The following is a 57,671-nucleotide window of genomic DNA, read 5'->3' on the forward strand; positions in this document are numbered from 1 at the left end:
TGCTGTATTCGTTGAGCTGAAATCGGTGTGTACTTGCTCAACATTGACGCCTTTTCTGATAGCGGCCATTTGTTTGATTTTGTTGCTACTGAGCTTATAACCAAGATGACGCATGTAACAACTTTGCACCGATAATAAGTTTTTAGTGGACTGTTGAACAATGTCCATTCGTTTGCGCATTAAGTCGCGAACAGCCCTGAGCTCACGGGGGTAAATATAGCCTTCAGGCAGAATGTTTAAACGTAGCATTTCAGCTAGCCAACGTGCATCACTATGGTCGTCAGCATGTTTTAAGCCTGAATATTGTTGAATTGCAGCAGGGTTCGCTAAGTGTAGTTTAAATTCTGCATCCATTAATGCATCAACTAACCAATACCAATTAAATGTTGATTCGACAACAAGCCCTGTTAACTTGTCTTTATACGGGGCTAAAAAAGATAAAATGACAGAGATGTCATTATTTAAACGCTTGCAGCTAAGCGTTTCACCGTGTTCATTAATGATAGCAATAACACAATTATTTGAATGCAAGTCAATTCCACCATATAGTTTCATACTAAGTTCCTCGAGGTACAGTTTATGTTTTGGTCAACACAACTGTATCGAAAAACTCGAGGAGCTTTCTATATGATTATCAAACCTTGACTTCACACATTAAGAATCTTCAATGTCTGCTCTCAGCACGTATGTGACTATCATATTTAGTTAAGGCTTATTTAGTTAAACAACCGTAATTTTTACGGTTGTTTCTAAACTATTTTTTACAGCTACATAGCGTAGCTGTGTGCGTAATCTACAATACGTGCATTTTGGCTTTTTAGGTATTCACGGCCCGCCTTTACACCAAGCTTATGATCTTTACGTAAATCATCGTTTGTGCTGCCTAACAATTTGCTGTGCAGTGTTTCGTCTGCAAAAATTTGTATAATTTCTACATCACTAGGCGGGTTTGCCATAAAGTTTAGCTCATCTAGGTAAGCTTGTTCATGCTGAATTAGGTAGTCGAGTGTTTTTGGGCAGTAACCGGCAGCTGTAGCAAGCGATCTAAGCTTTTGAACCCATGCAGATTGCGCTTGAAAATCAGCGTCTACCGTTCTTATAACCACAATCTTACGCGCGCCACGGTTATACGCTTCGCGTACTGGTAATGGTGCTGCTAGCCCTCCATCAAGAAAAAAATCTTCTTGGGCTTTGCTAATTTGCGTGGTTTCGTTAGCCGCTTGCGCATTTAACCAAGGTGTTAATTTAACACCTTGTTTGTATAAAAATGGTAAAGCACTTGACGCTTTTAATAGCTCGCGCCATTGATGCTCTTCACCCGTTGGCGATAAGTAATAGGCTTTTCTGTCGCGTGCATTTGTAGCAGTAATAAGTAACTCACGTTCACCTAATGATGTTTTAGCTGTTTTAAAGTCAATTGCTCTATTTACTTCTTTGGTTTTATCAAAGTACCAGTCTAAATCAACAATGTGTTTTCCCATTAAGCCACGACCTAGTTGAAAAAAACGTTTATTACGAGACAGCCCTCTAATCAGGCGTTTAGCGTAACCTTTTTGACGAGCTAAATAGCTTGTTAAGTTTTGTGAACCTGCCGATGTGCCAATAAATAAATCAAATGGGTCGTAGTTTTGTTCTAACCACGCATCAAGTACACCTGCGGTGAAAATCCCTCGCTGCCCGCCACCTTCAGCAATTAACGCAACCTTAGGCTGTGCTATTTTAGTTACTGAAGAAGCTGTTGCGCTGTTTAGAGAGTTCACGGTGTACCCGCCTTTAATTAAATAATGTTTGTTTCAATAAATACATTTTATAGAATTAAAGTAATGCCTTAAAATTGATTGTTTAAATCAGTTTAATTGATAAAACAGAACGATGAACCACTTATTAATACACTTAACTAATAGTTACTAGTGCGTTTTGTTTTATTTTAAATGTTTAGGCATCACATCAATTAATTTAAATTGTAAATTACTGATTGATGCCCCTACTTTAACAAGCCTTAGGTGTACGCTTGCTTAACTAAAATAAAAATGAGTATTCACGCGTGTATTAAATAGCTAAGTAACCTATTTTACTTAGCTATAAAGAGTTAAGCCGTTTGTGTATTAGCTTGGCGCTCTAACTTATAGTTTTCTGAGTTTAAGCCTTTTTTCCAATAACCTGATGACACGATATTAGTACGCGGTACAGCAAGCTTACTAGTTAATAGCGTTTTCAGCTCACGTACTAATCCTGCCTCGAGTGCCATAAATATAATAGGTGGCTGTTCATGTTGCTGTAGTGTGCTTAAGGCATTAGCCATCTCAATCTCTGGCGTTGTAGTTATTAACCAATTGACCTGGCGCGTTGAATCTAAACTGATTATATCCGCTTTAGTCGGGGCATGAATAAACGCGTCAATTTTGGCGTTTATTGGCAATTGCTTAATGTAGCCTTTTATAGCGTTTACTGAGGTCAAATCGCCCATCAATATATAATGACGGTGGGTGAAATTATCTAGCTTTTTAGGACCGGGGCCTGCAATAGCCAGTTCATCACCTGCTTTAGCGACTTTAGCCCAGTTAGTTGCAGGGCCTTGGTGCATATTAATAACAAAATCGAGCGTAATTGCACCATTGCTTTTATTTACATTTTGTATTGTATACGAACGCATACACGCCGTTTTTAAATTGAAGTCGGCCACACCGTTTTTTGGAATAAGCACTTTTACATAACTGCCAATGTGATCGGAAGTTAAATCTGTAAACTCTTCAGAGCCTAAAACTATACGTTGTAAATGTGGGGTTAGTTGCTTTGTGCTTAATACTGTTGCTTTGCGTACTTTTTTTGCCATATAAATTAACCTCATTGATTAAAAATCACTGCTTTATAAAGCAGACATTGCACAACGCCCCATTGGTTGATAAAATCAACTATATAGATTTAATTGACTTTGTCAACCATTTGGACTGTATTATGAACACCTCTTTAGCCAATACGCTATTTATGTTAATGCAAAACTACCGAGTAACCATACGCGAAGCCATTAATGCCAGCGAGCTCGGTTTAAATGCAATGCATGTGCGTTGCTTGCATATTATTGCAAGTACCTCGCAGTGCACAGCAAACGACATTGTAAATAAAACCCAACGAGATAAGGCTCAAATAGCGCGGCTTGTAAAAGAACTTATAGCTTTAAAGCTTATAAATAAGTGTGCCAGCGAACACGATAAGCGCTGTTTTATTTTAACGTTTACAGATCAGGGTGCCGTGCTTTTTGAAAAATTACTGGCCGCTGAAAAACATGTAAACGATCAAATGTGTAAAACGTTAAACCCAAAGCAAATCAATGACTTTTTAAACACGGCTCAGCAAATGATCAAAAATATGCAATGATCTTTACTTCATTACTTGGCATAAGTTAAACAAAACACATATACTGTACACTTATACAGTATATGTGTTTTGGTTGTTTATTTATGTTTGTTATTCCTATTTATATAGAAGCAGGTATTTGCGGGTTTGAATCTCCTGCAGCACAATACACTGAGCTTGGCGTTTCCCTTGATGAGCTATTAATAAAGCACCCTGATGCCACATTTATTGGTATTGCGTCGGGTAGCTCTATGCAAGAAGTAGGTATTTTTGAGGGTGATTTACTCGTAGTAGACCGAGCAGAGCACGCTAAAGATGGCGATGTAATTGTGGCTAATCTAAATGGCTTATTTGTGTGTAAGCTACTTGATAAAACAAACGCTCGATTGCTATCGGCTTCGCCTTTATATCAACCCGTTAATATTACGCCTAGCGATGAGTTTCAGCTTGAAGGCGTAGTCAGTTTGTCAATTCGGATGCATCGCCAAAGCCCTGAGTTACTTTCATGTATGCCTTAGTCGATGCCGTGGCGTTTTATGCCAGCGCCGAGAAAGTATTTGATCCCGCCATTCGTTCAAAACCAGTGGTTGTGCTCACTAATAACGACGGCTGCGTATGTGCGGTATGCCCTATTGCGCGACGTTTAAATATTCCTAAATTTGGCCCTTATTTTAAAGTTAAGCAGTTACTAGAACAAAACAATGTGGTTGTACGCTCTAGTAACTATGAACTATACGCTAATTTAAGCGACCGAATGATGAGTGTGATTGGCCGCTTTTGTGATACCCAGCATATTTACAGTATTGATGAATCGTTTTTGCACTTTAGCGGCTATGAAAACGTTGTAAAAGATTGGCATACTTACGGGCACCTTATTAGACGAACCGTATGGCGAGAAACAAAGCTCCCCGTGGGCGTTGGTTTTGGGCCAACGCCTACACTTGCAAAAGCAGCAAATCATGCAGCTAAAAAATTAACAGGCTTTGACGGTGTTGCTGTCATAAATGACGAAGCAAGCCGGCGAGCTATTTTACAGCGCATGGACTGCCAAGATGTATGGGGAATTGGCAAGCGCTTAGCTAAAAAGCTAAAAATAATGAACATAAATACCGCATGGCAGCTTGCCCAACAAAATCCAAAAACTATGCGCCGCGCTTTTAGTGTGGTGGTAGAGCGCACAGTAAGCGAGCTTAATGGCTTAGTATGTTTAAACTGGGATGATGTACGCCAAGATAAACGCGAAATTTACTCAACTCGCAGCTTTGGAGAGCGTATTTATGAACCAACCGCTCTTAAAACCGCTTTAATTAACCATGTTACTATTGTGGGCAAAAAACTAAGATCGCAAAAGTCGCTTGCAAAGCAATTATATATTTTTGCATCGAGTTCATCCCATGAAGACGTATTTTATAAAAAGTCTTATATGTATCAGTTTAGCATGCCAACAAACGATACCTGCGTTATGGCCAATGCGGTATCTGAGGTGTTTGAAAAAATTTACCAACCTGGCGTGCGGTTTTATAAGTGTGGTGTAGGTGCACTAGAACTCACCGCTGAGCAATTTCAGCAAAGTGACTTATTTGCACCACAACAAGATAACCCAAAGTTAATGGGCTGTTTAGATGCTATTAATACCCGATACGGCAAGGGTATGTTGGGCTTAGCAAGTAGTAAATTAAACGATCGCTGGCATATGAACAGAGATTTTTTATCGCCTCAGTACACAACCCGCTGGCGCGATATACCAAAAATAAAATGTGATTAGAAAATAGTTAATACGTATATTACTGGGTAACTTTTTTAAATTTGCACTCAACACTTGCTGAACTTAATGTGTAAATAAGCATGTCATTAGGTAAAAAACGAATACTTTGTCTAATTTTTTTTTCATTTACAGGATCATCACAGCGACTCATGCGCAAACCATTATCAAGGCCATCACTTTTATATTTTAACGAGCTAGTAATAAAACAAAAGTTAGGCTTTTTTACAGTTTGAGTACCGTTATGCAGTGAGCCAAACACAATTTGTTCACCCAGCTTAAATCCCTCACTTGGGTCACTTGCATTAATTAAACTCAAGTCACTATTTACGCATAGCCCAGAATTAGCAGAAACCACTTTATATGTACCAAGCTTTGATTTTAAAAGTGGAATAAAGCGTGCTTTATTACTTGGCTCAGCGACTACATGGCCGCTTACAAAAGCAAATGTAAATAAAGCCAATCTGATGTGTTTCATGAAGTAAACGAATCCTTATGCGTTAATCTCTTTGAGTTTATATACTAAGTGGCTTAATTTTATTACATAACTAAATATAACAGTAATTTACAATTAAAAAGGCAAAACCATATAAAAAGGTAACACACTAAAAGTGCGGCATATAATTGTTAAGCACAATTTGGGATACGTTATAGAACAATAAAACGATTTAAAATAATGCGCTAAATTAAGCGCACTATTATGAGATTTACTGCCAATACTTTGCAAATAATTGTGGATAGGCTTGTTTTAAAAATTTTGCTTTGTCTTTAAAGCGTTTGCCTGCGGGTTGATCACCTGATGGCACGAAGGGAAGTTCATCTTCGTTGCGCTCTTCATATAATAAGCCGGCGATAAGGTCGTACTCGTCAATGTATGGGTAAGGCTGTTCATTTAAGTGATAAACAGGTGTACATAATGCAATGGAGTCGGCATTAACAAGTGCATTATCAAACACGGCTTTACCGCGTGAAATAAGCCAACATCTAAACTCACTAAAGCCGTATTCATCGTTACAGCCTGCCATAACAAATGCCGCGCCAAATAAATCCCAGGTAAAACACTTGCGCATGTTAATACCAAAAAATTTGTCAAAGGCAATAAGCTGCTCGTCAGTTAAATCACCTAGTTTAGCTTTTAAATTCTCGCTGACACTTTCTGGGTCTAGACCTAAATCGGGTGTAGTTACTAATTCCCAAAAAGCCTGCTCTGGTAACGCTGCCATTATAAAATCTCTTTTACTCGGCCCACTTGGCCATCTTCTAATCTCACTTTTATACCATGCGGGTGGTTTGGCGATTTAGTTAATAAACGCTCAACTACGCCTTCGGTTAATGTACCGCTGCGTTGGTCTTCTTTTAAAACGATATTAACTACAGTACCTGGTGATATTTGTGAACGAGAAGGAACAGCCATAATTTAAACCCTAAATATAATTTTCTTAATTATACCGCCCAACAGCAGGCAAACCAACAAAACCCATTTTAATTAGCAAAAAACACAATATGTGACGGTTTTATCGGCAACTTAATACTCGCAAGTTGCGAAAGTATTATAGATTTAAGGTGTTCAATCTCAGAGTCAGCGTTATTAAGCACTATGGTGTCTTCAAAATAGCAGTTAACTTTTAAGGTGTTGGCTTCGTTATTTAAATCAACGGTGTGAGTAAGGTATGAAAAACCGGCCACTGAGTCTTTAATGGACTCACACGCTTTAGTCAACGCAGCGCGTATTTGTTTGTCTCGTTGTTTTTGTGTTTTAGTCATGAGGATAAATTATTTACTTTTTTCTACTTGTTGTTTTTTAAATTCTTCGTAATTTGAGTCTTGCTCTTTAAGGCACTCATAATATTCCTTATCTGCTTTGTAATTGCACTCGTTAAGGCGAGCTGACTGCAATTGTTCAAAACGTGCATCGGAACTACACCCGGCTAAAATAGGTAATCCGATTATAAAAACAGCCGCGGTTTTTAGTTTATTGATAACCATTGAATTTCCTTACACAATTGCGTTTAAAAAGACGTTAATTTATGACGATTATATTGTATATTAGCGCCATAAAAATCTTCGTATTTACAGGACCACTTATTATGATGTCGCAGTTACAAGCTTTGTTTCAGCGTATAGACAAAAGCAAGATATTTCAATCATTTGTTATAGCTGTCATTATTGTTTCTGCCCTAACCGTAGGCGCTCATACCTATAGTCTTCATCCTACGGTTGAGCTTGCACTTAACTGGATGGATATTGGCATAACCGCATTCTTTTTAATTGAGCTGATTATTCGCTTTGTTGCAAGCAAAGGCATAAAAGACTTCTTTTCGAAGGGCTGGAATATATTCGACACCATTATTGTATTGGGTAGTTTATACCCCGCTGCGGGCTCTACAATGCTAATAGCGCGTTTACTACGTATATTTAGAGTACTCAGGTTAGTGTCGATGATCCCTGAGCTTCGATTACTAGTAAACTCGTTACTTAAAGCAATCCCACAAATGGGCTACATTGCACTGCTTATGTTTGTAATTTTTTACATCTACGCAGCGATGGGCAGCATGATGTTTGCCGACATTAACCCTGTGCTTTGGCAAGATGTGTCTATTTCAATGCTAACACTATTTAGAATAGCGACCTTTGAAGATTGGACCGACATAATGTACGAAACAATGGCGGTGTACGAGCTAAGCTGGATTTACTACCTGACCTTTATATTTTTAACCGCCTTTGTATTTTTAAACATGATGGTTGGCGCTATTTTAGAGGTAATGGGTGAAGAACACCGAAATGCACGAGAAGAGCAAGCTGATAACGACTCGCTTCCTGCAACACAAGGACAAGTTAACGAATTACAAGCACAAATAGCAGAGTTAAAAACATTACTAAGTAAAAAATAATAGTGTAAGCCCCACAAAATATGTTTGTGGGGCTTAAAACTAAATTAACCTGTTATTCATCTGATGTGTTTTCTATTGTTTCAAACGATATCACGTCGTCCACTTCCATTTTAAACGCGTCTAAAAACGCATTTTTTAATACTGATACCACTGCCTGAAACGTTGATATGTCGGTATTGTTTAATGTTCCGTCGATCGGTATACGTGCCGCAACTAACTCTGAGTCAGAGTTCTCTAGTAAAGCACTGACAGCATCAATACTGCCTTCAAAAATAGCAGTGAACAATCCGTCATCGTCTTCTTCTATATCTTCACGCCACGAAAAAACACTCAAGTTATAAACACCGGCCTTTGCATAGCCGTTTAGAACATTGTCTTTTGCAGCAAGCTCCATTGCTCCATCTATTCCGCCCGCTTCAATATCAAACGGGGTATACACTTTAAAAACTGTTTCTAGGTGTTTAACAGAAAAGCGCTGGACCTCTACATTAAAGTCAAAGTTTGCTTTTTCACTAAATGGATCTAATTTACCCGTTAAAGAAAGTGCAGCTTCGCCCATTAAATCCCCCTCAACGTTTAAAGAAGTTACTAACGTTTTAGTTAGGTTTTGGGCATTGGTAATGTTTTTAATATCAGCATTAATATTTGAAATATAAGTAGGTTTATCACCCTCGCGGGTGGCATTAACTAATGAAACCTTACCGTTATCAATAATTAATGTATCAATTGAAAAAGGGACTAAATTATTAGCAAGACCAATCCACGCTGTTTCGTTTTTAACTTGTTTGTTTTGCTCCATTTTATTAGGGGCTTTGTCGTAAACAACAATTTCAGGATGGATAAATTGCATGTTAGTTACTAAATTCCCTTTTAAAAGCGCAGACCAAGAAAGTGAAAAATTGAGGGTTGCAACACTAAGTAGCGGTTTAGGGGTTAAATTATCCTCTTTTGCATAAATTTTTATGCCGTCAATTGCATACGCACCGCGGTATAAATATAAATCTACGTCACCTACGTGGCCTGTAATTCCCTGCGTGTGTTTAATTTGTTGGTTAACATAATATTGAATAGCATGGGGCGCAGCAATGCGCAATAGTAATAAAAGCACAATGATTAAAACAAAAGTAGTAAACCATTTAGCTTGAGTAACCTTTGAAATTAACGCCATATAACCATCCTTATTTGTGTAATTATTCGCATGACGATGTGTAAAAACCACACAAAAATAAGCACAACTAAGCTGTTAAGTACTTAAATTACTAGGTGCACGCAAAATACTATTTTAACTTTGCAATGGCTATGCCACACAGACGGTTATTTAAAGGTCACAAAAAAGTGTGAAAGGAAGGAATAAAAACTAAAAAGGGTTAGCGCTATACTAACCCTATAAAATAAATAAATTAAAAAACTGAAATTACTCAGCGTCTACAATGATACGAAGCATACGACGAAGGGGTTCTGCTGCGCCCCATAGAAGCTGATCGCCCACGGTGAAGGCACTAATATATTTAGGCCCCATTGTAAGCTTACGAATACGCCCAACAGGGATGCTTAATGTGCCCGTTACTTTAACCGGTGTTAAATCGGTGGATGTAATGTCACGCTCGTTAGGAATAACTTTAACCCACTCGTTGTGCGAAGCTAATATTTCTTCTATTTTTTCAACGCTAATGTCTTCGCGTAATTTAATGGTCATTGCTTGGCTATGACAACGCATAGCACCAATGCGAACACATAAACCATCAATAGGGACAGGCTGATGAGTAGAACCTAAAATTTTGTTAGCTTCTACTTGTGCCTTCCACTCTTCTTTAGACTGACCACTTGGCATTGGCACATCAATCCATGGGATCAAGCTACCGGCTAATGGCACGCCAAATTGATCTTGTGGTAAGTCACTTGAAGCCATTTTTTCACTAACTATTTTATCAATTTCTAAAATAGCTGAACTTGGGTTATCTAATTGCTCGGCAACACTTGAATGAATAGCACCCATTTGTGCAATTAGTTCTTTCATATTGCGTGCACCCGCACCCGAGGCTGCTTGGTAAGTCATTGGGCTGACCCATTCAATAAGGTCTTGCTCAAACAACCCACCTAAAGCAAGTAGCATTAACGATACCGTACAGTTACCGCCAACAAAGGTTTTAACGCCTTGCGCTAAACCTTGAGTAATTACATCTTTATTTACAGGGTCGAGTACAATAATACTATCGTCGCTCATACGAAGTGCAGAAGCTGCATCTATCCAGTAACCATTCCAGCCCGACTCACGAAGTTTTGGGTAAACCGCTTTGGTATAATCGCCCCCTTGACAGGTAACTATAATGTCCATTTTTGCAAGTTCAGATACATCACTTGCATCAAGTAGCGGTTTTGCGTCACCGGCTAAATCAGGACCGAGTTGACCGGCTTGTGAGGTGGTAAAAAAAGTGGTGTCTATGTTGGCAAAATCATTTTGCTTTTTCATACGCTCTAATAACACAGAGCCAACCATGCCACGCCAACCGACTAAACCTACTTTTTTCATTGTTTTTCCCACTGTTTTGTTCATAAAAAATGCCTTAATACATTAAAAATTAAATTCATTGCGTGAGATCTAATTTTCAAGTTAACAAACTAACACTGCTAGACGGCTAAAACTAGTGAATAAAATAGAACTTAAATATTTTTCATGCATAAATAAGGTATAAAAAAGCCCTGTATAAAATACAGGGCTAATAAGAACATAAATAAACTATGTTTGAATCAATAAAGCTAAAAGTTAAAATTCGTAACTGTAGCTTAAGCTAAATTCGGTGCCCGTTTCTTGACCCCAAAGTGTTAACCCTTCTTGCTCTATTTGCTTTTCTTGGCCTAAGATATTCTTCACTTTAAAATTAACTTTAGAGTTAAAGTTAGGAAAGTAAGAATAAACTAAATCAAGAGAATGGAACGACTTTTCTTCAGCATCTTCATTTCCACGCGTACCGGGTACGATAATTCGTGGGCCAAAAACGTTATAAATAACTGATGTTGAATGAAAACCATCATCTGAGTCGTAACCCATTTGTAAGTTAGCAACCCATTCAGAGTGGCCTACCAAACGGCGTTTATTATTAGTAACAATGTTTGATACAGTATCAGCCTCTAGCGCTTCTTTAAGCTGAGCTTCAAATAACGAATCGACATTATCTGAGTCATTGATACCTAAATTGACGCTCGAATCAGATAGCGTTACGTTGCCCGACAAAAATGCAGACGACCAATCTTTATTAATAAAACCAAAGTCTGTTAAAAAGTCGACCTCAATACCAGATAGCTTGCCCGATTGCGCATTCGCCGTAAGTAACTGCGGTGACGCACCACCAACACCTGCAAGCTCAACCATTTCAATTGGGTTTTCTATATCTTTATAGAATAAGGCAATCGATAGGTTGTTACCCGTTGGCATATACCATTCAAACCTAAAATCAACATTCGTCAATTCAGAGCTTTGTAAGCTAGGCGAACCACGAACCAAAAATTCAGTTAGCGGATCAACAAAGAACGAGGTACTTACATCACGCAAATCAGGACGAATTGTAGTTTCACTAACATTTAAACGAAACTGCATTTCCTCATCCATGATGTACGTAACAGCAAGCGATGGAAAAAAATTATTTTCGTTTATCGCAACGTCTTGAATTTCTTCAAGGGTGTTTTCAAATAAGTTGCTATGCGCCTGATACCCTACCGATACTTGTTTGAAATCTTCCCAGCGAACACCGCCAGTAATACGCCATGTATTTTCAAAAAAGTAGTCAGCCATAAAGTAATAAGCATCTAACTTATGCGCTGCACTGTATTTGTCGCCGTCAGTTGTACCATCATCAAAAATACCAGCGCCTGTGCTACTTGTATAAAAGGCGTCGTTTGATGTGTTTGCATCGGCAAAAATATCGCTAATGTTATTACCAAACGTAAACTCATCGCTTATACCGCGGTGCGTTATGCCAAATTTAACATTGCTTGCATCTCGCGTTTTTTCTGAAAAATCTCCACCAATTTTAAGTTCAAGCTCGTAACCATCGCCATAAAAAGGTAACCCCATATTCCAACCAAACGTTTCTACGTCATCGTGAAGTACTTGGTATTCACGCGTAATATTGGTTGCAGCCACATCTTGAAGTTGCTCAGACTCAAATACGCCGTTATTAAAGTTTTGTTGAAAAACGACATCTAAGCCGCCAGGTGCGTTTCGATTTGCGCGACTTAAACCACCATACCAATCAAAAAATAAGTTATTTAAATCTGGAAAATTATGCGTACCTTTTAGCTGAGAAGAAAACATTTCACGCTCTTCATAGCTGATATCAACACGACGAAGTTCAGTCTCACCTTCTTCGGTTTCGTTGGCGTCGTAGTAGCTACGGTTACGAACACGATCGCTCATATCATGCAAAGCTATATTGGTTAACTCAAACTTATGGTTTGAATTAAGTTCGTACCCTAAATTTAATGTACCGCTCCAACGAACATTTTGTTCTGTAGAGGTACCATCGTAGTATTGTGCAAAACATTTGTTCTCACATCCCAAACTACCTAAGCTCGAACCACTTTGTTCTTGAACTACTTCCCACTCGTTGTCATAGGACACAGCACCAAGCACACCAAACGTACCTATTTCGCTTTCAAATCTATCACCCACGGCAACAGAAAAGCTCATAGCTGGGTCAACATCTTCCTTGCTAATACCCACATTCCAATCAAGCGATTGAATCAGGTTTTTACGCTCATCTAGCGTAGAGTTAATATTACCCTCAAGGCCTACGTCGCTGGTAAGTGCATCAGTAAAAACACCTGATAAAGCTCGCGTACCATCATCGCGCCCCATCCAGTCATCATCACCGCCTTCGTAAAAGTAACCCGTGTCACTATTTGATGTATTGTACGCAGTACCTACTTGTACTTTAAATAAAAAGTCAGAAGGAATTGATTTAGTACGAATATTAACATTACCACCACCAAAGTGCGCTGGCATGTCGGGTGAAAAAGATTTTTGTACACTTAAGCTTTCGATTATTTCAGATGGAAATAAATCGAGTGGTACAACAGAGCGGGTAGGATCGGGACTTGGTACATACATACTATTTAATTGTGTACTTGAGTAACGCTCACCTAAACCACGCACATATATAAATTTACCATCAACTAAGGTTAAGCCTGTAACACGGCGAAGAGCCGATGCTGCATCACCATCGCCGGTGCGTGAAATTTGGTCGGCACCCATAATATCAGCAACAAACGCCTGATTTTGGCGTTCTTGCAGTACTGCACCTGCGCTCCCTTTGAGTCGTTGCCCTACTGCAACCACTTCTTCTATTTCTTGCTCTTGAATGTCGGCTTCTGCAGCAGCGGCTGCATTTACCGACCAACCAAATAGTGCAGCCAAAACGGCGCAATTTAATGTTGATAAGGCAAGTTTAGAGGGTTTATAAGAATTCATTTTTATACTCCGAAACAAAACAAGACATTAGCCGGGCTTTCGCCCGGCCTAAAGCGTTTAAGGTTAAAGACCTACTTTTACCCAACCCGCTGTCCAGTCTGTTTGTGCATCCATTGCACCAATGTAATCTACTTTATCAAAGTAACTATCTAAGCTAGACGAATCAAAACCAGCACCCAGTAACAATGACTCACTTGAAGGCATGTAACCGTTACTCGCTAGTGCAAGACTTGCAGCAGCTTGTACTGAGTTACCAGCTTGACCTAAGAACCAAGACTCAACATTGCCATCACCAATTACTTGAGTACCAAAGTTGTTTGCTGTTTCACACGCAACCACTGAGTGAGTGATAGTAAGTGAACCGTCTTCGGCACGTGGTGCTGAGTCTGAACCTACACGCAAACAGTTTGCGTAATCTGCACCACCGATTACCACTACGTTTTTAAGTATGCCGGCAGTACCTGCACGTAAGCGAATACCGTTTACGCCTGCGTCACCAATAATGGTTACATTAGAAATAGTAGGCATAGTAAGTGGTGATGCATCTGAATCAAATTCAGAGTTATCAGCTTCAATCGCGTTATCGCCCTCAGAGCCTGATTGCTTAATAAGTACGTATTGCGCTTTACCCGTCCAACCAAATGACCAATCTAGAGAATCGTCACCAATATTTGTAAGCACTAAGTGACTGATGTTTGCAGTACCACCGAAAAACTCTACGCCGTCGTCTAGGTTTTCATGAACGTGGATGTAATCTAGCTCTGTTTGGCTACCTACACCAGCAAGTGATATACCGTTAAGCTCATCACCGTTACCTAGCGTTTTGCCCGCTTGTTTTACAGCAACATACTTTAACGTACCTGAGTTATCTTCTGGGTCATTACCACCAAATTGGCCAGCATCACCTTCCGCAGATACACCACAGTTTGCCAGTTCATCCGCGGTTGCTTCACCTTCTTGGTCGCCACAAGAGTTGGCCGGTGCATTACCTAATAATACTAAGCCACCCCATTGACCAATTGTTGTTTCGCCACCCGTCACATCTTGAATAGACGTCATGGTAATTGGCTGCGTTGCTGTGCCTACCGCCTCAATTTTAGAACCACGACGAACAACTAAGAAATCATCACCCGATTCACCAATTAATGTTGTACCAAACTGAACATACAATGTTGTGTTATCTGCGCGGTCATTACCCACAGCTGTACGTCCCTTTAATATCCAATGCGCATCATTTGTTAGTGTTACATCAGCGGTGAATACCACATCAGAATTTAACTGATAAACAGGCTTATCGGTAATAGCAGGGAAACTTGCAGAGACATCTGTTGCAAGGCCTTGTTCTAATGCGTTTTGGATATCAGTTGGAAAGCTAGGCTTAATAGCAACGGTCCACCCTTCCATCCAGTTGTTATCGCCATCAAACGCACCAATGTAATCGGTTTTAGTGAAGAACGAATCAAGGTCAGAGGTATCAACGCCTGCGCCTAGTAAAGGTGAACTAGACTTAGGTGTAAATCCATCTGTTGCTAAGCTCAGGGTTGCAGCGGTGAGTGTTTGGTTGCCAGTTTGGCCTTCAAACCACGATTGAACGTTGCCACCAGCAATCGCTTCGCTACCGAAGTTATTGTCTTCATTACAGGCTACTACTGAGTTCTCAATAGAAAGCTCACCCGACTCTGCATTAGCTACCGAGTCAGAACCTACACGTAAACAGTTTGAATACCCATCTGGGCCTGTAATAACAACATTGCGAAGCACACCCGCTGTACCTGCACGTAAACGAACACCGTTAGTACCATCTGCACCTACAATAGTGACGTTAGAAATAAGTGGCTTAGTCAATGGCGTTGCATTTGAATCAAACTCAGAGTTATCGGCTTCAATGGCGTTATCGCCCTCAACAGCACTTTGTTGAATGTAGATGTTTTGTGCACGACCTGTCCAACCAAACGACCAGTCAAATGCATCATCACCAATATCAGTTAGGACAATGTTACGTACATTGACGCTACCACCAAAAAACTCAACACCGTCATCTAGATTTTGATGAACTTGAATATATTCAACTTTAGTTTGTGAACCCACGCCTGCAAACGAAATACCGTTTAGTTCATCGCCATTACCCAGTGTTTTACCAGCATGTTTTACAACAATGTAACGAAGAACACCTGAGTTATCATCGCTGATATCACCACCAAACTGACCGGCATCACCTTCTGCCGATACACCACAGTTAGCGAGCTCTTCTGGTGTTGTCTCACCTTGTTGGTCGCCACAAGAGTTAGCAGGAGCATTACCAAGTAACACTAAACCACCCCATTGGCCAATATTTGTTTCGCCACCCGTTACATCTTGAATAGATGTCATAGTAATAGGCGCTGTTGCATTACCATTTGCGTTAATTTGCGAACCACGACGCACAACTAAAAAGTCATCACCGGTTTCACCAATTAGCGTAGTACCCGCTTGAACGTAAAGCGTTGTTTGATCTGCACGATCGTTACCTACCGCAGTTCGACCATTTAAAATCCAATGAGCATCGTTTGTAAGCGTTACATCGGCTGTAAATGTAGTATCTTCAGTTAAGCGGTAAACAGGCTTATCGGTAATTTGTGGAAATTCACTTGATACATTAGTCGCTAAACCTTGATCCAACGCATTTGAAATATCTGTTGGAAAGCCACCATTAATACCTACAGTCCATCCTTCCATCCAATTGGTTGTGCCATTAAATGCACCAATTTGTCCATTGGCAATAAGCGGTGAACCTGGAAGTGGTGTGTAACCATTATCGTCAAGCATTAAGTCTGCTGGAGTCAGTGTTTGATTGCCATCTTGCGCCTCAAACCACGATTTAACATCGCCGCCATTAATCGCTTCGCTGCCAAAGTTGTTAGCCGTTGTTTGACATGCAACAATTGAATTAGTAATAGTCAGTGTGCCGTCTTCTGCGCGAGGTACAGAGTCAGAGCCTACACGTAAACAATTTTCGTAAGTAGCGGGACCAGTTACGAATACATTGCTTAATGCGCCTGCAGTTCCTGCACGCAAGCGAATACCATTATTACCTTCTGCACCTACAATTGTTACATTAGATACTGTGGGCATAGTTAATGGTGTAGCGTTTGAATCAAACTCAGAGTTGTCAGCTTCAATTGCGTTATCACCCACGTTTGCAGCTTGCTGAATGTATACGTTTGTTGCAGAGCCTGTCCAACCGAACGACCAATCAAGTGAATCATCACCAATACTGGTTAATACAACATTACTTACATTAACTGTACCACCGAAAAACTCGATACCGTCATCAAGGTTTTCGTGAACTTGAATGTAATCAACCGTTGTAGCTGAACCCACACCAGCAAACGAAATACCGTTTAGCTCATCACCGTTACCTAATGTTTTACCCGCTTGCTTAACGATTAAATACTTTAATGTACCCGAATCATCGTCTGCAACATCGCCACCAAACTGACCTGCATCGCCTTCTGCAGAGACACCACAGTTAGCAAGTTCATCCGCAGTTGCTTCACCTTCTTGGTCGCCACATGAATTGGCGGGTGCGTTACCTAATAATACTAAACCACCCCATTGGCCAATGGCTGTTTCACCACCCGTTACATCTTGAATTGAGGTCATTGTAATTGGCTGGCTTACTGTACCAACCGACTCAAGTTGTGAACCACGACGAACAACTAAAAAGTCATCCCCTGACTCACCAATAATTGTTGTACCTTGCTGAATGTATAGCTTTGCGTTATCTGCACGGTCATTACCTATCGCTGTACGACCATTTAAAATCCAATGTGCGTCGTTTGTAAGAGTTGCATCAATCGTAAACGTTGTATCTGCAGTTAAGCGGTATACTGGCTTGTCTGTAATTGCCGGAAATTCGCTAGAAACATCAGTAGCTAAACCTTGAACAAGTGCATTATCAATACTCGCTGGAAAACCAGTTGTGCCGTTTTGTGAATCATCACGAGATGACGTTTCACCGCCTGTGTCTGTGCCGCCACCAACAACATTTGTTATTGTATCGCCTTCATTAATTGTTGTGTCGCCTTCAGATACTACTAAGTCACCACCACAACCCGCTAAAGATACTGCAGTTGCAATCAAACTAACTTTGAATAAGTCAGATAATTTCATTGTTCACTCCGTTAAAGTATTTAATTATTTTGTTAGCGCTTTATAAAAACTCAAGTCACCTTAAAGCACTGAGTAATGCGTTAAGGTCACTTGAGTTATCAGCAGGGCTTACCTTACGGGAGCTATATGACACTGGAGTTACACTTTAATAAACATAACATGACAAAACCATATTGTTAAAATTCAATAACTTAACCAGTAAGGCAATAAAAAAGCCGACTCAATAATTATTGAGTCGGCTTGCGTAGTGCGATTATGAAATTGATATTACAAGCACCAACGAAGTGGTGACTTGTAGGTTTAAAATTTAAAGTAGTGCGGTTCTTAACGTTTCAGCATGTACTTTTTCACGTTTAACATACTTAATCCACTGCTTTGCCAAACGCTGTGATTTTTTGTGTTTTTCAGCTTGTTCAAACGCTAAAATAGACGCATCGAAATTTTGCAAATTGTACTGCGCCATACCCAGTGCAACAAATGCATTTGACTCAAAATCAAGTCCCCCTTTATCAAGCGCTTTACGTGCTGAATCGGCAGCATCTTCATAGTGCTCTGTATTAACATACACCTCAGCTAAACGCTGATCGTATTGCCCATGATCTGATAAATCGGCGGCTTTGACAAAATACTCTATCGACTTTTCATCTTCTTTTGCTTGGATCATCGCCTCGGCTACAAACGCATAGTTTTTAGCTGATTTCTCGGCAATGCCTTTATCAATTGCTTTACTCATTACTTGTGCCGCTTTATATGCAAGCCCATTGTATAAATAAACTTGTGCAAGTTGACGTAAATCAGCTCTAGAAGTTAAAAAGCCTTGTTGGTATGCTGCCTCGATGATGGCTAATTGTTTTTTCTCTTGCCCTGTTTCACCATACATACCCGAAAGCTGTACCCAGTATTCTGGTTTATCATAAAGCTTAACCATGCGTTCAAGCACTTCAACCACTTTGTTAGTTTGATTTAGTGAATAAAACATAGCGCGCTGTAATACAAGCCAGTTTTCTTTTGGCGTTTTGCCTTCGTCATCACTTAATGAGATAACTTTCGTAATATAGCTAAGCCCTTGCTTATAGTCTTTTAATTGATAATACGTTTGGGCGCGAAGTAAGTAATACCCTTCCTGGATTGGCTGAGTATTAATTTCATCCCAACTATCTAAAAACGTAATGACCTTGTCGTAATCACTGTTTGCCATAGCCAATTGCGCCAAGCTAAAAGTTGTACTTAAACGTAATGTTTCAGGGATACCCTCTTCTGCTACTACTTTTTCGAAAGAAGCAATCGCTTTTGGTAAGTCGTTCTGATTGTAGTAAATAAACCCATAAAAATTATGCATCATAGCTATTTCGTACGAGTTCATACTTGAAGAACGTTCATTAATGCTATCTAGCGCTTCAAGTCCAGCTTTAACATCTCCGTCGTCTGCCAGTTTTTGTGCACGCGCTAATTGGCTGTACACTTTTTCACGTAGTGCAGGTACGCGTTTTGTTTTTTGCTGCTGCGCCGCTTGCGCACTTGTAATAGATACGCCAGGTAACAACGTTAGAGCACTCGGTGTAACAATACTCATACCTATCGCAGTGGTACAAAGTAGTGTTACTTTTAAAAAATGAGCTGTAGTTAGTAATTTCATAATCGCCTCACAGACTTTAAAAATTGGCTGTTATCCGCCAATTTGAAAAGATATTTTGTTCTGAACACCCGCCACTTCAACAGCTTCACCATTGACAACACGAGGTTTGTATTTAAATTTAAGTGCTGCATCCATTGCAGCTCGGTCAAATAACGACTCAGGCTCAGCTTTTAATACTTGAGGGTCGCGAACTGTGCCTTGCTTTGTAACAGTAAATTCAACAATTACATACCCTTCAATGCCACGTGATAAAGCACGACGCGGATAAACCGGAGCAACTTTTACAATAGGTAAGTATTCGCCATCACTTGTTTCCAATGCTAAGCCACCCGCCAAATTAACATCGGCATCAACATTTGCGCCAAAATCAAAATTATTGGCGTTGGCAGTCGCATCGCTACTTTGCATTTGTGGCGACTCCATTGGTGGTGGTGGCTCTTTTGGCGTAGGTGGCTTTTGTGGTTTGCGCTCTTTCTTTTGAACGCTTTCTTCTTTTTTCAAGCGAACAAAATCAAGTACATTACCTTTTGCAGGCTCGCTCATAGCCCCTTCACCGCCGGTTATAAGCGCTTGCATGCCCAAAAACAGCATAAACGTGACTACACCGGCTACTATTAATGCTACTAAATAACGCATTACTTACCCTTAAGCTTCTTGAGCCGCAATTGACACATCAAACACACCTGCAGCGCGTGCGGCATCCATTACTTTAATTAACGTATCGGTGGTTGCTTTTTTATCGGCTTGAATTACAACGCTACCTTGTGGGTTTTCAGCTTTTAAGCGTTCAATATTCGCCTGCACTGCGCGAACATCTATTTGGCGTTTGTTAATCCAAATTTCACCCTTATCTGAAATAGCAACTAAGATATTGGCTCTTTCTTTTTTAACCGCAGTTGCGGCTTCTGGGCGGTTAACATCAATACCCGCTTCTTTTACAAACGATGCCGTTACAATGAAGAAAATAAGCATAATAAATACAACATCTAACATAGGTGTCATGTTTATTTCTTCAGCTTCATCTTCTTGCATTAAATTACCTAAAGGCGCTCTCATTTTTATTCTCCTGATATGAGCGGGTATGTTTAGCCGCTCATAAAACTTATTTAGTGATCTAGCAACATGCTATCTTCAAGTAGTTCTACTTCACGTTTGGCTTTACGTTGTAAGTACGTTGAGGCAAATACACCAGATAACGCCCCTACCATACCCGCCATCGTCGGGATTGTGGCTTTAGATACACCTGACGCCATTGAACGCGCACTCCCGGTGCCTGTTATAGCCATTACATCAAACACTTCAATCATGCCCGTTACTGTGCCAAGCAACCCAAGTAGTGGACACAAAGCCACCATGACATTGATAAGCGGAAGGTTTGCATTTAAACGCATACTTGCTCGCGAAATCATAGCTTGGCGTATTTGCTCAGCATTCCAACTATTGCGTTCGTTACGCGTTGACCATGTTCCTTTAATGCTATTTTTGTATCCGCGAAACCCGTTGAAAAAGTATATAAATCGCTCGAGTATCAATAACCACATCGCGAAGATTAACACCCCAATGACCAAGAGGACTTGGCCACCGGTGTCGAGAAAATCACGGATAGCATTGATTGAGTCAATCAATAGCACCATGGTTTATTCTCCCTTCTCGCTTCGCTCAGCAATAATACCTGCGCTTTGCTCTTGTAAAATAAGCAGTAAGCCTTTTGAACGCGTGTTTAGTAATGTGTATATAAACACTGTTGGGATTGCCACAACTAAGCCAAGTACGGTCGTAACTAGTGCCTGAGAAATACCACCAGCCATTAGTTTAGGGTCGCCAGTACCAAATAATGTGATTGCTTGGAACGTATTGATCATACCGGTCACCGTACCTAGCAAGCCAAGTAATGGGGCAACAACAGAGATGATTTTTATAAGCGTTAAGTTACGTGTGATTTTTGGCATTTCACGTAAAATTGCCTCACTTAATTTAAGCTCTAACGTGTCGTAAGCAACATGTGGGTAGTCGTCTTTTACTTTCATTACACGACCTAGCGGATTGTCGTCACGCGCTACTGAATCTTTTAATTGGCGACGAATTTTTCCACCAACAAGTAACAATGAAATAAAGCGCTCAATTGCAATTAATAAAGCAAGTAAACCAACACCTAAAATGACATAACCAACCGCACCACCTTGATGAACTTGCTCTGATGTATCAGGTGCTTGAACAAGCAAACCTAAAATAGAGCCACCTGTTGGGTCTAATGCAAACGGTACAACACCACTTTTAGCATCTTGTAAGTCAGCAGCTGTAGCGGTATAACGAGACACTGGTTGGCGAGTAAGCGCGCTCAGCGTGTTTGTTCCTGGGTTATATTCTAAGTATTGACCCTGTGAAATTAAGTTAAAGGCACCAACACGAACAACTTCTTGCTCTGCTTTATTTCCACCCTCAACAATAACTGAAGTATTAAAGCGACTGACTTTACCTTGTTCAGTCATTTCACGTTGTAGCTCGTACCACACCTTTTCAATATCTTCTATTGATGCAAGCTTAGACGTTGAACCCATTTTTTGAGCTAACTCGTCCATAAAGTCACTACGGCCCGGTAATTCTGCTGATACAACCGAAGTAGCAAACTTATTGCTAGAGTCCCCAGCGACTTGCTGTAATACCCCAAATAACTCTTTAAGTGATCCCATTCGCTTAGATAAGGTATCGGTTAAGTTAGCGAGTTTAACTTCGTTTTCTTCAAATTGTGTTTCAAGGCGCTCTGATTCAAAAAGCATTTGGTTACGCTTTGCAGTTGTATCATTTAACATTTGAACTTGCTGGTTTTGGCGAGAAGTAAACTCCTGCTCTCGTTGTTTATTTTGCGCACTTTGAACGGTCTTGCCGTTTTCTAATGTTTTTAATAATGAATCAAGATCCATTGTTTCTGCCGCAGTGCTAACGCCTGCAAAACCGAGGCTTGTAACAAACAATGCCATTTTTGTCATTTGAGTAAACAATTTCATTTTTAACCTCTTATTCTGCTGCGTGTACTGGCAGAGTTAGCATATCTGGGGCAAGTTGCTTGCGCGCAATACGTAAACCTTTGTTGATTTGACTAATTGTTGAATCTGGTAATGTTTCAAACGTTTTAGTCTCTGTGTTGTAGCTACCAGCGTGTTTACCATCACGTGTTAGGTAAATCAGCTCTAATCGGCCAATGCGTAAAAAATCAACTTCACGCTCTTTACCGTTTACATCTAGCAATGAAGTGTAAGCTTCAATAGTGCGCCCGTAATCGACCTCTACTTGGTAAGCTTCAAGTACACGACGAAATTTTTCACTCGACGTGATGTCTGCACGGTCCATCATGGCTTTAAGTGATGCTAAACGCTTTGCGCGTTCGTCTTGTAAAAAAGGAATGTCTAACGATACAAATTGCTCAAGACCGGTGATCATTCGCATCATAAGCGGGGTAATTTGGCGCTCAATAATAGAAACCTGATCCATTGATAGGTTAAGCGATTCCATTTCTTCAATTTGATTATTAAGCTGTTTATTTAACTGCGCGTTATAAACAGCTAAACCATCAATTTCTTTATTGAGTGTTTTAAATTGCTGTAAACGACCTTGCATTGAATCTGCAATCTTGTCTATTTTTGTTTGTGATTGCGCAGCTGATATATTTATTTCACTGCTTTTATCAATAACCTTGTCTAAATCGTTAGCGTGTACTGCTGCACTTGCGGCCACAATACCAGCTAAGATTAATGGTTTAACGCCTTTCATCGCATACACCTTTACTCGTTAATTAGCGGATTTGCTAGGTTGTATTTCAAACCAATAAACAGAGATTTATTGGTTTGAATAATTCAATGAAAGGAAGTTTATAGATAAAAGATGACAAGGATGTTGCGCAAAAAAGTCGCTTTTATGACAGCTGTCATAATTTGGCATTAAAGAGGTTTTGTAAATTAAAAATAAATAAACTAGCAGGCTGTTGAAAAGCGATTAATCAATAATGCTAGTAATTTTGTCATAGGTACTTTGCCAATCTGTGTAATCAACCGCAATGGGGTAGTAGCTGTTGTTATGAATTAACACTAAAGAAGGAAAACCGTTAATAGGCAACGTTTTTATAAAATTAAGCTCGTCACTCAATTCATTATTTAATGATAATGACGCTAACTCATCTGCAAACGCAGTCTTTTCAAAACCGATTCCTTCAGCTAGTTCTACTAGCGTGATTTCATCTGATGGATTTTGCGCATTTAAATAGTAAGCATGCTGGATTGCTTCAATCATTTGCGCTTCTTTATTGGTTTTACGGGCGATAAGAGCTGCTCTACAAGCCGGATAAGTAGAACGACGGGGTTCGCAATTACGCCAAAAGTCATAATTAAATTGTATACCTAACTGCTTTTGTATTTTATGCCACGTTTCTACAAGCATTTCTTTCATTGCTTTTGGCATAGGTTGCTGACTATCGGCAGCTAAGCCGCCCACTTTATATTCAACAATAATCCTGTGCTCAAGCTGTTCTTTTAATTTTAGCCACGTAGGCGCATAGCCCCAACACCAGCTACACATTGGATCGTGTATATAAATTAACTTACTTTGAAACATAACAACTCCTAAGTAAAAGCTGAGACAACTTTATTTCGACCCGTTTCCTTTGCTTTATAAAGGCATCGATCGGCTTGTTTTAGCGCATCATTGTAGTCTGCTAGCTTATTAACTTGTGCTACACCTATGCTGCAGGTAAGTGCTACGTTTTTGCTGTCAACATTCAAAAGCGTTGTATTGACAACACTTTCTCTAAAACTATTAGCAACTTTTTCAGCGGTTTCGATTGTTTCTTTAGGTAATATCACCACAAACTCTTCCCCACCATAACGCGCTTTTATTGAATCACGGCTAAATTGTGACTCTAACATTTTAGTAAATTCAATTAATACCGTATCACCACTGTCATGGCCATAGTTATCATTAATAGATTTAAAATGGTCTAAGTCCAAAAGTAAAATTGAGAACGGTAAATAATTATCGGGATTATCGCTAACCAGTTTAAAAAAATGAGATGTAACAAAGCGTCTGTTAGCAGCCCCTGTTAACTGATCGGTATACGCATCCTTTTTTTGTGCCAATGTGATTTCAGCAATAGACGCGTGACTTTTTTGCCTAAAAAATTCACCAATAAACGAAAACGTAAATACCAAACTAAACGAAGCCATAAAGCGTGATTTTTCTACAATGCCGTAATCTACTTGTCCAAAATTAGGACCATATAAAAGCGCTATACAGCAAAGGATCAGACTAAAACTTAGCCAAAAGCCCAATCTTGCCCCTAACGTTGCAAAAGTAACAACTGGGTAAAACATAAGCCAGTAAAGCGCCGTGTTTTCTTTCCCTCCCGTATATATCAGCGCAATACACATAATAAATATGATCGACATGGTCGTTAAAGATACAACCTCTAGTTTACCTGTTTTAAAAAAGTAAACTGTACAGGCAATAATCGTCATATTGGCAACGAGCAAAGCGACACTGAGAATAGGTGAATACACATCATAATTAGCTAAAAGTAAAAAACCTAACACAACAATTGCGAAGGCTATCATTGCAAATAACGAAAATGCTTGACGCTGTTTGTCAGAATTGTAAACGCTATCTATGTTAATTAAATTGCGCCAGCTCGACTTACTTAAGGTTTCCTTTTCCATATTTATACTTTGAACTTTTTAACCATTTGTTCTAAATCACCGAACTGTTGCCTCAGTTTTGTGCATTCGTTTAGCGTATTATTTAGGTTGGTTTTACTTTGAATAGACAACTCGCTGATGGTTTGTATATCCGCATCAAGTGATTTAACAACTTGATTTTGCTCTTCTGTAGCGCCTGCAACAACATGATTGGCAGCGCTTATTTGTTTTATATCTTCTATTACTTGCTGCATTAATTCACCAACAGCATCCGCTTCTGACACGCTTTTTTCGCTGCCTTGCAAGCTTGTTTTCATTAACTCAACCGCCAAAGTTGACCCTTTTTGCAGCTCTAAAACTGTTTCTTCTATTTCTTGAGTCGACTCTTTGGTGCGATGAGCTAATTGTCGAACTTCATCTGCCACTACTGCAAAACCACGTCCTGCTTCACCTGCGCGAGCTGCTTCAATAGCCGCATTCAATGCAAGTAAGTTGGTTTGTTCACTCACGCCTTTAATTACTTCAAGAACATTACCAATGCTTTCTGTATGTGCATTTAAGCTATTAATAGTTTGTTGAGCTTGCTCTATATTGGCAGACAGTTCGTGAATCCCTGCAACGTTGTTACTTAATATTTCTTGATTTTGTGTCGAGTGTTGATTTGCATCTTTTGCGAGTGTTGATGCATCAGACGCACTATTGAATATGTCTGTTGTCATTCCAGTGAATTGATTAATTGCCGCGGCAACGCTATCTGTTCGCATACTTTGATCGTCATACATTGCAAGTGATGAATGAGTTTGCGTTAGAAGGCTTGCTATAACACCATCAAGAAGGACAGTTGTATCTTTAACTTGCTCTATTGAAGATTGAATTTTTTCGATAAACACATTAAATGAATGACTTAACTCACCAAACTCATCGTCATTTTCTATTTCTAAACGACGTGTTAAATCGCCCTCTCCCTGAGAAATATCTTTAATAGCATCATTTAACCGATTCATTGGGCGCATTAAGTAACGAAGCAAAAATTGCATTAAAATTACAATGACTATCGTACCTACAATTAAATATATAAATGCTGTTTTACCAAAACTGGATACACTCTCAAATGCTTTTTGTTGATCTATAACAACCCCTAAATACCAATTTACATTTTCGATTCCACGGATTTTATTAAACGAAACTAATTTAGTTTCGCCTGCAATTTTATATTCAATAAACTCGCTACTCAGAGGTGGCTTAGTGCCAAAAAGCGCTGAAATATTTTTTAAATTAAAGCTGCTTTGCTGGTGGCTTAATATTTGACCGTTGTCATCGAGCAAAAAGCCGTAGCCTAACCCTAAAAAGTCAATGTCGTTAATAATGTCTGTGACCGTTTGCATGTCTATATCAGCGCCTGCAACCCCAACAAAGCGAGCATTGTGGTTTATAGGCACAACGGCAGATATAGTTAGCTCATTGGTCGTTACGTCTATATAAGGAGTTGTAAAAGCGGTATTGGTTTTATTTTCAACCAATTTATACCAGGGGCGCGACGTCGCATCAAAATCAGGAGGTAAAACTACTGTTTGGTCGTTTAAAATAAAATTACCGTTTGATTGGCCTATATAAGTATTTTTAAAGTCACCTGCTAATTCAGCCGTATTTAATTGAGAAAGCGTCAATGTGTTTGAATCAGATGGTTTGTGCGTTTGGGCAAACGCATTGACGATTGATAGTTTGGCATTTAGCCAGCTTGCAATGTTTTGCGACACTGACTCTGAGTTTTGTTGAAGCACCAAAGCAAGTTGCGTTTGTGTTTGGTTTTTTAAAGTGGTGTAGTTATTTACAGTAAATAAGCCTAACACCAAAACAAGTACTACTGACGCTGCTATTGTAACTTTTGTTGTGAACTTAAGTGCCCCAAACATAAATGCCCTTTATTTTTTAATTTTTAGCAGTTTAGTTTTAGCAAATATTGGGAGGATTGTCTTAGCAATTTTCGCTTTTTACGAAAATACCACTTAAAAACAATAAAAAAGGGTTAGGTAAACTTGATTGTAAATTTTAAGTAATTAATTTTACGAAATTATTTTTAGATAAGAACTCATTTTGGAATGTTCCAGTTAAAAGGAGGATTAATAATGACTGAATACGTATTCAGTCATTATTATACAGCCTGCTCTTTACCACTTTTTAGCTAAACGAACCACATTTAAACCATACCAAGCGATGAATACATAACATAGCATAGGAACAAAAAAGCTATCTTGAATGTTCACAGTATCAGCAATATATCCTTGTAATAATGGAACCAAAGCTCCACCTACGATAGCCAAACATAACCAACCAGAGCCTTTACTTGTTAGCGCGCCTAATTTTTCAATTGCGACAGAAAAAATAGTCGGAAACATAATTGAATTAAATAGACCAATTGCCAGTACTGAATATAAAGCCACGTCACCTTGTGTAAAGATAGTGATTAATAACAGAGCAATAACACTTATCGCATTAAAAGCAATAGCCTTAGAGGGCGCAATTTTCTGTAATAAAGCAGAGCCAATAAAACGCCCTACCATAGCGCCACCCCAGTAATAACTAATCAGTGCAGCGGCTGCATGCTCTTCAAGCCCGGCGATGTGTGCTTCACCAAAATAGTTAACTAAAAAACTACCAATGGCAACTTCGCCACCTACATAACAAAAAATAGCAATAACCCCCATAGTTAAATGCGGTGCTTGCATTAATGAGCGAGTTTCTGGTGCTGAGTGACTGTCTTCTTTGTGGGCTTCTATTTCTGGTAATTTAATAAATGCAAACACAATAGCAATAAGTAAAAGTGCCGCTGCTAGCATTAAGTAAGGTACTTTTACTGATTCTGCAGATGCAGCAGATGCTGCTAATGTGCCTGCCGTTCCGAAAAATAGAATCCCTCCTACATAAGGCCCTACAGTAGTGCCCAGTGCATTAAGTGCTTGTGCTAAATTTAATCGTGAAGAGGCTGTTTTGTCAGGACCAAGAGCCGCAACGTATGGGTTAGCAGACACCTGTAACACCGTTATACCTGCAGCAAGTACAAACAATGCACCTAAAAACAACCAATACTCATGTACCACTACGGCAGGGTAAAAAAGCATACAACCAATAGAGGCAACAACGAGCCCCGTTAATATTCCTTTTTTATAGCCTAGTTGTTTAACTAAAATACCAGCAGGAATAGATACAATGAAATAGGCACCAAAAAAGCAAAACTGCACCAGCATTGCTTCAAAATATGTAAGATCAAATACACCTTTTAATCTAGGAATAAGCACGTCGTTTAAAACGGTTATAAATCCCCATAAAAAGAATAAGGTAGTCATGGCAGTCAAAGGAAACAGATAATTATTTTTTTGCTGTTCATTCACGCCATAGGGTTGATTAGTGTTCAGTGTGCTCATTTTTATTTTCACTCCATTAACAAGTTAAACTGATTCTACATTGTTAATAAGTTTTTTTACCACACCAAACTAAGAACGTTCCAATTCAATTCAAACTTGTGCTCGGACACTCAGCTGAAATTAAATCGATTAATCGCTTAGTTTCTCCGCTATTATTAAAGTGATTTAGAGCCTGGTTTATGTCTTCAAGTACTTCAAGCCAGTTGGGTGTTTGCTTACTAATGGCAAAATACAATGGGTTATAACGTAGTGGCTTGCCATCTTGCTCTAGAAAATTAAGCAACTTTGATTTAGCATTGTCATTCAATGTTGAGTATTTGACTGAATGCGCCAATACAACTGGATCGCCAATAATAAGATCCACACGTTCTGCAGCGAGTAGCTGTACTAGTTGTAGGTCATCTACAGCACCTATAACACTAAATTCATTGTTATCCATCATTGCATCAAACTCAGGGGTATTTTGATACCCTCTAACAACGCCAATTTTTGCACCTTTTAACGAATTTAAGTTGCCTGTAAAAATACCCGGTGAGTTTTTACGTTTTAAAAAAGCAATATTCCCACCTTTAAATGTATTTGAAATACCTAATAACTCTCGTCTGGTTTTGTTTTCAACAAAGTCAGAAGGGGCTGTGTCTTCTATAAAATATTCAGGCATTAAAATATCGGCTTTCCCTATTTCGACATTTCGTACAGCTCTCGCCCAAGGTAAAAACTCGATATAAACGTCATAACCTCGGCTATTTAGTAAAGCAACAGCAAAATGATAAACCCAACCTTTATTGCAAAGGCTATCGCTTATGTAAGGCGGCCAGTTCAAAGTAGCAATATGCAAAGTACGCTTATTGTTAGGTGATTTATATAATACTCCTGACTTATAACGCTGACCCTCAACAGTGGTAAGTGTGCTTTTGTTAAGATAACTCACTGATGTACTTGCAGTACTAAAACAACTAACTAACGCTAATAAAATAATAACAATATGCATATTAAAATTATCATAAATTTATTTAGTTAAGTGTAGTTCACATACTAGCAGTGAAATAAAATTTAATTAAAAGAACTCTAAGTAAGCGTTAAAAAGGGAGTGTATACAAACTTTAAACGCCAATTAATAAGGTTTATTGGCGTTTAAAGGAAGGTATTAAGCTGGTTTTACCCATTTCATTTTGTTGTTGGTATCGCGCGAGCTTATTATGGTGTCATCGCTACTTTTAACGCCACCTAATTTAGCAAGCCTATCATAAAGCACGACATTACAGGTTGCTGCAAGGTTCATACAGCCAATGGTCGGTATATACACGACTTCGTCGCACCACTTTAGTACGTCTTTTGAAACTGAGCCATCTTCAGGGCCAAATACATAAAATGCATTTTCTGGGTGCTCAAACTCGGGTAAAGGAGTCGCCCCCTCAATGAGCTCAATAACAACGACAGTAGCTCCTTGCGGTTTACATTGTTCCAAACAATCCGTAGGTGTTAATGGAATACGCTCAACCACATTTTTAGTATCGGTATGAAACTTTTGTGCGTTAAGATAACGATTACCCGTAAAGTAAACCTGATTTGCATCGTAACACCCTGCAGCTCGCAAAACGCCGCCAACGTTTGTGGGGCTTTTTGGGTTTATTAAGCCAATACTTGCTTGTAACTTACTCATTAATCGCAATCCTTTGTTGGCCATTCTGCAATATATAAATCAAAGTCATCTAATTTTACATCACAGTCTTTCACTGTTTTGTCTTTCACTGAAATACCGAGTTCGTGCATGTGACTTTTATCGCCGTTGTTCACTAGCGGATGCCACGATGCAAGGCCTCGTCCTTCGTGTAACCGTCGGTAACTGCAGCTTTGCGGCATAAAAAATATATCTTTAAGGTTTTCTTTAGTAAGTTTTACACAAGAGGGTACCAAAGTTTGTCGGTTTTCGTATTCACTACATCCACAGGTATTGTTATCAAGATACTGGCACACAATATTAGTGAAAATAAGCTGCTCACCTTCACGTAGCTGATCGGTTGGGGCAAAATCATCTTCGTCTTCACTATCTATAAATGTATTTAAACAACACTTACCACAGCCATCACAAATAGCTTCCCATTCACTTTGGCTCATTTCGCTCAGGCTTTTTTTAAGCCAAAATTGTGTATTTGCTAACTGTTGATCAAACATAGTGTACTCACGCCCCTTTTAGAGCGCGCATTCTACCGTAATGCATTAAATGGCGCAAAGCCAATACCTTAAAACGATACTCGCTTTGCGCGTAGTTTATTGCTGCGACTGCACCCAACGTTTAATTTTTTTCTCTAAAATAGGCATGGGTAATGCACCATCTATTAATATTTGCGTGTGGAACGCCTTAATGTCAAACCGGTTTCCTAGCTCTTTTTTACAATAATCGCGAAGTTCTTTAATTTTAAACTCCCCTAATTTGTACGAGAGAGCTTGCCCTGGCCAAGCAATATAACGTTCAACCTCTGCCACTACATCGCTTTCAGCCATTGATGAATTAGCAAGCATGTATTGTATACCTTGCTCGCGCGTCCACCCTTTTGCATGAAAACCAGTATCGAGCACTAAACGCATTGCCCGTAATTGCTCGTCAGCCAAACGCCCATACCACATATAAGGATCGGTAAATAATCCAAGCTCTTTTCCTAAACTTTCTGCATACAGTGCCCACCCTTCAGCAAAAACCGTATACCCACCAAATTTACGAAAATCAGGTAAACCGTCTATTTCTTGTTGAAGAGCAATTTGAAAATGATGACCCGGCGCCGCTTCATGAATCGAGAGTGTTTCGAGTAAAAACTTAGGTTGTGCTTTTAAATTAAAAGTATTGATATAAAAAATACCCGGACGTGAACCATCTGGTGCAGGGGCTGCATAAGAAGCACCCGCCGCAGACTGAGCACGATAAGCCTCTACTGGTTTAACAATGTAAGGCGCTTTAGGGGCCACATCAAATAACTGCGGTACTTTTGCATCAATTTTTTTCTTCACATTTTCGTACGCTTCAATAAGCTCATCAGCGGTATTAAAGTAGAACTCATCTGAATCACGCAAGTGAGTAAAAAATGCGGGCAAATCGCCGTTAAAGCCAACGGTGTGTTTTACCTTTTTCATTTCGCTTAAAATACGCGATACTTCGCTTAAACCAATATTATGAATTTCGTCAGCAGATAAGTTAAGCGTTGTGTTTTTCTTTATTTGATATTCGTACCAAGCTTTACCATCAGTAAAATCACTGTAGCCTACTGACACACGACTACTAGGAATATAATCGTTAATTAAAAATGTGTGCATACTTTGATAAGCCGGCACTAATTGCTTCATGATTAAATCGCGGTATTGCGCTGTAATTTCTTGTTTTTGCTCGGCTGTAAACGAGTCTGGTAAATTGTTGATAGGCCCCCAAAACAGTGAGTTTTCAGCCTTATTTACAACATGCGCGCCAAATTGTGGGGCTAACTTTTTTGCAAGAGGCATAGGTAAAACAATTTTTTGTTTTATACCTTCAGCCATAGAAAGCTCAACACTTTTAAGCCATTTAATATAGCCATCGCTACGTTTTAAAAAATTATCGTAATCTTTTATTGTTTTAAAAGGTTGTGCACTTTGTCCAGAGCCAAATCCAGCAAACACATTATGTGCACCCGACATTTGATTAATAGGCAGAAAGTAGCTTGGAAATTGCATCCCCTCTAGGTTAAGTGCAAGGTCACGTTTTAAAATTTCATAACTTAATAGCGCTTGCCCTGTTAACTGCTCGGAATCTATGTAGCCAAGGCGTTGTTGATACTTTTTATAAAAAGCCGCTTTTTTATCACGGTTTAAAACTGAAATCTCAGGCGTGAATACATCATTAAATTCATTTTTTCCGCTGTATGTAGCACGAATTGGTGCAAACGTGAGTGACTCTTCATAATATTGGTTAACTAGCACATCGAGTTGTTGCTCAGCAGATAGCTCTGACACCACAGCATTTATAGATGAAGAAACCGGTTTACTATTACTTTGTTGAGGCGCAGTATTGCTACACCCCGTTAAAGCCCCCATCACTGATGTAGCCACAAGTGCTAATTTTAATAATTTCATGTTAATCCTTTTAAAAAATACAAGCCGATTATGAGCTTTAAATTAAGCTAAATAAAGTAGTAACTTAGTCGTTATTTTATTGCACTTTTACTTAAGCTTGGTAAAGTCAAAACAACTTTAATGTCATATAAAAGAATTAAAAAATGAAAAAGCACCTGTTATCAGCCTCAGTCGCAATATTATGTTTGAGTAGTTTACCCACCCAAGCAGTCACCTACATTTCTGCAAAGGCCATGTTAGATGTAGAAAATGGCACACTTATTCAATCCCCTCTTATTACTGTTGATAATGGCGTGATCACCTCGATAGAACGCAACAAAAAGCCGCAAGTTGGCAAAAGTGATGAACATATAAATCTACCGCAGTTAACATTAGTGCCTGGCTTAATGGATATGCATGTGCATTTAACAAGTGATCCTACTGTTTCACGTAGTGAGCGGTTAGGTCAGTCAATCCCACGCATGGCCGTTAAATCGGCCTATTTTGCTAAAAAAACGCTCGAAGCCGGTTTTACGACTGTGAGAAATGTAGGCGCAGATGGTTATAGTGTTATTGCGGTGCGTGACGGTATTAATGCAGGTGATATTATAGGCCCGAGAATTTGGGCTGCTGGTCCATCTCTTGGTATAACAGGCGGGCATTGTGACAATAACCGCTTACCGCCTGAGTTAAAATATACCTCAACCGGCGTAGCCGATGGGCCTTGGGCCGTTAGGACAAAAGTGCGTGAAAATATAAAGTATGGAGCCAATGCTATAAAGTTTTGCGCAACAGGCGGTGTATTTTCAAAGGGCACAAAAGTAGGTGTACAACAATACTCACTTGAAGAAATGAAGGCCATTGTTGAAGAAGCACATATGCGCGACCTTCCTGTTGCTGCTCATGCACATGGTACAAGTGGGATTAAAACAGCCATTATTGCAGGCGTTGACAGCGTAGAACACGCAAGCTTTTTAGACGATGAAGCCATTGCCTTGGCTAAAAAGCATGGGACTTGGCTTTCAATGGACATATACAACACAGAATATACATTAAGCTTTGGCGAACAAAATGGTGTAGACGAAGAAAACTTAAATAAAGAACGTCAAGTTTCAAAAAAACAAAGAGATAGCTTTAGCAGAGCAGTTAAAGCCGGTGTAAATATGGTCTTTGGGACCGATGCGGCCATCTACCCACATGGTGATAATGCAAAGCAATTTTCACGTATGGTTGAATTTGGCATGACTGAACTGCAAGCCATTCAATCAGCAACTATAAACAGTGCCAAGCTTTTAAAAATGCAAAATACGCTCGGGCAAATAAAAACCGGATTTGCCGCGGATATTATTGCAGTAGAGGGAAACCCATTAAAAAACATTTCTACATTAGAGCAAATTCCTTTCGTTATGAAAGCGGGTATTGTTTATAAAGCTGAAAAATAAAAATTTCATTCTAAATAAGGGCTGACTTTATAGTGTTAGCCTTTACATTTAACGTTAAAAAATTAAAGGCCTTAGCTAAACAATATGTTAAAAGTTACACTTAAATAGCATTACTTTAGCTTAGCTCTATTGTCATTTTGATCTGATTACCCTTCATTGAGAGGTTGTTTTAGCCAAGGCATGTTTCAATCTATTTATTATGATCGCCACGTAACTCCCACCTCTTTTATATTTGGTTGATTTACATCCTCTAAATCTACTCGCTTGTCTAAAAAACATGCAAGCAGTTGTTTAAATCTAATATTAATTGAACTTTTAGTTTATTTTGCAAATAATAATCATTACTATTGCCGCACTTTATTAAATGCGAATGATTATCATAATGAAAAATTTCAATTACTCATTACTCACCCTCGCTTGTTTAAATGCGCAAGCCGTTTTAGCACAAACCACTGCAGATCAAGATATCGAACATATAAGTGTTTATCAAAAACAAAACCAAGTTGTTATGAGCTCAGGGCTTGCAACTAAGTCAGATATGTCCTTGATGGAAACTCCGGCACCGGTTGTTATTATCGACCGCGAACTTATAGAGTCACAAGGCGTAGATAGCCTGCAAGAGCTTGTACGTAATGTAAGTGGATTAACCCAAGCAGGTAATAACTACGGGATTGGCGATAACTTAGTTATTCGAGGTCTAGATGCTAATTATACCTACGATGGGATGTATGGCGGTGCAGGATTAGGTAATACATTTAACCCTACCCGTTCACTTACTAATGTTGAATCAGTTGAAGTACTCAAGGGCCCTGCTACAGGTTTATATGGCATTGGTAGTGCAGGTGGTGTAATTAACCTAATTGAAAAAAAGCCAGAGTTTGAAGAAAAACATAAAGTATCAGCTGAGCTTGGTCAGTGGGATAGCTATTCACTTGCCGTTGATAGCACAAACAAGCTTACCGACAACTTAGCCTATCGTGTAATGGCTAAAACAGCATCAAGTGATGGTTTTCGTGATTTAAAAGAAGACCGAGACGAAATATATACATCACTTAAATACATTTTGAGTGATCAACAAGACGTTATGGTTTCTGCTGCATACATTAAAGACTCAATAGCGGTGGACTCTATTGGTCACCCTATTCGAATTTATAATGCAGACTCTGCTAATGGTTTAACAGCCTCACAAGTAACAGGATCTGATTTAGTTAACGATCCTACGGGTAGTGGTTTACAGCTTAGTGAATCTCAGCGCAATGAACTGGCAAACTCATTGTCAGATAACGACGGATTAACACCTTATCAATTTGGAACTAACGGAATTATTTCGCCAATGGCTGATGATAACGAAGGTGAAGAGTTGCGCTTTAAGCTTACGCATAATTACTTTATTACTGACGACTTATTTTTAAATCAACAGTTACAATACCGTAATTACACATCAAGTTTCGCACGTCAAACGGGGGCTTATAACTATGTTTATTGGAATCGTCGTGGTGTTATTAATCAAGATCCACGTTCACCGTTAGTCGTTGACGATGTGCTTTACCCTTTTGCTGCTCGTCGCCAAGAATACCGCCAAGTTGAGGCTGATGAAAAGTCATGGCAGTACTTTTTAGATTTGCGCTACGATTTTATGTTGGGTGATATTGATAACGAACTTTTGGTTAATGCTAATTATGAAGATCGCGATATTCGTTTTAAACAATATTCTATATGGGATAAAGATTACGTTATTACAGATACAAACAACGAAGTAACATATCAAGGTTCCCTACCCTATATATTTGATATACGAGATCCCAATTGGCCAACAGGTAATTTTTACGATTACGATCCTCTTAAAACCAGTGACTACAATAAAAAAGTAAAGGCCTGGGGTTTAGGCCTCCAACATGTTGCCTATATTAATGAGCAATTAACAACACGCGTAGGTGTTGCTTATAACCGCATTAAACAAAGTTATGAACATTTTGGTGTAGATGAGCGTTATAGCGCAAGTCGAGCAGAACCAACACCAGAGGCTGACACTTCAGACAGTGGTTTAACGTATAATTTAGGCGCAACATATCAACCCACTGAAAACTTTTCTATATTTGTTAATCACGCTAAAGGCCGCACTGCATATAGTGTATTAGGGTCCATTGCTGGTAACGAAGCGGATAGAGAAGACTCAGAATCAATGAGCAATGACTTAGGATTTAGATATAAAGCGTTTGACGACCAACTACTTGCCTCTTTCGTTGTTTTTGAAAGTGCGCGAACCAACCTAGAATACAGCAATCCACTTTATGAAGCGGGTGTTTCGGCACCAGATGTAGTTAAAAGTTTTTATGATGGGGAAGAAAAAACAAAAGGGGTTGAGCTTGATTTAAATGCGCATTTAAATGAGCAATGGAAAGTAAATATAAATGGTGTTTATCAAGATGCAAGAAACCAACTAAACCCTAATATAAACAATCACGCTACACGTAAAAAAGGGGTTCCTTATGTAACTGCCAGTACGTGGGTAACTTATTACGCAACTGTTTTTAGTTTGCCTGAAACGCTAAATATAAGTGCAGGTGTAACTTATGTTGATGATAGGAGTACCAACTCATCAAGTTTTGGTATTCCTGATGGCTATGTACCAAGTTACACGGTTCATGATGCGGCTGTTTCATACACAACAAACAAATGGCATATGCAACTTAACTTAAACAATATATTCAATAAGCAATATTATTCTAAAGCGATGTTTTTAGGTGGTATGCCGGGTGAAGAACGTAACGCTAAGCTAAGCTTTAGCTATACACTGTAGTTTACTCATGTATGAGCGCTTGCATTTGTGAGCGCTTTTTAATCATAACGGATAGATTAGCCAAGGGCATTGGACATTGGTTAAGTTTAAGGTTTTACCTTAAGCTGTATTTTAATGAGTCTAATTCCTTGCTATCACTAACCAACATGCTAGCATTTAGTTTCTGAAATTACTGAAAGTTAATGATATGACTTTATCTGAGAAAAACTTTACCTTTGTAATGCATTGCGGCGAAATGGGAAGCCGCTGGGGTTTTAACCGTACTATTGGTCAAATGTGTGGATTACTTATTATCACTAAAAACCCAATGACCGCGAATGAAATTGCCGATTCACTGAGTATTTCACGAGGCAATGTGAGTATGGGCATTAAAGAGCTTCAGTCTTGGCAATTAATTAAAGTTCAGCACATTCCTGGTGACCGTAAAGAGTATTATGCACCCGCAGGCGATATTTGGGATATGGCAAATCGTGTATTTGAAGAGCGTAAAAAACGTGAAATTGATCCAACACTTAGCCTATTGCGCGACAACTTATTAGACGAAGCAAGTAATGAAGAAGAAATCTATGCACAAAAACAAATGGGGGAAATTCACAACTTACTTGAAACAGTGACTAAATGGTCTTCTGAGTTACAACGTTTAACCCCTGAGCAACTCAATAAACTAATGAAACTCGGTTCTGGCATTGGCAAGGTAATCGACCTAAAAGATAAGATTTTTAAAAAAGAATAAAGCCGCCCTGTGCGGCTTTATTATTAATTAAATATTATATTTTTGGATAGCCAATTCGATCAGATAAATAACCGACACTCGTTGCAAAATAATACGAACGGTTCCAATGCATTAACACTTTATAGTTATCGTAGGCTAAAAACATACGGCCGTTTATATCATCAGGCATCACTAACGCAGCACGTACGTTTACATTAGGTAAAGCACTGCCGTCGACTTTTCTCAACCCTAGTGCCTGCCAATCAGCAAGTGAACGCTCAGAATCATCCCAATATTCAAGCCATTGCTTACGCGTTTTGGTACCACGTACTAAGATATATTTGTTATCGAATCCATCTGGGAGTTTGACTTGACGGCCCCAAGTTAATGAATCGTTCCAGCCCTCTTGCTTTAAATAATTAGCAATAGAAGCAAACGCATCTTCTTTAGTCGTCCAAATATCTTTGCGACCATCGTTGTTATAGTCAACGGCGTAAGCATTAAAAGACGTAGGCATAAATTGAGTTTGCCCCATAGCACCAGCCCAAGAGCCTTTAAATTTATCTAAGGTAATATGGCCCGATTTTAAAATGTCTAAAGCTGCCCATAATTGGCGTTTATAAAGAGTTTCACGGCGGCCATCAAAAGCAAGCGTCACTAATGATGAAATAACATTGTGCCCCCCTTGAATGGTGCCAAAGTTACTTTCAAGCCCCCACAAAGCCACTATAAAACGCGCTTGTACGCCAAATTCTTTAGCTACTTGCTCAAGAATGTCTTTATTTTCAGCATACAGTTTACGAGCACGGTCAATTTTCCATTGTGGTACACGTTTTGGTAAATAGGTTTCAAGTGTTTCTTTAACTTCAGGCTGGTTTTTGTCAGCCGATACTACTTTTTCTTTGTAGGTTGCGGTTGCAAACGCACTATCAATTAACGTTGTTTCGTAGCCTTTTGCGATTGCTTCTTTTTTTAAGTTTGTTAAGTAATCTTTAAATTCGGCTTGTGTTTTTGCAACCACTGACGAACTTAAACATAAACCACATAATACAACTGCCAGTTTTTTAATCACGATCGGCTCCATTTTGTTTTCTTAATTCAGTAAGCAAATTATCTTCCGGTGGTGGAAGCTGTAGATAGTAACCTTGATCGGTTAATGCACCCTTAACAGTCTCTAAATCAGCACCACCTAGGTGTTCACGTTTAGCCAAATTAATAATCATCACATAGTGGGGTTTGCCAAACATAGCCATTAAAGGTTCTGGAACTTTGCTAAAATCATCTCTTTTTTCAACAAATAAGAAGGTATCCGCTTTTTTCTTACTTTTATACACCGCAGTTAACATTATGACCCTATAATTTCTTGCACAACAATGCCGCACACTATACCATGAGAGTAATAATAAGTTAGAAAATTTAGATTAGAAATTTCGATAAACGCCTTATTCAGCCTGTGTTTATCTAATTACAATTTCTTATCATACAATTCAATTGAGCGTGTATGTCGGACCAAATTTTTGAGTTAAAAGGGAATCTTTTTACGTTATCAGTTTTACATCTTTATAGTGCTGATATTAACCTTTTAGCAGAGCAACTCTACGTAAAAATAGCCCAAGCCCCCCGTTTTTTTGAGGGAGCACCTATTGTTGTTAATTTAGAAGAAGTAAAAAGCAGTTCTTTGGACTTTGTTCATTTAAAGTCACTTATAGAGCGAATGAGCTTTAACGCAGTGGGTGTATGTAATGGCTCTGAAGAGCAACATACAAGTGCAAAAAAAGCTGGCTTCTCAGTTTTAAATTACTCGCAAGACGTAAAAGCAGAGCCCGTTGAAAAACAACCAAACACATCAATTGTTGAAAAAAACATTATACTTCCTGCACAAATAATTAACGGCACGGTGCGCTCGGGTCAACAGGTGTATGCAAAAGACCGCGACCTTATTGTACTAGGCGCTGTTAGTCATGGTGCAGAAGTAATAGCAGATGGCAACGTACATATTTACGGGACCCTTCGCGGTCGCGCTATAGCGGGCGCAAAAGGATTAGAAAACGCACATATATTTTGCCAAAAGCTAGAAGCGGAACTTGTTTCCATAAATGGCAACTACTGGATCAGTGACTCTCTACAAGGTGAGTTTTGGGGCAGTGCTGTGCAAATACAACAAAAAAATGAATCATTAGAAATTTCAGCTTTGGTTAAAGGATAAATCTCATGGCAAAAGTAATTGTCGTTACCTCGGGTAAAGGTGGTGTTGGTAAAACAACATCAAGCGCCGCAATAGGCACAGGCTTAGCATTAAAAGGCTACAAAACGGTTATTATCGATTTTGACATCGGTTTACGTAACCTTGATTTAATTATGGGGTGTGAGCGCCGTGTTGTTTATGACTTTGTTAACGTTATAAATGGTGAAGCAAACTTAAACCAAGCACTTATTAAAGATAAGCGTGTTGAAAAGTTATTTTTGCTTCCAGCATCGCAAACTCGTGATAAAGACGCACTAACTCGCGATGGTGTAGAACGCGTTTTAAACGAGCTTAAAGAAGATTTTGATTATATTGTATGTGACTCGCCAGCAGGTATTGAAGCAGGCGCAATGATGGCAATGTACTTTGCTGATGAAGCGATTGTAACCACCAATCCAGAAGTCTCATCTGTACGAGATTCTGACCGTATATTAGGTATTTTGCATAGCAAATCTAAACGCGCTGAAGAAGGCCTAGAAAACATCAAAGAGCACCTGCTATTAACACGCTACAATCCTGAGCGTGTAGCTAAAGGTGAAATGCTTTCTGTAGAAGACGTACAAGACATATTAGCAATCGATTTGCTCGGTGTTATTCCTGAGTCACAAGCAGTATTAAGTGCATCAAATTCAGGCCAACCGGTCATATTAGATGGTGAATCAGATGCTGGCCAAGCTTATGCTGATGCCATAAACCGCTTACTTGGTGAAACCGTCGATTTTCGCTTCTTAGATGTAGAGAAGAAAGGCATTTTTAAACGGATTTTTGGAGGCTAATGTGTCGTTACTTGACTATTTCCGCTCAGAAAAGAAAAACAGTGCGTCTCTTGCAAAAGAGCGATTGCAAATAATTGTCGCACACGAACGTTCGCAGCGTGGAACACCTGAATACCTACCACAATTAAAACAAGATATTTTGGATGTAATTCGAAAATATGTAAACGTTAATAGTGATGCAGTGCAGGTACAATTTGATCAAAATGAAGACGATTTAGCTGTATTAGAGCTAAACGTTACTTTACCTGACGAAGAGAAAAAATAAATGAAGAATGGGCGCACTAAGCGCCCTCTTTATAAATAATAACAACTGAGAGGTTAACCTTTTAGGTATCCCACTCTTTTAGCGCGTCTTTAATAAAGTTATAACGCCAAGAACTCAGTAAGTCTGGCTTTATATGCGTCTTTTTTTGCTCTTCTGTTAGCTTCCAGTTCCAGCTAATTAGCTGATTTACTTGCTTTTTAGATGCCATAACATCTTCAGGAATAGCGTTAGCTTTAGCAACTTTGGTTATTTTTTGCTTAATATCTTTTGCTGTTTGTTTGTAATTAGCAAAATCAATTAACCGTTTTAATGCTTGCGGATGCTCATCAACAGCAATTGCCTTCGCTTTTTCTATACACTTTAAAATCTCAACGCCTGAGCGATTAACTTCAATCGACTCCACGCCCGGTATTTGACGTAATGCATTTAAACTAGAAGGCCCACGCTTAGCAATTTCAGTCATGTTATGTTCTTTCAACACAAAGTTAAGAGCTAAATTTTTGCGAATTGCTTTATTACGGCGCCAAACGGCTAACTCTTTTAACACTGCTAGTTCGTGTGGCTTTAATTGCCACGCATTTTTTATATCTTTATAGAGCAATTCATCGGGTGTTTGAAACGCGCGTTTATTAGCAATTAATTCGCTCTCATCCAAAACAATTTCAAAAAAGCCGGCTTTTTTAATACGACCTATAATCAATTCAAAACACGGTAATAAATGAAATGTATCAGCGGCGGCGTAATCTAGCTGCTTAGTGGTTAACGGGCGCTGTAGCCAATTAGTACGTGATTCGCTTTTATCTATTTCAATACCAAGTAGTGTTTTAACCATAAGGGCAAAGCCCATACAATTACCTTCACCCAATAATTGCAAAGCAAATTGAGTATCAAATAAAGGAGCAGGAACAAACCCAGCATATTTTTGAAATACTTCAATATCTTCAGAAGGTGAATGCAATACTTTTAAAACTGCTGGATCTTTTAATACCTGCCAAAAATCAAATAACGATAATTCAGCTAAGGGATCAATAAGTGCTAGGTGCTCACCGTCAAAAACCTGAATGAGTGCAACTTCTGGATACAAAGTACGACGACGCATAAACTCAGTATCAATAGCTAAAATAGGCTTACTTTGGATCTGCTCAACAAAAGTATTGAGCTGAACTTGTGTTTGAATTAATTGGTATTGCACTTAGTCTCCTACAATAAAAAAGCCGGCTAATGCCGGCTTTTTTATAGTTTTCTAATCTTTCAAGGCTCGTCTGAGTATTTTACCTACGTTAGTTTTAGGTAACTCATCCCTAAACTCAACGAGTTTTGGAACCTTGTAATTAGTTAAATTATCACGACAGTGACTTATTATATCTTTTTCAGTTAAAGAAGGGTCTTTTTTAACAACAAAAACTTTAACTTGTTCACCACTTACATCATGAGGAATGCCAACCGCTGCTACTTCAAGCACTCCGTCGTGCATTGCAACAACTTCTTCGATCTCATTTGGGAAAACGTTAAAGCCAGATACTATAATCATGTCTTTTTTGCGGTCTACAATGTAAAAGAAACCTTCATCATCATATGTTGCAATATCGCCTGTAGCAAACCAACCGTCTTTTAAACATTCAGCAGTTGCATCTGGGCGTTTGTAGTAACCAAGCATAACCTGAGGACCTTTAACACATAACTCACCAGGCTCACCTTTAGCTGCCTCTTCTCCATTATCAAGAATTAGCTTAATATCAGTATTAGGCGCAGGTAAGCCAATTGAGCCATTGTAAGACTGTAAGTCGTACGGACTAATTGTTACAAGCGGTGCACACTCTGTAAGGCCGTAGCCTTCCATTAGTTTTGAACCCGTCACTTTTTGCCACTTTTCGGCAACAGGACGTTGTACTGCCATACCACCGCCGAGTGACATTTTGAGGTGACTAAAGTCAAGCTCATCAAAACCTGGGGTATTTAATAAACCATTAAATAATGTGTTTACACCAGTGATTGCTGTAAATTTAGTTTGGCTTAACTCTTTAACGAAACCCGGCATGTCACGCGGGTTAGTGATCAATAAGTTCAAACCACCATATTTCATAAACGTTAAGCAGTTAGCTGTAAGTGCAAAAATATGGTAAAGCGGCAGTGCCGTTACAACAACTTCAGTACCACGATTTAACACTTTATCTAAACAGCCAGAAACCTGCTCAAGGTTGCCCACCATATTACCATGACTCAGCATAGCGCCTTTAGATACACCGGTAGTACCACCTGTGTATTGTAAAAAAGCTAAGTCAGACAAATTCAATTCAGGGCGTGTGTACGCATTTTCGTCAGCATTCAACAAATCTGAAAATTTAATGGTGTTTGGTAAGTTGTATTTAGGCACCATTTTCTTAACGTGCTTAACAACAAAGTTAACAATGTGCTTTTTAAGACCACCCACCATGTCACCAACTTGAGTAACAACAATGTGTTTTACGTCTGTTTTAGCAAGTGACTTTTCAAGCGTATCTGCAAAATTTGCAAGGATAAATATGGCGCTTGTGTCTGAGTCTTTTAATTGATGTTCTAATTCGCGAACAGTGTAAAGAGGATTAACATTAACAACCACACAACCGGCGCGTAAAATACCTAAAATAGAAATAGGTGTTTGTAACAAGTTAGGCATCATTACGGCAACTTTTTCGCCCTTTTTGAGACCCAAATCATTTTGGATATACGAGGCGACTTTTTTAGTTGCTGTATCAATTTCGTCATATGACAAAGTTTTACCCATGTTTGTAAATGCAGGTAAATCTTTGTAATCAGAAAAACTTTTTTCGAACACTTCGAGTAACGAGTTGTAATGCTCAGGATCGATTGTTTCAGGCATACCCTCTGGGTAGCGCTTAAGCCAGATTTTTTCCACTCTTAGCCCCTGTTTATAATTATATTTTTATTAACCTTAATCTAAGTAAGGCACTTTAACAATTGAGCAAATACTCTAATGCGAGAATAATCCCACATTTAACGTCAATATACAATTAACGTGCACCACTTTGCACCATAAATGCTTGAATGTGTTCATAACATTCTTTGCTACTTTGCATATGGCAATGGTGTCCGCCTTCTACATTAATTACACTCAAGTGATTGTAATAATTAATATACTTTTCTAAATTTTGTTTTACAAATGGGTAACCTTGGTTACCTAAAATTAATTGGCATGGTGCAATTAATTCTTTTATTGCACCAATACATTGCACTTCGTCAAACCTAAAACCTGAATGATTTTTGAGCTTAGGATCGGTTGTTAATGTAAAACCGCTGGGAAGTGCTTTTATGTTTCGCTGCATTAAAAGCGAAATTAGTTCATTATTTAAATCAGTTGTTTTAGCACGTGCCTCATAAATATGCGCTTTACTTTGGTAAACTCGCGCTTTTTTATTATGCGTTCTAGTACGATTGAGAACTGCATTTTTCAGTTGCTCAGTGACTTGCTCGCTAGGTGTTGTCACACAGCCAATACCTTCAATAAAACTTACTGTTCTTACCCTATCACTAAAACAACTTGCAAAAAGGCCAGCGACCATAGCCCCCATAGAATGCCCAACAAGGTGAACTTTATTTACACCAATAGCTTCAATAAATTGATAAACATCGTCAATATAATCAACAAAATAATAATGTGCATCATCACTTCGCCACGATGTTAATCCATGTCCTGAAAAATCAATACAGTACCATGTTTGTTCAGGAGTGTGCCCATTAAGCATAGGAGTAAAACTATTGCAGTTGTCTAACCAACCGTGAAGCGCTACAACCACCTCTTCTCCGGAACCTATTTTTAAGCCATGAATATTTAAATTACGTGTTTGAATATTAAATGGCTGCACAAAGGCTCCTTCTTATTTTATAAATATATAACATACAAGTTGTCAGACCACTAAATAGTTTACCTAAATGTTTATTATTTTAGTAGTCAAAAGCACAAGTGCAAACAACAAAAATGAATAAAAACCTTTTTATTCATAATGTTAATTTTATAAAGTGCCCTATTAACTCAGTGCTAATAAACTTTACTCATTGAGAGTTCAATATAGGCGTTGTTGTATCCATACGTTAGACTATAACGCATTAAAACAATGTTTAATCGCACTAATCCGTGATTTGTCCCAATCTATTAATTTATTTATCATAGTTAAGGTATACAATAATTTATCTATTAATAAAGTACATTCATAAGGTACGCAAAAACATGAAAAAACAGATAAGTATGCTGGCACTAATGTGTACAGCGTCTGGTGCAATGGCCGAAACCGCACCTAAAAATGTAATTTATATGATTGGCGATGGCATGGGGCCCGCCTACACGACGGCTTATCGTTATTTTAAAGATGACCCAACAACAAAAACTGTTGAGCAAACCATTTTTGATACCATGCTCACAGGAATGGCACGCACTTATCCTGACGATCACACAGTTGTAACCGATAGCGCCGCAAGTGCAACAGCGTTGAGCAGCGGACATAAAAGCTATAATGGCGCCATTGCAGTCGATACCGATAAAAAGCCGCTTAAAACAATGCTAGAAATTGCCAAAGAACGTAGCATGACCACAGCTTTAGTAGCTACATCACAAATAAACCATGCAACACCAGCAAGCTTTGCAGCTCATAATGAATCACGTAATAATTACGATGATATTGCTGATGACTACATAGATAATAAAATTGCAGGTAAGTTACCTGTTGATTTAATGCTAGGCGGCGGGACTCAATACTTTATACGTGATGACAGAAATTTGGTAGACGAATTTAAAGCTGCTGGTTACCAATATGGCGATAGCATTCAAAACCTTGATCAAATTACGCAAATTCCTGCCATTGGTTTATATGCCGCTAAAGGCTTACCTTTTGCGTTAGACGAAAACCCAACAAGGTTAACGCAACTTACCTCCAAGGCACTCAACTTATTAGACAATCAAAACAAAAATGGCTTTTTTGTGATGATTGAAGGCAGTCAAATTGATTGGTGTGGACACGCAAACGATATTGCCTGTGCTATGGCTGAAATGGATGATTTTGCATCTGCTATTGAAAAAGCAAAAGCATATGTTGATAAAAATAAAGACACTCTACTTGTTATAACTGCTGATCACTCCACGGGGGGGTTAACATTAGGTGCACATGGCCAATACAAGTGGGAAGCTGATGTTGTTCATAGTGTAAAAGCAACAGCCGGTAAAATTACTCAACAGTTACTTGACTCTGATGATCTAAAATCGGTGTGGAATAAATATACAAATATCGAATTTACCCCTGAAAATAAAATAAAGCTTGAACAAGCTAAATCTATGGGCGACAAAGCACTTAACTTAGCAGTTAAAAGTATTATAAGTGATACAAGCTTCACAGGATGGACAACAGGTGGACATACCGCAGTAGATGTTCAAGTTTTTGCTTATGGCAAAGGGAGTGAGCAATTTATTGGTTCTCAAAACAACACCGACATTGCAGATAAGTTAATCAATTTCATTAAACACTAAACAGTTAGTAAAACAAAAAACCCGAACATAGTTCGGGTTTTATATTATTGGAGATTAACTACGTTCAAGCGTAAATATCTACCCCAATTAAGTTTTGGACTTCTGCTCTGCGTTCTAAGTTTGCAAATTCAGTATAAGTAGAAATTGCTTTACTATTTTTTGCAGTCGGTTGGTCGTAAATTGTTTGGCTGTAGTCGTTACTCTTGGCGGTACTTTTAAACAATTGGTTAGCGAGCTCAACGCCCTCTTTACTGCTTTTTACGTAATCGGTGTTTGTTTTTTGAACAGAATCCTGTTCAACCAAACCTTGTGGTTTTGCAGTCACTCCCTTCGCAGGGATTATTCTGCCTGGAATATCACCTGTAAAAAAACCTGAGCCTATAGCCAGCGTCATCACGCTTCTCCACCCTTGAACATATCTAAAATTATGATTTAAAAATAGCCAATTTGCAAATTAACCTAACACGGTATTACTCGCGCCCCGGTAACTTTTTCCACGTTACAGTATCTCGAACATACTTTGGTTGGGCATCACTTGCTTGAACGCCCTGGCCTGCAATAAATGCTGCATCAACAAAGGCAAGCATAAAGCGTGCATCTGGTAATGTTATATCTGTATTAATCGTAATGTTTTCAAAGTTTGACAATGCATCAGGGTAAGTTTTAAAGCCAGTGCCTACTGCAACTGATGCTTCATTGGTTGTTATATATTCACTAGTTAAAAGCTCAGGCTTAATAACACACTCGTTATTAACTAATTCCATTAAACCATTATGTAATTTGTATTGTGCAAAGTAAATTTCACCCATGCGCGCATCTATGCTAGGAAAAACAAGTGTGTTGTTGTTTTGCTCATAGGCTTGCTGTGCCATAACTGCCAGTGTAGAAACCCCTACAAGAGGTAAATTAGTTGAATACGCTAACCCTTGAGCTATGGCCACACTTATTCTTACGCCAGTAAAGCTGCCCGGGCCTTGCCCAAAACCAATAACATCCAGTTCTTTTAATTTACAGTTTGCTTTGGTCAATAACTCATCAATCAAAGGTAGAATTTTTTGACTGTGCTGCTGTGGGCACTCTTCAAAATGATGAAATGTCTCTCCCTTATAATGTAAAACAAGTGATAGTGCTTCTGTTGAAGCATCAAGGGCAAGAATATTACTTTTGATCATTTTATTACTCTAATTAATTTGTTGTAAAAATGTATTAGCGACTTCTAAGCTTCGCGTACGACGCATTGCAGGCAAGCTTTTTAAGAACACTTGGCCATATTGTCGAGTCACTAATCGGTTATCACATATAACAAGTACGCCTTTGTCTTTGCTATCGCGTATTAAACGCCCTACACCTTGCTTTAATGCAATAACTGCTTGCGGTAATTGAATGTGTGCAAATGGGTCTTTGCCCTGCGTTTGGCAATCCTGCATTTTAGCTTGTAGTAAGGGGTCGTCAGGTGCTGCAAAAGGCAATTTATCAATAATAACACAGCTAAGCGTACTGCCTCTCACATCCACCCCTTCCCAAAATGATGCCGTACCTAATAAAACGGCATTACCATGGCGGGTAAATTTTTCTAAAATAATACGCTTAGACATTTGCCCTTGCATGTAAACGGGGTAGTCAATTTGTGTTGTAAGCCCCTCAGCGACTAAATGCATCATACGGTAACTTGTAAAAAGCACAAAACAGCGCCCTTGTGCTGACTTTATGAGCTCAAGGGTTAATTTAACAATAGCATGGGGCATATTATCAGCATGTGATTCTGGTAAGTATCTGGGTAAACACAATAATGCTTGATTTGGGTAGTCGAACGGGCTGTCGACCATCATGCTTTGCTCTGGCTTTAAGCCTAAGCTGGCATTAAAGTGGGTAAGCTTATTGTCGACCGACAGCGTCGCTGAGGTAAACACAAACGCAGCACCGGTATCTTGCATCATTTGCGCAAATTTTACAGACACATTGAGTGGTGTGATATTTATAGTTAAAAAGCGTCGTGTTGTCTCATACCAATAACTAAAACCAGTTTGTGCGGTATCAAAAACCCGTTCTAACTGCCCTTTAAATGCTAAAGCCCGTTCGAATGGATGTTCTATTTTATCGCTTCTGTCTAAGCACAGTTTTAGCACTTGATAAACAAAGTCTAAATCGCTGATAACGCGATGCAGTGCTGCACATATTTGCTTATCACTAAGCTTTTCTCGCCAATCTCCTCGACTACCATCTACACCAAACTGTAAACGTAAGTCAGCAACACTGGTTTCTAATTTATTTAAGCTTTTACCTAGTTGTAACATATCAGGAATTTCAGCTCGATATATAGCGCGTAAATCAGTAATTAAGTCCACCAGCTTTTTAGTACTCACACTTTCACCAAAGTAGTCGCTGGCAATTTCACTTAGTTGGTGGGCCTCATCAAAAATATAGGCGTCGGCTGTGGGCATCAATTCGGCAAAGCCACTTTCTTTAACTGCCATGTCTGCAAAAAATAAATGGTGATTAATAACAACTACATCCGCCTCTGCCGCAGTTAAACGCGCTTTACGTATGTAACATTCTTGAAAGTCTGGGCATTCTTTGCCTAAACAATTATCGGCAGTTGAATTCACATAAGGTAAAACTTTGGCGTCGTCTTCTATACCAATACAATCAGCTAAATCGCCTGATTGTGTTTCGCTTGCAAATTTTGCAACCATAGCCAGTTGATGCATTACATCGGGATCGTCTGTTGGTACATGCGCAACATGTTGATTTAAACGGTATGTGCATAAGTAGTTAGCACGCCCTTTTAGCAATGCCGTTTTTTTTGTCGCGCTGAGTGCTTTAACCAATTGAGGTAAATCACGATGATACAACTGCTCTTGTAGTGCTTTAGAGCCGGTAGAAATAATTGTTCTACCTTTAGATTTTAGGGCTGGCGCTAAATAAGCGAATGTTTTACCTGTTCCTGTGCCCGCCTCAACAACGAGTTGTGAACTGTTTTTTAATGCTTGAGCAACTGCGACAGCCATATCAATTTGTGGTTGGCGCGGAGTATAGCCATCAAAAGATAACGCCAAAGGGCCGGTTGCACTAAACAGTTGTTTGATAACAGCAATCACTTTTCAAAATAATAATAGTGTGATTTTACGTAAGGCTTTAACCAAGGGCAAGCAAATACAAGCCTATGCAAGGTATAAAACTACTATAGGTTTTGAACATAATTGAATAACATTGTCTGTTAATCTTTCCTATTCAAAATCAGGTTATGCTTTACCCAAACAAATTAGCGTATGTTTGAGCCCTTTTCGTTTATGTATTATTAAATATTGTTGAAATTAAGATTTAAATGTGGGTAATAAAACTCACAGTTTTGGTTAATAAACGCTGTTGGCATTGCAGCATAATGACCATGATCTTTTAAATATTCCATATGCTTTTTACCATCAGCGGTAAATTGATGAAATAAAGAGTGATTTAACCCGTCAAATTCTAGCGGTTTTATATTAACTAAGTCGCATAGTTCCTTGTTAAAGGCTGGGGTTGATTTAACCCATTTCCCTTCAATAAACTGCTCTACATAGGCATGCATTGTAAATACCTCATTTTTTAGTAACTCATCTAATTTAGGGGTACTTAAATGATTACGCACATCAGCTAAGCCCAATCGCGAAGGAATGTTACAAGCCCGGCTTAATGCTATTTGTAATGATGCTTTGGGAATACAGTATGCTGCTTTGTTGTCTAAGCAATAATCGCTACTGAGTGACTTTGCCCCATCTAAAAGTGTAAAGGGATCATATTTAATTCCGTCTCTTACAAGGTAATAAATTGAAACGGCCTTAGCGCGTTCCCCGCTGCCTTTTACCATTTTTAACCAGCTACTTATTTCATTATGCTTGCGATTAAAAAAAATATCATTTTGTAAGTACTGCTGCAAACCTGCCACCTTAATGAATATATTTATCGTAATTGCTTATATTTAAACTATATCTTTTAATAGTAAAAAACACTTTAAAACAACAACTTTAAAGATAAGTTAGTCTTTAAAGTATGTTTTAATGTTACTTGTACAAAAATTAAAATAATATGTCTGCACAGGTATTTATAACAGTCCGATTAGGCCAAATGAAATTTTGAAAAATATAGCAATTATTGCCTACGAAGGCTGCTGGGCCGTTAGCGTATTTTTAGCAAAAGATTTTTTTACTATTGTTTCTCTACTCGACTCGCATTACTCATTGCCTCAAAGTTATAACATAGAAATAATAACGACCGACGGTACACCTATAACAAGTTTGAGTAATTCACTGGTTGTTGCCGATAATTCGCTTTCTGACAAGTCATATGATTTGGTGATTATTCCGCCCATAGAAGGCTCTAAATTAAAAAATATGCCATTGGGCACTGACCTAATTATTGAGTGGCTAAAACCTAAAATACATAATAATACGTCTATTCTTAGTTTAAGTACTGGTTCATATTTTTTAGCAGCAACAGGTAAATTAAACAAAACGGTGATAGCTACTCACTGGAGTTTAGTTAAACCACTGAGTGGATTATTTCCTGATTGTGAATTTATTAGTCATAAATCGTATTTGAAAATGGGGAATATCTATACAACAGGCTCTTTTGAGGCGGGTATTAGCGTGCTTTTAGGTATTGTCGCTAAAGACAAAGGCGATCGCTTTTCTAAACAATGCGCTACTCATTTGCTTATTTCTGACTCTGGTAAGTTAAATCTTATTCTGCCTCAATTTAATAATCATAAAGACGAAAAAATTAATGAGATACAAGATTGGATTCATAACCATTCAAGTGGTTTAATCACCATAAATGAGCTGGCAAAACAATTTAATTTTAGTGAACGCAATTTAAAAAGACGATTTACACAAGCAACAGGAATATCAATCAATAAATATGTGCAAGAAGTACGGATAGATAAAGCCAAAAAGCAGTTATTAGCAACAGATAAAACAGTGAACGGAATATCAGAGGAAATAGGATATGAAAACAGTAGTTTTTTCTCTCGATTATTTAAAAAAAGTACAGGGTTAACCCCTGCAAAGTGGCGTAATAATGATTGAGTTACTTAGTTTAAATGATAATTTAAGCCCATGTATCTAGGTGTTCTATCCCATCATCGTCTTGGGTCACACTGTTTTTTTTGACTTGCGGCTTGGTTTGATCTTCTATGACACTGAGTTTTTTCTTCTTTTGTAATTCACGTTTTTTTTTGTTTTCAAGTTCTATTTTTTCGCTAGCAGTACTGCTTTGCACACCCGCGATATAAAATGCACCTTTTGACTCAAGTGACAATCGGGTAATTCTACCCAAGTAAGGTATCATCATATCCATAAATACATCCTTAAAGGCAAGCGCTTAGTTGTGAGCAAAAATCAAACAGTTGATATAATACAAACTTATGTCGTTATATCCATAGTATCGGCAGTTATAACTTATGCTTTAATTAAGCTAAAAAAAACTTGCTATAAGCATAGCTAATATGTTTTTATAGCTTTGAAAATTATTGAAACAGATTAAAGCTTAACGCTCACTAAACAGCGCTAAGCAAAATAGGATATAAAAATGCGCTTAAACCTGACAGCAGTACATCATCACCACCATTCACCGGAATAACCTGTCAGGTCTTTCGCTGAGAGGTTATTCCTAAAAGGAACCTCTGGCGATTCAAAACACATTGATTCATTTTCGCCCTGAGGTTCCCCTCGGGGTTTTTAGTTTTTAAATTAAAGGAAAATGAATAATGAGTAACACAAATCGTCTACGTATCGCCATCCAAAAAGGCGGTCGCCTGTCTAAAGATTGTCAAGATTTACTAAAGCAACTAGGTGTTAAATTAAACCTACGTGAACAACGCTTAATTGCACACTCAACCAATATGCCAATTGACGTACTTCGTGTGCGCGATGACGATATTCCGGGCTTAGTAATGGACGGTGTTTGTGATTTAGGTATCGTTGGCGAAAACGTACTAGTAGAAGTACAAGCAGAACGTGAACGCCAAGGTGTACCAAGCGAAGTTAGCAAACTAGCAAAACTAGACTTTGGTTACTGCCGCCTTGCACTTGCATGGCCACAAGAGCTTGGCCCACGTGATAAAAGCTGGTTTGAAGGCAAACGTATTGCAACAACCTACCCAGAAATTTTAACGCAGTGGTTAAAGCGCGAAGGCATTAATGCAAGCACTGTAATGCTTACAGGCTCAGTAGAAGTAGCCCCACGTGCCGGTCTTTCTGATGCAATTTGTGATTTAGTTTCTACCGGTGCAACGCTTGAAGCGAACGGCTTAATTCAAGGTGATACAATTTTAGAATCAAACGCCTGTTTAATTCAAAATAAAGATCTTCAAGATGAAGACAAATTAGCGCTAATCAATAAGCTTATGCCGCGCCTTCGTGGTGTTAAACAAGCAAAAGAAAGCAAATACATTATGCTACACGCGCCAAAAACTAAACTTGATGAAATTTGCGAAATTTTACCAGGCTCAGGCCAACCTACTCTACTTGCACTTGCTGGTAATGAAGAGTATGTAGCGCTTCACATGGTAAGCAGCGAAACATTATTTTGGGAAACAATGGAGCAGCTTAAAGCCCTAGGCGCTAACTCTATTTTAGTAATGCCAATTGAAAAAATGATGGAGTAAGTACCATGCTTCGTTGGAATGAGGAATCTTCACAAGTACAAGCAGCGGCGCTAATGCGCCCTGCGGTTTCTGCCAGCGCAAAGGTTGAAGCAATATGCCAAACAATAATGAGCGATGTTAAAGAGCAAGGCGATAAAGCCTTACTCGATATGGCTAAAAAGTTTGATAATAGAGCGAACCCTCGTTTACGTGTACCGCTTGATGAAATAAACGCATCAGAGCAGGCACTAAGCGCAGAGCTTAAATACGCAATTGACACCGCTTATTCAAACGTAAAACGTTTTCACAAAGCGCAATTGCCTAAAGATATTAAGTTATCAACCCAACCTGGCGTTGAATGTGAACTGAAATATCAGGCCATCGAAGCTGTGGGTATTTATGTACCTGGTGGCAGTGCTCCACTGCCATCATCGGTTATTATGCAAGGTGTACTTGCGCAATTAAGTGGTGCTAAAACCGTCGTACTTGCAACCCCTGTTCAAGGTAATGAACGTATTAACCCTGCGATATTATATGCTGCTAAGTTATGTGGCATTACAACTTTAATTGAAAGTGGTGGCGCAGGTGCTATAGCTGCAATGGCCTACGGCACTGAATCAGTGCCTAAAGTGAACAAAATTTTTGGCCCAGGTAATAGCTTTGTAACGATGGCCAAACAGCTTGTTGCGCAAACAATTCCTGGAATGGCAATCGATATGCCAGCAGGCCCTTCTGAAGTATTAGTTATTGCAGATGAACGTGCAAACCCAGAGTTTATAGCCGCCGATCTACTCTCGCAGGCAGAGCACGGCGCAGACTCGCAAGTTATTTTATTGTGTAACAGCGAAAGTATCATAGTGCAAACGCAGCAGGCACTTACACGCCAGCTTGCTAAATTAAGCCGCAAAGATACAGCCGAGCAAGCACTGGCTAATTCATCACTTATTTTAGTAGACTCTGTTGAGCAAGCATTTGACGTATCAGCGCAATATGGCCCTGAGCACTTAATTTTGCAATTAGCAGATTCAACACCTTATCTAGATAAAGTAAAAAATGCAGGCTCGGTATTTGTTGGCGACTACACGCCAGAGTCAGCGGGCGATTATGCATCGGGCACTAACCATGTGTTACCTACCTATGGTTACAGTGCAACGTATTCAAGTTTAAACTTGCTTGATTTTTTCCGCACTTACACAGTGCAAACTATTAGTAAAAGTGGCTTAACACAGCTGTCTAAAGCTATTTTGCCACTAGCAGATGCAGAAGGCCTTGATGCACACGCAAATGCGGTTTCAATTCGTTTAGAGGCAATTAAAAATGAGCAATGAGAGCGCACAAGCGACTAGCTTATTACCACAAAATATTGCAGGTCTTGCTGCCTATAGCTCTGCTAAAAGTGAAAAGCTAACAGGGTCAACGTGGTTAAATGCCAATGAAAGCCCGTACGCGAAAAATATTGAGCTGAGTATTGAAGATTTAAATCGCTACCCAGATCCACAGCCGCAATTGGTTATTGACCGCTATGCTGCGTATGCAGAGCTTGAAAGCGAAAACGTATTAATGACGCGCGGCGCCGATGAAGGCATTGAGCTTTTAGTACGCACTTATTGTGAACCAGCAAAAGACAGCATTGCGTTATTTTTACCAACATATGGTATGTACAAAGTTACGGCTGATACTCATAACGTTGCCATTAATAGCCTAACGCAAGCGCTATTACTTGATGGCAGTGTTAATGAAATAGTTGAGGCTGTGGGCAGCTCAAAATTGGTGTTTATTTGTAATCCAAATAACCCAACCGGTAGCATAACCCCGCTTAATAAAGTAAAAGCAATTGCAACAGCGCTTGCGGGAAAAGCACTCGTCATTGTTGATGAAGCCTATATTGAATTTTGCCCAGAGCAAAGCGCCACAGCACTTATAAACGAATTTAGTAATGTAGTGGTACTGCGCACATTATCTAAAGCGTTTGCACTTGCAGGCCTTAGAACTGGTTTTACACTTGCACAACAAAGTGTACTTGCGCCAATTCGTAAAGTGATTGCGCCGTATCCGGTATCGGGTGTGGTGGCAAGTATTGCAGCGCAAGCAATTGCACCTGATGCAATTACATCAATGCGCCGCCAAGTGACTATATTAAATAGCTTAAAAGCTAAACTTGTACAGTGGTTAAACGCCTCCCCTGCTGCATTAAAAATTCTCACTGGTGAAGGTAACTTTGTTACCTTAAAATTAGCCAATAAAAACTACTTTAAAGTAGCACTTGAGCAAGGTTTAGTAATGCGCGCGTTTACCCTATACGGTGAAGACGATTGGCTACGAATTTCAATTGGTAGTGAACAAGAGCTCGAACAAGTTAAAATCTGGTTAGATGGCTTACAAACGCCAGCTACCACCGCACCATTAGCAGGAAACGAAGTATCATGAGTAACCCCTATTTATTTATTGACCGCGACGGCACCATAATCGAAGAGCCAGTTACCGACAAACAGGTAGACAGCCTAGAAAAGCTCGCCTTTTTACCAGGTGTTATCCCGGCGTTGTTACAATTACAAGCCGCCGGCTATCGTTTAGTGATGGTATCGAATCAAGATGGCTTAGGCACAGACAGCTTCCCGACTGCTGACTTTGATATAGCACAAGATAAAATGATGGACATAATGCAAAGCCAAGGTATTAGCTTTGACGAGGTATTAATTTGTCCACACTTTGACGAGCAAAACTGTGATTGTCGTAAACCTAAAACAGGTTTATTAACTGAGCTGATGCGCTCTGGCAAAGTTGATTTAGCACGTTCATATGTGATTGGCGATCGCCAAACAGATATTGGCCTTGCACAAAATTTATGTTGTGAAGGTATTTTGTACGATGGCAGCTGGCCTGCTATTGTTACCAAGCTAACCACAGCCAACCGCGAAGGCCGTGTTACGCGTAACACCAAAGAAACACAAATTGATGTAGCCATAAACCTAGATCAAACTAAAAATGGCAGCATAGACACCGGCCTTGGCTTTTTTGATCACATGCTTGATCAAATTCGCACCCACGCCAACATTGGTTTAAACATTAAAGCCAAAGGCGATTTACACATAGACGAGCACCACCTTGTTGAAGACATTGGTATTGCCCTAGGTGTTGCGCTTAAACAAGCGCTTGGCACTAAATCGCAAATAGCGCGCTACGGTTTTGCACTGCCAATGGATGAATGTAAAGCAGAGGCACAAATTGATTTATCGGGCCGCGCTTCATTTGTATTAAACGCTAATTTTAGCCGCGAAAAAGCAGGCGATTTAGACGTACAAATGGTTGAGCACTTTTTCAAAAGCTTAAGCGATAATGCTGCTATTAGCCTTATTTTATCGGTGAGCGACGGTAACTGTCATCACCAAGTAGAAGGCTTATTTAAAGCGTTTTCACGTGCTCTTCGTATGGCAGTGGCACAAGACACGACCCAACAAACAGCCAGCTCTAAGGGATGTTTATGATTGCCATAATTAATACCGGTTGTGCCAATATAAATTCAGTACGCTTTGCGTTTGAACGCTTAGGCCAAACGCCAACAGTAATTACATCACCAGAGCAATTAGCGGGTTTTGAGCGCGCTATATTGCCAGGTGTAGGTCACGCGTCGGTTGCTATGAAACGCCTAGCAGATAACGGCTGGCAACAAGCTATAAATGAATACCAGCGCCCGCTTATGGGTATTTGTTTAGGTATGCAGTTACTGTGCGAAAGCACCGAAGAAGGTAACGTACAGTGCCTAGGTAAAATACCAGGGCAAGTAAAAGCGCTTGATGTAGGCAATTTAACGTCGCCGCATATGGGTTGGAATAACTTAAGCGTTAACAAAGAGCATGCATTAACTAAAGGGCTAACGCTTGATGAGCAAGTGTATTTTGTTCACAGCTTTGGGCACACCGTAAACGACGCCACACTAGTGAGCGGCGAATATGGTCAAACCTTTTCAGCCATTGTTGCTAAAGACAATTACGCAGGCATGCAATTTCACCCAGAGCGCAGCGCAAAAGTTGGCGCACGTTTATTACAAAATTTTGTTGATTGGCAGTTGTAAGCTGCCCATTAACTAACAAAAAAGAGATTATTTGTGATTATTCCAGCATTAGACGTATTACAAAATCAAATTGTGCGCTTGTACCAAGGTAAATACGACACAGCACAGTTTTACCCTTTCGAACTTGGCGCGCGTTTAAAAGAATACGCCGACAGTGGCGCAGGCAAGTTACACCTTGTTGATTTAGAAGGTGCACGCGATCCAAGTAAAAAACAGTGGAAACATATTCAAGCTGCAACCAAAGCACTTAACGTACCGTACCAAGTGGGCGGCGGTATTCGCTCAGAGCAAGATGTAAGTGATTGGCTAAAAGCCGGTGCAAACCAAGTTGTTATTGGTTCAATGGCAGTAGAAAAACGCGAGCAAGTAAAAGCCTGGATTGAACAATTTGGCGCAGAGCACTTTGTTATTGCCCTTGATGTAAATAAAACAGCCACGGGCTGGGCTCCTGCAACCCATGGTTGGTTAAGTGAATCTGAGTTTGGTTTACTTGAGCTTGTAGATTTTTATGTAAGCTTGGGCGTTATTGACTTTTTATGCACGGACATCAGTAAAGATGGCACCATGACTGGCCCATCGTTTGAGCTTTACGAAGATTTAACTCGCCATAACAGCAGCATTAAGGTGCAAGCTTCGGGTGGCGTAAGTTCACTTGATGACATTAAAAAACTTAAAGAGCTTGGCGTAGGTGGCGTTATTTTAGGTAAGTCACTACTTGATGGCGCATTTAGTGTTGAGGAGGCGTTGGCATGTTATCAAAACGCATAATCCCGTGTT

General features: G+C 39.2%; 55 protein-coding genes (1 of these 55 only partly in view). 19 read left to right on the forward strand and 36 right to left on the reverse strand.

Annotated elements, in window-relative coordinates:
* From ATS76_RS11610 to ATS76_RS11620, 3 genes are all read right to left on the reverse strand, one after another.
* The coding region (locus ATS76_RS11610) for an IS110 family transposase (RefSeq protein ID WP_152995647.1) at nt 1-555 on the reverse strand (555 nt) is incomplete at its 3' end.
* Between the two features lie 212 nt (nt 556-767).
* The gene (locus ATS76_RS11615; protein WP_058552270.1) at nt 768-1,760 is read right to left on the reverse strand and encodes a patatin-like phospholipase family protein; all 993 of its coding nucleotides are present in this window, start codon (nt 1,758-1,760) and stop codon (nt 768-770) included.
* A 329-nt stretch (nt 1,761-2,089) separates the two neighbouring features.
* A complete protein-coding gene (locus tag ATS76_RS11620) occupies nt 2,090-2,833 on the reverse strand; it encodes a siderophore-interacting protein (protein ID WP_058552271.1) in 744 nt (247 codons plus the stop codon).
* A 122-nt stretch (nt 2,834-2,955) separates the two neighbouring features.
* On the opposite strand from ATS76_RS11620, the gene ATS76_RS11625 reads away from it, so the two are divergent.
* From ATS76_RS11625 to ATS76_RS11635, 3 genes are all read left to right on the forward strand, one after another.
* Nucleotides 2,956-3,375 (forward strand): MarR family winged helix-turn-helix transcriptional regulator, encoded by a 420-nt coding sequence (locus ATS76_RS11625; RefSeq protein WP_006793498.1) that lies wholly within the window; start codon nt 2,956-2,958, stop codon nt 3,373-3,375.
* Nucleotides 3,376-3,458: 83 nt separating this feature from the next.
* Nucleotides 3,459-3,872, forward strand: coding sequence for a translesion error-prone DNA polymerase V autoproteolytic subunit (umuD, locus tag ATS76_RS11630; protein WP_010556176.1), 414 nt, complete (start codon nt 3,459-3,461; stop codon nt 3,870-3,872).
* Nucleotides 3,860-5,119, forward strand: coding sequence for a Y-family DNA polymerase (locus ATS76_RS11635; protein ID WP_058552272.1), 1,260 nt, complete (start codon nt 3,860-3,862; stop codon nt 5,117-5,119). The genes umuD and ATS76_RS11635 overlap by 13 nt, the downstream gene beginning before the upstream one ends.
* A 19-nt stretch (nt 5,120-5,138) precedes the next feature.
* On the opposite strand, the gene ATS76_RS11640 is transcribed toward ATS76_RS11635, so the two are convergent.
* From ATS76_RS11640 to ATS76_RS11660, 5 genes are all read right to left on the reverse strand, one after another.
* The gene (locus tag ATS76_RS11640) at nt 5,139-5,594 is read right to left on the reverse strand and encodes a hypothetical protein (protein WP_058552273.1); all 456 of its coding nucleotides are present in this window, start codon (nt 5,592-5,594) and stop codon (nt 5,139-5,141) included.
* 229 nt (nt 5,595-5,823) lie between these two features.
* On the reverse strand, nt 5,824-6,339 hold the full coding sequence (locus tag ATS76_RS11645) for a DUF4240 domain-containing protein (protein WP_058552274.1): 516 nt from the start codon (nt 6,337-6,339) through the stop codon (nt 5,824-5,826).
* Entirely contained in the window at nt 6,339-6,530 is a 192-nt protein-coding gene (locus tag ATS76_RS11650) for a YwbE family protein (RefSeq protein WP_006793492.1), read from the reverse strand. Before ATS76_RS11650 ends, ATS76_RS11645 begins: the two co-directional genes overlap by 1 nt.
* Nucleotides 6,531-6,598: 68 nt before the next feature.
* A complete protein-coding gene (locus tag ATS76_RS11655) occupies nt 6,599-6,880 on the reverse strand; it encodes a hypothetical protein (RefSeq protein ID WP_058552275.1) in 282 nt (93 codons plus the stop codon).
* Between the two features lie 9 nt (nt 6,881-6,889).
* Entirely contained in the window at nt 6,890-7,102 is a 213-nt protein-coding gene (locus ATS76_RS11660; RefSeq protein WP_058552276.1) for a hypothetical protein, read from the reverse strand.
* Nucleotides 7,103-7,203: 101 nt separating this feature from the next.
* Here ATS76_RS11660 and ATS76_RS11665 point away from each other — a divergent pair, with 101 nt between their 5' ends.
* Entirely contained in the window at nt 7,204-8,007 is an 804-nt protein-coding gene (locus tag ATS76_RS11665) for an ion transporter (protein ID WP_006793489.1), read from the forward strand.
* A 52-nt stretch (nt 8,008-8,059) separates the two neighbouring features.
* Here ATS76_RS11665 and ATS76_RS11670 read toward each other — a convergent pair whose 3' ends face one another.
* From ATS76_RS11670 to ATS76_RS11755, 18 genes are all read right to left on the reverse strand, one after another.
* The gene (locus tag ATS76_RS11670) at nt 8,060-9,175 is read right to left on the reverse strand and encodes a DUF748 domain-containing protein (protein WP_058552277.1); all 1,116 of its coding nucleotides are present in this window, start codon (nt 9,173-9,175) and stop codon (nt 8,060-8,062) included.
* Nucleotides 9,176-9,421: 246 nt separating this feature from the next.
* Nucleotides 9,422-10,561, reverse strand: a complete 1,140-nt coding sequence (gene asd / locus ATS76_RS11675) for an aspartate-semialdehyde dehydrogenase (RefSeq protein WP_058552278.1) — start codon at nt 10,559-10,561, stop codon at nt 9,422-9,424.
* A 210-nt stretch (nt 10,562-10,771) separates the two neighbouring features.
* Nucleotides 10,772-13,474: a TonB-dependent receptor domain-containing protein gene (locus ATS76_RS11680; protein ID WP_058552279.1), complete on the reverse strand. Its 2,703-nt coding sequence runs from the start codon at nt 13,472-13,474 to the stop codon at nt 10,772-10,774.
* A 63-nt stretch (nt 13,475-13,537) separates the two neighbouring features.
* Nucleotides 13,538-17,626, reverse strand: coding sequence for a hypothetical protein (locus tag ATS76_RS11685; protein ID WP_058552280.1), 4,089 nt, complete (start codon nt 17,624-17,626; stop codon nt 13,538-13,540).
* Between the two features lie 307 nt (nt 17,627-17,933).
* Nucleotides 17,934-19,262 (reverse strand): tetratricopeptide repeat protein, encoded by a 1,329-nt coding sequence (locus tag ATS76_RS11690; RefSeq protein WP_058552281.1) that lies wholly within the window; start codon nt 19,260-19,262, stop codon nt 17,934-17,936.
* A gap of 30 nt (nt 19,263-19,292) precedes the next feature.
* The gene (locus ATS76_RS11695) at nt 19,293-19,898 is read right to left on the reverse strand and encodes an energy transducer TonB (RefSeq protein ID WP_058552282.1); all 606 of its coding nucleotides are present in this window, start codon (nt 19,896-19,898) and stop codon (nt 19,293-19,295) included.
* Between the two features lie 9 nt (nt 19,899-19,907).
* Nucleotides 19,908-20,318 (reverse strand): ExbD/TolR family protein, encoded by a 411-nt coding sequence (locus tag ATS76_RS11700; protein ID WP_006793481.1) that lies wholly within the window; start codon nt 20,316-20,318, stop codon nt 19,908-19,910.
* A 50-nt stretch (nt 20,319-20,368) separates the two neighbouring features.
* Complete coding sequence (locus ATS76_RS11705; RefSeq protein WP_006793480.1) at nt 20,369-20,896, reverse strand: MotA/TolQ/ExbB proton channel family protein; 528 nt, start codon at nt 20,894-20,896, stop codon at nt 20,369-20,371.
* 3 nt (nt 20,897-20,899) lie between these two features.
* Nucleotides 20,900-22,267, reverse strand: a complete 1,368-nt coding sequence (locus ATS76_RS11710; protein WP_058552283.1) for a MotA/TolQ/ExbB proton channel family protein — start codon at nt 22,265-22,267, stop codon at nt 20,900-20,902.
* A 10-nt stretch (nt 22,268-22,277) separates the two neighbouring features.
* Nucleotides 22,278-23,030 (reverse strand): DUF3450 domain-containing protein, encoded by a 753-nt coding sequence (locus tag ATS76_RS11715; protein WP_058552284.1) that lies wholly within the window; start codon nt 23,028-23,030, stop codon nt 22,278-22,280.
* 222 nt (nt 23,031-23,252) lie between these two features.
* The gene (locus tag ATS76_RS11720) at nt 23,253-23,867 is read right to left on the reverse strand and encodes a DsbA family protein (protein ID WP_058552285.1); all 615 of its coding nucleotides are present in this window, start codon (nt 23,865-23,867) and stop codon (nt 23,253-23,255) included.
* Nucleotides 23,868-23,875: 8 nt separating this feature from the next.
* Complete coding sequence (locus ATS76_RS11725; RefSeq protein ID WP_058552286.1) at nt 23,876-24,964, reverse strand: GGDEF domain-containing protein; 1,089 nt, start codon at nt 24,962-24,964, stop codon at nt 23,876-23,878.
* 2 nt (nt 24,965-24,966) lie between these two features.
* Nucleotides 24,967-26,856: a methyl-accepting chemotaxis protein gene (locus ATS76_RS11730; protein WP_058552287.1), complete on the reverse strand. Its 1,890-nt coding sequence runs from the start codon at nt 26,854-26,856 to the stop codon at nt 24,967-24,969.
* A gap of 255 nt (nt 26,857-27,111) precedes the next feature.
* The gene (fucP, locus tag ATS76_RS11735; RefSeq protein ID WP_058552288.1) at nt 27,112-28,365 is read right to left on the reverse strand and encodes an L-fucose:H+ symporter permease; all 1,254 of its coding nucleotides are present in this window, start codon (nt 28,363-28,365) and stop codon (nt 27,112-27,114) included.
* Nucleotides 28,366-28,450: 85 nt separating this feature from the next.
* Complete coding sequence (locus tag ATS76_RS11740; RefSeq protein WP_058552289.1) at nt 28,451-29,356, reverse strand: substrate-binding periplasmic protein; 906 nt, start codon at nt 29,354-29,356, stop codon at nt 28,451-28,453.
* Between the two features lie 156 nt (nt 29,357-29,512).
* A complete protein-coding gene (locus ATS76_RS11745) occupies nt 29,513-30,028 on the reverse strand; it encodes an RNA methyltransferase (RefSeq protein ID WP_058552290.1) in 516 nt (171 codons plus the stop codon).
* Nucleotides 30,028-30,540: a YcgN family cysteine cluster protein gene (locus ATS76_RS11750; RefSeq protein WP_058552291.1), complete on the reverse strand. Its 513-nt coding sequence runs from the start codon at nt 30,538-30,540 to the stop codon at nt 30,028-30,030. Before ATS76_RS11750 ends, ATS76_RS11745 begins: the two co-directional genes overlap by 1 nt.
* Nucleotides 30,541-30,636: 96 nt before the next feature.
* Nucleotides 30,637-32,466, reverse strand: coding sequence for a DUF885 domain-containing protein (locus ATS76_RS11755; protein ID WP_058552292.1), 1,830 nt, complete (start codon nt 32,464-32,466; stop codon nt 30,637-30,639).
* Between the two features lie 143 nt (nt 32,467-32,609).
* On the opposite strand from ATS76_RS11755, the gene ATS76_RS11760 reads away from it, so the two are divergent.
* The 3 genes from ATS76_RS11760 to ATS76_RS11770 all read left to right on the forward strand — a co-directional run bounded on the left by ATS76_RS11760 (nt 32,610) and on the right by ATS76_RS11770 (nt 37,420).
* Nucleotides 32,610-33,887, forward strand: a complete 1,278-nt coding sequence (locus ATS76_RS11760; protein ID WP_058552293.1) for a Xaa-Pro dipeptidase — start codon at nt 32,610-32,612, stop codon at nt 33,885-33,887.
* Nucleotides 33,888-34,269: 382 nt separating this feature from the next.
* Nucleotides 34,270-36,687, forward strand: coding sequence for a TonB-dependent receptor (locus ATS76_RS11765; protein WP_058552294.1), 2,418 nt, complete (start codon nt 34,270-34,272; stop codon nt 36,685-36,687).
* A 187-nt stretch (nt 36,688-36,874) separates the two neighbouring features.
* Complete coding sequence (locus tag ATS76_RS11770) at nt 36,875-37,420, forward strand: GbsR/MarR family transcriptional regulator (protein WP_058405304.1); 546 nt, start codon at nt 36,875-36,877, stop codon at nt 37,418-37,420.
* Between the two features lie 34 nt (nt 37,421-37,454).
* On the opposite strand, the gene ATS76_RS11775 is transcribed toward ATS76_RS11770, so the two are convergent.
* A complete protein-coding gene (locus ATS76_RS11775; RefSeq protein WP_058552295.1) occupies nt 37,455-38,471 on the reverse strand; it encodes a lytic murein transglycosylase in 1,017 nt (338 codons plus the stop codon).
* Nucleotides 38,464-38,745, reverse strand: coding sequence for a YcgL domain-containing protein (locus ATS76_RS11780; protein WP_058405302.1), 282 nt, complete (start codon nt 38,743-38,745; stop codon nt 38,464-38,466). The genes ATS76_RS11775 and ATS76_RS11780 overlap by 8 nt, the downstream gene beginning before the upstream one ends.
* A 155-nt stretch (nt 38,746-38,900) precedes the next feature.
* Here ATS76_RS11780 and minC point away from each other — a divergent pair, with 155 nt between their 5' ends.
* From minC to minE, 3 genes are read left to right on the forward strand one after another with little or no spacing between them, the layout of a single operon-like run.
* Nucleotides 38,901-39,605 carry a septum site-determining protein MinC gene (gene minC / locus ATS76_RS11785; RefSeq protein WP_058552296.1) on the forward strand — a complete coding sequence of 235 codons (705 nt, stop codon included), beginning with the start codon at nt 38,901-38,903 and terminating at the stop codon, nt 39,603-39,605.
* Nucleotides 39,606-39,610: 5 nt separating this feature from the next.
* Entirely contained in the window at nt 39,611-40,420 is an 810-nt protein-coding gene (gene minD, locus ATS76_RS11790) for a septum site-determining protein MinD (RefSeq protein ID WP_006793462.1), read from the forward strand.
* 1 nt (nt 40,421) lies between these two features.
* On the forward strand, nt 40,422-40,685 hold the full coding sequence (gene minE / locus ATS76_RS11795) for a cell division topological specificity factor MinE (RefSeq protein WP_006793461.1): 264 nt from the start codon (nt 40,422-40,424) through the stop codon (nt 40,683-40,685).
* Between the two features lie 61 nt (nt 40,686-40,746).
* Here minE and rnd read toward each other — a convergent pair whose 3' ends face one another.
* From rnd to ATS76_RS11810, 3 genes are all read right to left on the reverse strand, one after another.
* Nucleotides 40,747-41,877 (reverse strand): ribonuclease D, encoded by a 1,131-nt coding sequence (gene rnd, locus ATS76_RS11800; RefSeq protein WP_058552297.1) that lies wholly within the window; start codon nt 41,875-41,877, stop codon nt 40,747-40,749.
* Between the two features lie 51 nt (nt 41,878-41,928).
* Nucleotides 41,929-43,581 carry a long-chain-fatty-acid--CoA ligase FadD gene (gene fadD, locus ATS76_RS11805; RefSeq protein ID WP_058552298.1) on the reverse strand — a complete coding sequence of 551 codons (1,653 nt, stop codon included), beginning with the start codon at nt 43,579-43,581 and terminating at the stop codon, nt 41,929-41,931.
* 115 nt (nt 43,582-43,696) lie between these two features.
* Nucleotides 43,697-44,548 (reverse strand): alpha/beta hydrolase, encoded by an 852-nt coding sequence (locus ATS76_RS11810; RefSeq protein ID WP_058552299.1) that lies wholly within the window; start codon nt 44,546-44,548, stop codon nt 43,697-43,699.
* Between the two features lie 362 nt (nt 44,549-44,910).
* Between ATS76_RS11810 and ATS76_RS11815 the strand changes: the two genes are divergently transcribed.
* Nucleotides 44,911-46,200 (forward strand): alkaline phosphatase, encoded by a 1,290-nt coding sequence (locus tag ATS76_RS11815; protein ID WP_058552300.1) that lies wholly within the window; start codon nt 44,911-44,913, stop codon nt 46,198-46,200.
* Nucleotides 46,201-46,264: 64 nt separating this feature from the next.
* Here ATS76_RS11815 and ATS76_RS11820 read toward each other — a convergent pair whose 3' ends face one another.
* The 4 genes from ATS76_RS11820 to ATS76_RS11835 form a co-directional block, all read right to left on the reverse strand.
* Nucleotides 46,265-46,594: a hypothetical protein gene (locus ATS76_RS11820; RefSeq protein WP_058552301.1), complete on the reverse strand. Its 330-nt coding sequence runs from the start codon at nt 46,592-46,594 to the stop codon at nt 46,265-46,267.
* A 76-nt stretch (nt 46,595-46,670) separates the two neighbouring features.
* Entirely contained in the window at nt 46,671-47,372 is a 702-nt protein-coding gene (gene tsaB / locus ATS76_RS11825) for a tRNA (adenosine(37)-N6)-threonylcarbamoyltransferase complex dimerization subunit type 1 TsaB (protein ID WP_058552302.1), read from the reverse strand.
* A gap of 9 nt (nt 47,373-47,381) precedes the next feature.
* Nucleotides 47,382-49,298, reverse strand: coding sequence for an ATP-dependent DNA helicase (locus ATS76_RS11830; protein WP_058552303.1), 1,917 nt, complete (start codon nt 49,296-49,298; stop codon nt 47,382-47,384).
* Nucleotides 49,299-49,498: 200 nt separating this feature from the next.
* Complete coding sequence (locus ATS76_RS11835; protein ID WP_235590931.1) at nt 49,499-50,125, reverse strand: transglutaminase-like domain-containing protein; 627 nt, start codon at nt 50,123-50,125, stop codon at nt 49,499-49,501.
* Between the two features lie 187 nt (nt 50,126-50,312).
* Between ATS76_RS11835 and ATS76_RS11840 the strand changes: the two genes are divergently transcribed.
* The gene (locus ATS76_RS11840) at nt 50,313-51,263 is read left to right on the forward strand and encodes a GlxA family transcriptional regulator (protein ID WP_058552304.1); all 951 of its coding nucleotides are present in this window, start codon (nt 50,313-50,315) and stop codon (nt 51,261-51,263) included.
* 22 nt (nt 51,264-51,285) lie between these two features.
* On the opposite strand, the gene ATS76_RS11845 is transcribed toward ATS76_RS11840, so the two are convergent.
* Complete coding sequence (locus tag ATS76_RS11845; RefSeq protein ID WP_058552305.1) at nt 51,286-51,534, reverse strand: hypothetical protein; 249 nt, start codon at nt 51,532-51,534, stop codon at nt 51,286-51,288.
* Between the two features lie 409 nt (nt 51,535-51,943).
* Between ATS76_RS11845 and hisG the strand changes: the two genes are divergently transcribed.
* The 7 genes in view from hisG to hisF are tightly spaced (at most 33 nt apart) and all read left to right on the forward strand, a layout consistent with a single transcriptional unit that may run on beyond the window.
* Nucleotides 51,944-52,843 carry an ATP phosphoribosyltransferase gene (hisG, locus tag ATS76_RS11850; RefSeq protein ID WP_004586378.1) on the forward strand — a complete coding sequence of 300 codons (900 nt, stop codon included), beginning with the start codon at nt 51,944-51,946 and terminating at the stop codon, nt 52,841-52,843.
* A gap of 5 nt (nt 52,844-52,848) precedes the next feature.
* Nucleotides 52,849-54,150, forward strand: coding sequence for a histidinol dehydrogenase (gene hisD / locus ATS76_RS11855; protein WP_058552306.1), 1,302 nt, complete (start codon nt 52,849-52,851; stop codon nt 54,148-54,150).
* Nucleotides 54,140-55,249: a histidinol-phosphate transaminase gene (hisC, locus tag ATS76_RS11860; protein WP_058552307.1), complete on the forward strand. Its 1,110-nt coding sequence runs from the start codon at nt 54,140-54,142 to the stop codon at nt 55,247-55,249. The genes hisD and hisC overlap by 11 nt, the downstream gene beginning before the upstream one ends.
* Entirely contained in the window at nt 55,246-56,307 is a 1,062-nt protein-coding gene (hisB, locus tag ATS76_RS11865) for a bifunctional histidinol-phosphatase/imidazoleglycerol-phosphate dehydratase HisB (protein WP_058552308.1), read from the forward strand. Before hisC ends, hisB begins: the two co-directional genes overlap by 4 nt.
* Complete coding sequence (hisH, locus tag ATS76_RS11870) at nt 56,304-56,894, forward strand: imidazole glycerol phosphate synthase subunit HisH (protein ID WP_058552309.1); 591 nt, start codon at nt 56,304-56,306, stop codon at nt 56,892-56,894. Before hisB ends, hisH begins: the two co-directional genes overlap by 4 nt.
* Nucleotides 56,895-56,927: 33 nt before the next feature.
* A complete protein-coding gene (locus ATS76_RS11875; protein WP_058552310.1) occupies nt 56,928-57,662 on the forward strand; it encodes a 1-(5-phosphoribosyl)-5-[(5-phosphoribosylamino)methylideneamino] imidazole-4-carboxamide isomerase in 735 nt (244 codons plus the stop codon).
* Nucleotides 57,644-57,671 carry the start of an imidazole glycerol phosphate synthase subunit HisF gene (gene hisF / locus ATS76_RS11880; protein ID WP_006793443.1) on the forward strand. The gene runs 752 nt beyond the window's last position, so the window shows 28 of its 780 coding nt (coding positions 1-28); the start codon lies at nt 57,644-57,646; the stop codon falls past the right edge of the window. Before ATS76_RS11875 ends, hisF begins: the two co-directional genes overlap by 19 nt.

Source organism: Pseudoalteromonas sp. 10-33 (assembly GCF_001469195.1).
GTDB lineage: Bacteria > Pseudomonadota > Gammaproteobacteria > Enterobacterales > Alteromonadaceae > Pseudoalteromonas.

Bases quoted from the DNA above. Each gene is read 5' to 3' on its own strand.
- ATS76_RS11620 (WP_058552271.1), bottom strand. From the start codon at position 2,833: ATGGCAAAAAAAGTACGCAAAGCAACAGTATTAAGCACAAAGCAACTA.
- ATS76_RS11625 (WP_006793498.1), top strand. From the start codon at position 2,956: ATGAACACCTCTTTAGCCAATACGCTATTTATGTTAATGCAAAACTAC.
- umuD (WP_010556176.1), top strand. From the start codon at position 3,459: ATGTTTGTTATTCCTATTTATATAGAAGCAGGTATTTGCGGGTTTGAA.
- ATS76_RS11635 (WP_058552272.1), top strand. From the start codon at position 3,860: ATGTATGCCTTAGTCGATGCCGTGGCGTTTTATGCCAGCGCCGAGAAA.
- ATS76_RS11640 (WP_058552273.1), bottom strand. From the start codon at position 5,594: ATGAAACACATCAGATTGGCTTTATTTACATTTGCTTTTGTAAGCGGC.
- ATS76_RS11645 (WP_058552274.1), bottom strand. From the start codon at position 6,339: ATGGCAGCGTTACCAGAGCAGGCTTTTTGGGAATTAGTAACTACACCC.
- ATS76_RS11650 (WP_006793492.1), bottom strand. From the start codon at position 6,530: ATGGCTGTTCCTTCTCGTTCACAAATATCACCAGGTACTGTAGTTAAT.
- ATS76_RS11655 (WP_058552275.1), bottom strand. From the start codon at position 6,880: ATGACTAAAACACAAAAACAACGAGACAAACAAATACGCGCTGCGTTG.
- ATS76_RS11660 (WP_058552276.1), bottom strand. From the start codon at position 7,102: ATGGTTATCAATAAACTAAAAACCGCGGCTGTTTTTATAATCGGATTA.
- ATS76_RS11665 (WP_006793489.1), top strand. From the start codon at position 7,204: ATGATGTCGCAGTTACAAGCTTTGTTTCAGCGTATAGACAAAAGCAAG.
- ATS76_RS11670 (WP_058552277.1), bottom strand. From the start codon at position 9,175: ATGGCGTTAATTTCAAAGGTTACTCAAGCTAAATGGTTTACTACTTTT.
- asd (WP_058552278.1), bottom strand. From the start codon at position 10,561: ATGAACAAAACAGTGGGAAAAACAATGAAAAAAGTAGGTTTAGTCGGT.
- ATS76_RS11680 (WP_058552279.1), bottom strand. From the start codon at position 13,474: ATGAATTCTTATAAACCCTCTAAACTTGCCTTATCAACATTAAATTGC.
- ATS76_RS11685 (WP_058552280.1), bottom strand. From the start codon at position 17,626: ATGAAATTATCTGACTTATTCAAAGTTAGTTTGATTGCAACTGCAGTA.
- ATS76_RS11690 (WP_058552281.1), bottom strand. From the start codon at position 19,262: ATGAAATTACTAACTACAGCTCATTTTTTAAAAGTAACACTACTTTGT.
- ATS76_RS11695 (WP_058552282.1), bottom strand. From the start codon at position 19,898: ATGCGTTATTTAGTAGCATTAATAGTAGCCGGTGTAGTCACGTTTATG.
- ATS76_RS11700 (WP_006793481.1), bottom strand. From the start codon at position 20,318: ATGAGAGCGCCTTTAGGTAATTTAATGCAAGAAGATGAAGCTGAAGAA.
- ATS76_RS11705 (WP_006793480.1), bottom strand. From the start codon at position 20,896: ATGGTGCTATTGATTGACTCAATCAATGCTATCCGTGATTTTCTCGAC.
- ATS76_RS11710 (WP_058552283.1), bottom strand. From the start codon at position 22,267: ATGAAATTGTTTACTCAAATGACAAAAATGGCATTGTTTGTTACAAGC.
- ATS76_RS11715 (WP_058552284.1), bottom strand. From the start codon at position 23,030: ATGAAAGGCGTTAAACCATTAATCTTAGCTGGTATTGTGGCCGCAAGT.
- ATS76_RS11720 (WP_058552285.1), bottom strand. From the start codon at position 23,867: ATGTTTCAAAGTAAGTTAATTTATATACACGATCCAATGTGTAGCTGG.
- ATS76_RS11725 (WP_058552286.1), bottom strand. From the start codon at position 24,964: ATGGAAAAGGAAACCTTAAGTAAGTCGAGCTGGCGCAATTTAATTAAC.
- ATS76_RS11730 (WP_058552287.1), bottom strand. From the start codon at position 26,856: ATGTTTGGGGCACTTAAGTTCACAACAAAAGTTACAATAGCAGCGTCA.
- fucP (WP_058552288.1), bottom strand. From the start codon at position 28,365: ATGAGCACACTGAACACTAATCAACCCTATGGCGTGAATGAACAGCAA.
- ATS76_RS11740 (WP_058552289.1), bottom strand. From the start codon at position 29,356: ATGCATATTGTTATTATTTTATTAGCGTTAGTTAGTTGTTTTAGTACT.
- ATS76_RS11745 (WP_058552290.1), bottom strand. From the start codon at position 30,028: ATGAGTAAGTTACAAGCAAGTATTGGCTTAATAAACCCAAAAAGCCCC.
- ATS76_RS11750 (WP_058552291.1), bottom strand. From the start codon at position 30,540: ATGTTTGATCAACAGTTAGCAAATACACAATTTTGGCTTAAAAAAAGC.
- ATS76_RS11755 (WP_058552292.1), bottom strand. From the start codon at position 32,466: ATGAAATTATTAAAATTAGCACTTGTGGCTACATCAGTGATGGGGGCT.
- ATS76_RS11760 (WP_058552293.1), top strand. From the start codon at position 32,610: ATGAAAAAGCACCTGTTATCAGCCTCAGTCGCAATATTATGTTTGAGT.
- ATS76_RS11765 (WP_058552294.1), top strand. From the start codon at position 34,270: ATGAAAAATTTCAATTACTCATTACTCACCCTCGCTTGTTTAAATGCG.
- ATS76_RS11770 (WP_058405304.1), top strand. From the start codon at position 36,875: ATGACTTTATCTGAGAAAAACTTTACCTTTGTAATGCATTGCGGCGAA.
- ATS76_RS11780 (WP_058405302.1), bottom strand. From the start codon at position 38,745: ATGTTAACTGCGGTGTATAAAAGTAAGAAAAAAGCGGATACCTTCTTA.
- minC (WP_058552296.1), top strand. From the start codon at position 38,901: ATGTCGGACCAAATTTTTGAGTTAAAAGGGAATCTTTTTACGTTATCA.
- minD (WP_006793462.1), top strand. From the start codon at position 39,611: ATGGCAAAAGTAATTGTCGTTACCTCGGGTAAAGGTGGTGTTGGTAAA.
- ATS76_RS11815 (WP_058552300.1), top strand. From the start codon at position 44,911: ATGAAAAAACAGATAAGTATGCTGGCACTAATGTGTACAGCGTCTGGT.
- ATS76_RS11820 (WP_058552301.1), bottom strand. From the start codon at position 46,594: ATGACGCTGGCTATAGGCTCAGGTTTTTTTACAGGTGATATTCCAGGC.
- tsaB (WP_058552302.1), bottom strand. From the start codon at position 47,372: ATGATCAAAAGTAATATTCTTGCCCTTGATGCTTCAACAGAAGCACTA.
- ATS76_RS11845 (WP_058552305.1), bottom strand. From the start codon at position 51,534: ATGGATATGATGATACCTTACTTGGGTAGAATTACCCGATTGTCACTT.
- hisG (WP_004586378.1), top strand. From the start codon at position 51,944: ATGAGTAACACAAATCGTCTACGTATCGCCATCCAAAAAGGCGGTCGC.
- hisD (WP_058552306.1), top strand. From the start codon at position 52,849: ATGCTTCGTTGGAATGAGGAATCTTCACAAGTACAAGCAGCGGCGCTA.
- hisC (WP_058552307.1), top strand. From the start codon at position 54,140: ATGAGCAATGAGAGCGCACAAGCGACTAGCTTATTACCACAAAATATT.
- hisB (WP_058552308.1), top strand. From the start codon at position 55,246: ATGAGTAACCCCTATTTATTTATTGACCGCGACGGCACCATAATCGAA.
- hisH (WP_058552309.1), top strand. From the start codon at position 56,304: ATGATTGCCATAATTAATACCGGTTGTGCCAATATAAATTCAGTACGC.